Genomic DNA, 40,610 nt, shown 5'->3' on the forward strand with positions numbered 1-40,610 from the left:
CGGTGTGCGGGCCTATTACGACGACGTGGTCACTCGGTTCGGGGCGCAGTACAGTCTTTCGCATCCGGATCTGTGGGCCAAATTAAGTTCACACCTGAGCAACGCCGAGGAGCGGGACCGTTTCGTCGGCACGGTGAAGGACGCGTTCGTCGCCGCGGACGGCGGCTCGCCGGGCGGCATGGTGACGGTGGCGGACAGTCAGATCGCGAGCGGACTGAGGGCCGCCGGGATCGGCGCGTTGCCGACGGTGACGCTGACGGTCGATGATCCTGTGCTGCTCGGCCGCCCGCCGGACAGCGGTTTCGCGGTCGACCCGGTGTGTACCGCGAACGGCAACTTCGTCGAGCAGGAACTCGACCTGCCGCTGCCGGGGCGGGCCGGTGTGGCGGGGTGGCGGCGGACGTACAACTCCCGCGGTCATGACCGGGTCGGGGCACACGGGCCAGGGTGGTGCTCCTGGGCGGATACCGCGCTGGAGCTGAGCGCGGAGCTGGTCGGGTGGCGTGGGCCGGACGGGGCGGAGTTGCTGGTCGAGCGGCCGAGTGCCGGGCGGCCGACGGCGATGCCGCGTCTGGGCGCGATGCTGCACGCCGACGGGTCGGGATTCCGGTTCGAACGCGGCCCGGCGGAGACCTGGTGGTACGACGAGGCGGGCCGGCCGGTGCGGGTCCGGACCGGCCCCTCTGAGATCACCCTGGAGTGGGCTGGAAGCCGGCTGGTGCAGCTGCGGCATCCCCGGTCGGACCGGTCGGTGCTGCTGGAGTGGAACCACACCGGCACGCTGATCACCACGGCGCGAGCCAGCGATGGCCGGGCCGTGTCCTACTGCTATGACGACGACGCGCAGTTGGTGGCCGTCGACGGCGGCCCGCACGGTCCACGCCGCTACCGCTGCCTTGGCGGGATGTTGGTGGCGATCGTGGACGCGGACGGGGTGACGCTCGCGCGCAACAGCTACGACGAGGCCGGCCGAGTGCTGACCCAGCTGGCCCCGGAGGGACGGCTGGTTCGGTTCGGCTACGGCGAGGGCTACCGCACGCTGGTGACCGACGCAGCGGCCGGTGCGATCAACGAGTATCGGCATGACGCGGCCGGCCGGCTGATCTGTGTCATCGACGACGCGGACCGGGTCTTTCACCGGGTGTTCGACGACGCGGGCCAGCTACGCGGCATCCAGGAACGCTCCGGTGCCCGCTGGGCGATGGACTACGACGACGCGGGGAACCTGACCTCCCGGACCGGTCCGTGCGGGATCAGACAGCAGTGGACCTGGGACGACCACGGCCGGATGACCTCGCACACCGACCCAGGTGGCCAGGTGACCCGGTGGCTCTACGCCGGCGGGGCCCGGACCCCGGTGGAGATCGTCGACGCGACCGGTGCGGTCACCAGGATCACAGTGTCGGATGACGATCTGCCGATCTGTGTGGCGGATCCGGACGGTGTCACGACCCGCTTCGCCTGGGATGGCGACGGTCAGCTCACCAGGGTGGCCGTTGCCGGCGCTGGGCGCACGAGGCTGCGATATGACGCGGCGGGCCGGCTCGTCGAGATGATCGGCCCGGACGGTGATCCCCGGCGGTGGGAGACCGACGACGCTGGCCGGGTCGTGCTGGAGCAGGCCCCGGGCGGGGCGAGGAGCCGGTTCCACCACACCGCCGCGGGGCGCCCGGACGGCTACGTCGACCCGGCGGGGGGTCGGTGGAGCTCGACCTACGGCACGCACGGACGGGTCGCCCAGGTCACCGACCCGTTGGGCTCGACGGTCGGCTTCTCCTATGACCTGTTCGGGAACACCAGCGGGATCGTCGCGCCGGACGGGCAGACGTTCGGTTTCGACCATGACGGCCTGGGCCGCCTCGTGGCAGCCCGCGATCCGGCGGGGGCGACCTTCAGCCGGGCCTACGACCCGGACGGGCGGCCGACCCTCGAAACCGACGGCGACGGGAACGCCTGGCAGATCACCTACGACGAGGCCGGCCGGCCGACGGAACGCACCGCCCCGGACGGGCGGACCTGGCACCGTGCCTACGACCCGGCCGGCTCGGTCATCGCGGAGACCGACCCGGCAGGTGCCACCACCCACTATGACCACGACCCACGCGGCCGGGTCGTCGCGGTCACCGACCCGGCGGGCGGACGCCGCGCGCTGACCTGGACACCGGGCGGCCGGCTCGCGTCGGTCACCTCGCCGCTCGGCCGCACGGTGACCTACGGCTACGACAGGGCCGGCCGGCTGGCCCAGACCCTGTCGGTGTCCGGAGCGCGGACCGTCTACCGGCACGACCCGGCGGGCCGGCTGACCGCGCTGGTCACCCCCGCCGGCCGGGAAACCCGCTGGGAACACGACCCGCAGGGCGCCGTCAGCGCGGTGATCCGCCCAGACGGGCGGCGGATGACGATCGAACGTGACCCGCTCGGGCTGCCGGTGACGGTCACCGACGCGGACGGTGCGGTTCGCCGCTACACCTACGACGCCCGAGGAGCACTGACCAGCGCCACCGATCCGCTCGGCGCCGTCACGTCCTACGAGTACGACGTCCGGGGCCGCCTGCGGGCCTGGACGGACCCGCTGGGCGGGCGGTACGAGCTGCGCTACGACCAGGTCGGACGGCAGATCGGGATGACGGACCCGCTGGGGCGGCCCACGACCGTCACCCGCGACCGTAACGGTGCCGTTGACACCCTCCGGTACGCGGACGGCACCGGGCTGCGGTGGTGGCGCGACCCCGGCGGACGGCTGATCGGACGGGGCCTGCCCGGCAGCGAGCAGCCACAGGTGCGGTATAGCTACGACCCGGCTGGTCGGCTCACCAGAGCTGACCCGGCCAGCCCNGCTCCCGATCGGCCGGAGCTGGGCGGCGCGGTCGCCTTGGAATACGACAAGCTGGGCCGCCTCGTTGCCCGCACGACCGCGGCGGGACGACTCGCCTGGGGCTACGACGCCGACGGCCAGGTTGTCTCCGTGGGCCGCGCTGGCTCGGCGCCACTACGCTACGACTACGACGCCGATGGTCACCTGCGGTCGGTCGAGCATCCCGCGCTCGGCCGCCGCCTCCTCGACCGCGACGCCGACGGCCGCCCAGTCATCCCCGGCCGCACCGTGCATCGCGACTCCGCCGGGCGAATTGTCCAGATCGACCACGACGACACCCGGCTGCGGTTCAGCTACGACCCGGCCGGCCGCCGGATCACGGCCGACGGACCAGCCGGCACCGTCCGCTACCACTGGGACCCGGCAGGCCGGCTCGCCGACATCCACCACAGCCCGACCGGCGAGACCAGCGCGCCTGGCCGCACGACGAGGCTCGCCGTGGACGCGCTCGGTGCCCCGCTTCAGATCAACGGTGTGCCCGTGCTCTGGGACCCGGTCACCTGGCCCGGGCAGGTTCACCAGCTCGGCACGGCGACCTACGCCCGCGCCGGATCGGCCATCGGTGTCATCGACGGCGAGCTTCCAGAGGGCCGACCAGGTCAGGCCGGGCAGAGCCGCTGGATCGACTCCGACTGGCAGGGCTCGCCCGGCAGCTACGACCCCTGGGGCCTGCCCATCCCGAGCAGCTCCAACAGCCCGACAGGCAGTCCGGACGAGCCGGTCACCGGGCTCGGCTACCACGGCGAACTCGCCGTCGACGGCCTGCTCTGGCAACGCGCACGCGTCCTCGACCCGGCGACCCGGTCGTTCCTGTCACCCGACCCACTCGACCACCTACCCGGCATGCCCGCAGCGGCAAATCCCTACCACTACGCCTGGAACGACCCGGTCGGCCTGCTCGACCCCACCGGACTACGCCCGCTGAGCGACGACGAATACAACACCTACCGGACCCAGGCCGCCAAAGGCATGTTCGACAAGGCCTGGGACAACATCGGACACGACCCCTGGGGGAGCCTCGCCGCCGCCGTCATCGGCGCCGGCGTCGGCCTGATGTTCGTCCCCGGCGGCCAGGTGATCGGCACCGGGATTCTTATCGGCGCCGGANCCTCCGCCGGCATCGGCCTTGTCACCGGCCACGTCAGCCCCCGATCGATCGCCGTCTCCGGCATGCTCGGCGGCGCGACCGGCGGCATCGGCGATGCCCTCGGCGGCGCCACCGCCGCGGGAGCCGACATCGTCGGCGCCGACGCCACCGCCGTGGAGGATGCAGGGGCGGCGTTCAAGACCGTCTTCCGGTTCCACGACGCGAGCGATCCGACCTCGCTGGTGTCCCGGCTGGAATCCGCGGCGCCGGATGTGCAGGCAAAGGTAATGTCGCAGCTGGAGTCCCCGGCTGAGGTGGCCAGACTTGCCGAAGCTCATATGCAGGGTTTCGTTGAGAACAGCCCCTTCGTCAGCGTGACCGACAGCCCGGAGGCCGCGGCGGCTACAACCGATTGGTGGCTGCAAGGGATCGTGAAGAATGCGCCTCATCTCAGCGAGTTCAGCGTTCCGGCCAGCCGGCTCGTCGCACCGTCGAACGCTCTGTCCATCTCCGAAGGGGAGTACCTCTTTCAAGGGGACGATCTAATCAAATATCTTGTGGAAACTCGCGCAAATCCGTTCAGAGGAGGGTGGCGAATGCTGTCTCCCAAGGAGTACCCGGATGTCCTCGTTACCGTCGCCCACCCCTGGGGAAACCTGGAGGTGCCTTTGGAAGCCTGGATACAGACTGGCCCGGGGCCGCGACCCTATGTCGGCATCGTCGCGGCGAGGCGATCATCGACCGGGTGCGAGGTGCCGCTGGCTGAGATCCCGCACGAGTACCACAACAGCCCGGAGACCCGCAGCCTTCAACGGCAAGGCCTACTTCCGTGCCCGTGGGGGCCGCCGCCCAAGTCAGAGCCCTAGCCCAGATCTTTCACGTATCGGTTGGGTGTGGTCGCCCGCCCGCGCCGATGGCGTCTCGGATGCGTAGGAGCAGCATGGGACCGGCGCGATCATATGGTGATCATCAGGGTGTGGATAGTCACTGAGAGGTGCGAGGTGCGGGGCTGGTCGGTGGATATCGGGGCGAACGCGACCGTGCGGAAGCTGAGCCTTCGCCTGTTCGGACCGCCCGGCGACCGCGGGCTGGCGGTGGATAAGGAGCACTGNCTGGACGTGGAGCTGGCGGGAGTCGGCGCTGCCGGCTATGGAATCTACGAGGGTGTGCGATGAGCCGACTTGCGCGATGCCTGTTCCTGTCGAAGGGCACCATCAGCAAGGATGATGCCAGGGAGATCGCGCGAGCCGAGTGCGCCTTGCGCGGCCTTACCTGGGAGGAGCCCGTGAATGTGCGTCGCGACTTCGGGGACTGGGAAGTATGGACTAACGCCAATTACCGCGGCGGAAACATTCGGGTGATCGTTGGCGGAGGCAGCGGGGCCGTCGGGGGTGTCTTCGGGCCAATGCCACGATGATGATCAAAATCTCGTCGACACTCGCGCAAATTCGTTCGGCGACGGGTGACCTTTCGCCGAGACATTGTTCGGATCCGGGCCGTCGGCTGGCGGAGCGGGATCTGGCTCCGCGAAGGCCGGGGAGAAAGGAAGACCGTTGTGGCCACCAGCTCCGCGGATCCTGAGGACCTGGGCACCTACGTCACGGACGCCACCGCGGCCCGCACGACGCTGGCGGCGGCGGCGAGCGGTGTGCGGGCCTATTACGACGACGTGGTCGCCCGGTTCGGGGCGCAGTACAGTCTTTCGCATCCGGATCTGTGGGCGAAATTAGGTTCGCACCTGAGCGACGCCGAGGAGCGGGACCGTTTCGTCGCCACGGTGAAGGACGCGTTCGTCGCCGCGGACAGTGGCTCCGCGGGCACGGCCNCCGGCCCGGTCACGGTCGACGACGGCCGGATCGCTGCCGGTNTGAAGGCAGCCGGCATCGGCTCACTTCCGACGGCCACTCTCACCGTCGACGACCCGAAGCTGCTGGGCCACCCGCCGGACAGCGGCTTCGCGGCAGACCCGGTGTGCACCGCGAACGGCAACCTCGTCGAGCAGGAACTCGACCTTCCGCTGCCCGGCCGGGCGGCGCCGGCCGGCTGGCGGCGGACCTACAACTCCCGCGCTCATGAGCGGCTCGGCGCGCACGGGCGCGGGTGGTCCAGTTGGGCCGACACCGCCCTGGACCTCGGTGACGAGCGGGTCGAGGGCGCCAAGCGGGTCGAGGGCGCCGAGCGGGTCGAGGGCGCCGAGCGGGTCGAGGGCGCCGAGCAGATCGAGTGGCGCGCCCCGGACGGCGCGTGCTGTCTGCTGGCGCGCCCCGGCGTGGACCGGCCGACCGAGCTGCCGCTGCTGGGCGCGACCCTGCACGCCGACGGCGCGGGCTTCCGCTTCACCCGCGGGCCGGGGGAGACCTGGTGGTACGACGAGGCCGGTCGGCCGGTGCGGGTGCGCGTCGACCGGACGGAACTGCTGCTCGCCTGGTCGGGCGGCCGGCTGAGGCGGCTGTCGCATCCCCGTTCGGGCCGGTTCGTCGAGCTGGTATGGGACGACGAGCGTGTCCTGGTCACGGCGGTGCGGGCCAGCGACGGCCGGGAGGTGCGCTACTCCTACGACGAGTACGCCAACCTGGTCGCCGTCGACGGCGGCCCCCAGGGCTCCCGCCGCCTCCGGTACGCCGGGGCGACCGCCGGCCTGCTGACCGAGCTCGTCGACGCCGACGGCGTGACGCTGGCCCGCACCACCTACGACGAGGCCGGCCGGGTCCTGACCCAGCTCAGCCCCGAGGGCCGTCTCGTCCAGTTCGCCTACCGGGAGGGCCACCGCACTCTGGTCACCGACGCGGCGGGCGGTGCCATCAACGAGTACCGCCACGACTCGGCCGGCCGGCTGGTCGGCGTCGTGGACGACGCGGACCGTCCCCTCTACCGGGTGTTCGACGACGCCGGCCGGCTGCGCGGCATCGAGGAACGCTCCGGCGCGCGCTGGACGATGGACTACGACGACGAGGGCAACCTCGTCCACCGCGCCGGCCCGTGCGGCATCACCGAGCGCTGGTCATGGGACACCCTCGGCCGCCTGACCAGCTACACCGACCCACGCGGCCACCTCACCCGATGGGTCTACGCCGGCACCGCGCGCACCCCGGTGGAGATCGTCGACGCGGCCGGCGCGCTGATCCGGATCACCGTGAACGACGACGACCTGCCCACCTGCGTCGTCGATCCGGACGGCGTCACGACGAGGTTCCGCTGGGACGACGACGCCCAGCTCATCGACGTGCGGGTCGCCGGCGGCGGGCGGACCAGGCTGCGCTACGACGCGGCCGGCCGGCTGGTGGGGATCACCGGGCCGGTGGGGCAGACCCGGGTATGGGAGAACGACGCCGCCGGGCGGGTGACGCGCGAGCAGGGCCCGGACGGGGCAGGCAGCGAGTACCACTACACCGCCGCGGGCCGTCCCGACGGCTACGTCGACCCGGCCGGCGGGCGATGGGGTTCGACGTATGGCCCGCACGGGCGGGTCGAGCAGGTCACCGACCCGTTGGGCTCGACGCTCGGCTTCGAGTACGACCTGTTCGGCAACACCGCGCTGATCGTCGCCCCCGACGGCCAGAAGTTCCACTTCGACCACGACGGCCTCGGCCGGCTGGTGGCCCTGAGCGATCCCGCCGGCGCGACGTTCCGCCGTGGCTACGACCCGGACGGCCGCCCGACCGTCGAGTCCGACGCCGAGGGCCACGAGTGGCGGACCGAGTACGACGAGGCCGGCCGCCCGGTGCGCCGCACCAGCCCGGACGGGCGGGTCTGGCAGCGCGCGTACGACCCGGCCGGCGCCGTCATCGCCGAAACGGACCCGGCGGGCGCCGTCACCCGCTACGAGCACGACCCGCGCGGACGGGTGGTGGCCGTCACCGACCCGCTGGGCGGGCGGCGCACGCTCGAGTGGACTCCCGGCGGGCGCCTCGCCGCCGTCACCACGCCCCTTGGCCGGCGCGAGACCTACGGCTACGACCGGGTCGGCCGCTGGGTGCAGACCACCTCCCCGTCCGGGGCGCGCACCCTGTACCGCCGCGACGCCGCGGGCAGGCTGACCGCACTCGTCACCCCCGCCGGCCGCGAGACGACCTGGGAGTACGACGCGTACGGCCGCGTCGTCGCGGTCACCCGCCCGGGCGAGCGGCGCACGACGATCGAGCACAACCCGCTCGGTCTGCCCGTGGTCGTCACCGACGGCACCGGCGCCTCCCGCCGCTACACCTACGACGCCCGCGGCGCCCTGACCAGCGCCACCGACCCGCTCGGCGCCGTCACCCGCTACGAGTACAACGCCCGCGGCCAGCTCTCCGCCTGGACGGATCCGCTGGGCGGCCGCCACGAACTGCGCCACGACCAGGTCGGCCGACTGACCGCCACGACCGACCCCCTCGGCCGCACCACCACCGTCACCCGGGCCAGCGACGGCGCGGTCCAGGCCTGGCGTGGTGCGAACGGCGTCGGCCAACGGTGGTGGCGGGACGCGGCCGGCCGACTGGTGGGCGAAGGTCTCCTCGACGATGCCGAGCCCCGGACTCGTTTCGACCACGATGCCGCCGGTCGCCTGATCAGTGCCACGGCACAGGCTGATGCGACGGGACCCGACCGGGGCGTCTCCCTGACCTACGACGCGGCCGGTCGGCTGGTCTCCCGCACCACCGCGGCGGGCCGGCTCACCTGGGAGTACGACGCGGACGACCGCTGCGTCCGGCTGGGCCAGGCAGGCTCGCCGCCGGTGCGCCACGACTACGACGACGACGGCTACCTGCGCTCCGTCGAGCACCCGATACTCGGCGTGNGGCGGATCGACCGGGACGCCGACGGGCGGATCAGCGCACCGGGCAGAACGGTGGAACGCGACGCCGTAGGTCGGATCACCCGGGTCGTCGACGGCGGCCGCGAGCTGCGCTTCGGTTACGACGCCGCCGGCCAATTGGTCACCGCCGAGGGGCCGTGGGGGACCCAGACCCTGACCTGGGATCTGGGCGGACGCCTCGTCGCCGAGGACCGCGGCGACCCGGCCGGCGTCCTGCGTTCCACCTATGATGCCGCCGGCCAGCTCGTCGAACGCCGCCTCGGGGCGGCCGGGCCGACCCGCTACCGGTACGACACGGCCGGCCGCCGCGTGGCGAAGGACGGGCCGACCGGTAGCACCAGGTACGGCTGGGACGCCCTGGGCCGGCTCACCGAGGTCAGCCGCATCCCGTCCCGCGCCGTCGGCGGCGACGCGCCGGAGGAGCGGACGACTCGCCTGGTCACCGATGCACTCGGTGAGCTGCTGCAGATCGACGGCACCGCGGTCCGCTGGGACCCGGTGACCTGGCCGGGGCAGGTCCAGGGCCTCGGCGACACCACCTACGTCCGCGCCGAGTCGGCCCTCGGTGTGATCGGCCCCACGACGCCGGATGCCCGCGCGGACGGGCAGGGAGAGGACGCGGGGCGTGGGCGCTGGCATGACACCGACTGGCAGGGCTCGTTCGGCGGCCATGACCCGTGGGGAGGGCGGTTCCCCACCCGCGACGCCGGAGAGGCTGCTCGCGGCTCGTCCCCGGATGCCAGGGTCTCGGTTGGGCTCGGCTACCGTGGCGAACTCGCCTTCAACGGCCTGCTCTGGCAGCGCGCCCGGGTTCTCGACCCCCAGGCGCGTTCCTTCCTGTCCCCGGATCCGCTCGAGCACGTTCCCGGCATGCCGGGTGCGGCGAACCCCTACCACGAGGCGTGGAACAACCCGGTCGGAATGCTGGACCCGACCGGGTTGCGTCCACTGAGCGACGACGCGTACGAGGATTATCGGTCGCAGTCCGCCAGGAACATGTTCGGCAAGGCCTGGCACAACATCCAGAAGGACCCGTGGGGAAGCCTGGCCGCCGCCGCGGTCATCACCGCTGGAGTCGGGCTGATGTTCGTGCCGGGAGGGCAGGCGATCGGTGCCGGCATCCTCATCGGCGCCGGGAGCTCCGCCGGCCTGGGTCTCGTCACCGGCAACTTCGATCCCACGGCTGTCGCGCTTTCCGGTATCGCCGGGGGTGTCGGCGGCGGTGTCGGCGCCGCCACCGGAAAACTCGTCACGGGGGAGGGCTATCTGGTCGCGGCCGGATCGGGCGCAATCTCTGGGGCTGCCGGGGATGTCACCGAACAGCAGGTAGCCCACCCGGGGCATCTTGATCTCGGCGAGGTCGCATTCGGCCTGGCGACTGGTGGGCTCGGCGGAGCGGGTAGCCGCATGCTGTTCCGGCCGACTCTCAAGCCGGCCGACGTGCGGTTCAGCCAGGGGTCGGTCGGCAGGAGAGTCCCGCAGTACGTCGCCAGCATGCGGGCGAACGGTTGGGCTGGCGACCGGATCGACGTCGTGCGGATGCCCGACGGCGGACTGACGAGTGTCGACAACCGGCGGGTGCTCGCGGCAAAGATCACGAACACCCGGATCCAGGCGAACATCCACCGGTACAGCGACCCCATACCATCCGATTTCGCCGGCCGGTTCAGAGACACGAAGAAGATTTCGCCCGACACCTGGGGGGAGGCGGTGGAGAACCNATTGCGAGGGCAGAAGGCAATCTATCGTCAGACATATCCGATGGGATCGCCCATAACCAGCTGGAATGGAGGGTGGGATGAGTAACTTGATATCCACCGTCGATCTTNCTCGGGACTTCACCTATCCACCGGAATTTCTCNGAGTGGTGGAGCTCGGACTGACCAACCTCGAACCCTGGTGGATCATGGATGGGGAAATTCTGTTCCGCCGACACCTAGGCCTGCGCAGCCGCTACCCCGCCGACTGCTTTGTACCGTTCGCGGAGCGGCAGGACAACGATGACGTCGCCTGTTGGGATCTGGACTCCGGCGGTATCACCGTCGTACACGACTTCGCCAGCCCTGGATACCACCGGGAAAATGCCTTCGTCAATTTCTACGCCTGGTTCCGGCGGGCTGTCGAGGATTTTATTGAATGGGGAGAATAGCGTTCGACGCGTAGCGGCGGAGACGCGCGGAGGCCACAGCCAAGACTTGTGCCACGGGCAGCCTGCGGCAGGGCCTTGAATTCCCGATCGCCGATGGCTANGTGAAGGTCACTGGCTGGGTGCGGAGCGGTCGGGGGTCGGCGCTGCTGGTTACGGAATCTATGAGGATGAGCGATGAGCCGACTTGCGCGATGCCTGTTCCTGTCGAAGAGCCACATCAGCGGGGAGGATGCCAGGGAAATCGCGCGCGGAGTGCGCCAGGCGAGGACTCCCGTNGTGGGAGCCGGTGATGGTGCGCCGCGACTTCGGGGACTGGGAAGTTCAGAACTTGGCCACCGTCGCGGAGGGCGCTGATGTTGTCTCTCGAGGAGTACCCGGATGTCCTGGTTACCGTCGCCCACCCTTGGGGCAACGTGGAGGTTCCTGTGGATGCCTGGATACAGACTGGCCCGGGGCCGCGGCCCTACGTCGGCATCGCCGCGGCGAGGCGGTCATCGACTGGACGCGAGGTGCCGCTAACGGAGATCCCACTCGAGTATCACAACAGCTCGGAGAACCCGCAGCCTTCAACGGCACGGCCTACTTCCGTGTCCATGGTGGCCGCCGCCCGAGTCGGAGCCTAGAAATTTCACCGACCTGGGATGATGTCGTCCGGCTCGCCTCATTGACAGGAAAGTGGTGCAGATCGTCGTGGTGGATTTCGTCCCTTCAGCCGGCCTGGTCACCTTCAGGTACGGTGGCGGCCCGTTGGTCGGACGGTGGCGTGGTAACGAGGCTCCCCGGCCCGAGNCCGTCTATGCCGAGCTCATGACACTTCCGACCGGTCCTGCGGGGCGCAGTCCGCGGTCTCGGACCTCATGATCGTCAGGGTGCGCGCGGTCGCCGGGGGCGGCGGGGTGCGGGACTGGTCGGTGGAGGTCGGGGCGGACGCGACTGTGCGGGAGCTGGGTCTTCGCCTGTTTGGCCCGGCGGGCGAGTTCGGTCTTGTGGTGGAGGGGGAGTCGTTCGAGCCTGAGGTGCCGGTGGCGATCTGCGGCATCGTCGACGGCGTCGAGGTGGCCCCGGCCGAATCCGTGGACGGGTATTGGTCCGGGTCTGGCGGTGGGCTCACCGCGCCGGGACCGTCGGCTTGGCGGGGAGACGACACCTCGCAGGGAGACAACGCCGATGCCTGGTGGGAGCCCGTGGCTGCGCCGGAACCCAGCGGCTTCGAGGCGGTCGCGTCGGATACGGAGGCGGACTGGTGGGCCCCGGCCCACCACGCCGAACTGTCTGACGTACTGCCCTGGTCGTCGGCGGGGTCGCAGCCCGGCGGGTGGGAGCTGGTGGTCGTCGCTGGCCCGGGTGCTGGGTGGCGGCTGCCCGTGCCGGTGGGGCAGGCGGTCTCGCTGCTCGTCGACCCGTTCGACGGGCCGCTGCTCGAACGCGGCGGCGTTGAGGAGGCGGTGGCCGAGTTCACCGTGGCCGACGACGCGGTCACCTGCCGGTGGGCGGCGGCCGAGTTCACCGTGGACGGCGAGGCTCCCGCGGACGATCAGGTCCTGCGCCCCNCCGCGGTGCTCACCGTCGGGCGCAGCACCGCACGCCTGGCCCGCGCGGGCGGCGGGCTGGCCCGACCGGGCCAGGCACTGGGCGTGCCGGCCGAGCATCGCCCGACCGTGCCGTTCCACCGCACCGCCCGTCCGGTGCCACCGCCGGCGCCGGACGGGGTCACGCTGCCGCCGACGCCCCGGGAGCCGGGCCGGGCGAACCCGTTCAACTGGGCCTCCCTCGGCGCTCCGCTGGTCCTCGCCGGCCTTCTGTTCACGATGACCAGGCAGCTCACGTACGCGCTCCTCTCCGCGATGGGCGCGATCATCGTGGTGTTCTCGTTCGTGGAGAGCCGGCTGCGCCGCCGCCGGGAGGTGCGCCGCGGCGCCGCCGAGCGGGCGGCGGAACTCGCCGCGTTCGACACCAGGCTGGCCGAGGCCAGGCGCCAGGAGCTGCGGCGCCGCTGGGACGTCACGCCGACGGCGGCCGACTGGGTGCGCGCCGCCGACCAGCTGGGCGCCACCCTGTGGGAACGCGGTCCGACCGACCGCGACTTCCTGGACGTCTTCGTCGCCGTCGGGCACCTGCAGTGGCGTCCGGCGGTCGAGCGGGTGGACCAGGCCGGCGCCGAGGTCAGGGAACGGGTGGCCCGTTCGGGGGGTCTCTCACCCGTCCCGCTCACCCTCAGTCTGGACCGCGGCGAGCTCGTGACGCTGCGCGGCCCGCGGCCGGAGGTGCTGGGCCTGGTCCGTGCGGCGATCTGTCAGGCGTGCTGCGCGCAGGGGCCCGCCCATCTGCGGATCGGCCTGCTGGTCGAGGACACCGCCGACTGGGAGTGGCTCAAGTGGCTCCCGCACCTGCGGGACGAGGCCAGCGGGGAACTGCGGGTGCGGCGCATCGACGCCACCGCAGACCCGCAGCGCGCCGTCGACGAGGCCGCCGCCTGGCTGACAGCCGCGGACGCGTTCGCCGCCGCCGGCGCCGCCGGAGCAGGAGGACCGGGAGGACCAGGCCGGCCGGGCGGATCGGGCCGGCCGGGCGGATCGGGCGGCCTCGGTGGCTCCGGTGGCTTCGGCGGCCGGGGCGCCGGCGGGGGTCCCGCGTTCGGCCTGCCGGCCGCCGCGTCCCCCGAGCGGGTGCAGGCGGTCCGGACCCTGCTGATCGTCGACGGCCCGCGGCTGCGGCCCGGGTCCAGCCTCGCCTTCCGCCGCGCGCTCGCGGCCGACGCGTCGGCGATCGTCGTCGACGGCCCACCCCCCAATCTGACCACCACGCTGGTCGAGTTCGGCCCCGACGGCACGGTCACGCAGGCCGACGCCAGGACCGGCCAAGTCGTCCACGGCGCGAGCCCGGCGGCGCTCGACGCCGACGACGCCGACCGCTGCGCGCGGATGCTCGCGCGGCTCGACGATCCGCTCGTGGCCGAGCGGGACGTGCCGTTGCCCGCCGGGGTGCGGCTGTCCGACCTCGTCCCGTTCGACCTGGCGCAGCCGTCCGACCAGCTTGCCGACGCCATCCGCGGGCACTGGTCGGCCCGCCACGACCCCGGGAGCCTCACGATCGCGGTGGGCGTCGGCGAGGATGGGCCGTTCGAGCTCGACCTCGTCCGCCATGGCCCGCACGGGCTCCTGGGCGGCGCGACGGGATCCGGCAAGAGCGAGCTGCTGAAGACNATCGTGGCCGGGCTCGCCGCGCGGTACTCACCCGACGAGGTGATCATCGGACTGTTCGACTTCAAGGGCGGCACGTCCCTGCAGGAGCTCACCCGGCTGCCGCACTGCGTCGGCCTGGTCAGCGACACCGACCTGCACGAGGCCGAGCGGGCGCTGCGCTACCTGCGCACCGAGCTGCTGCGCCGCGAACGGCTGCTGTTCGCCCGCGGCGCGACGAAGATCGAGCAGATCGCCGGTGAGCTGCCCCGACTGATCGTCATCATCGACGAGTTCCAGATCCTCGCCGATGAGCTCCCCGACGAGCTGCAGACCGTCATCGACCTGACGAAGCGGGGCCGCTCCCTGGGCGTGCACCTGCTGTTCGCCACGCAGAGCCCCGCCTCGGTGCGCAACTACGACGAGATCAAGCGCAACACCCAGCTGCGGATGACCCTCAAGCTCCTCGACGTCGAGGACTCGGTGCGCCTCATCGACCTGCCGGACGCCGCCCGGTTCACCGTGCCCGGCCGCGGGCTGGCCCGGGTCGACAACCAGGTGCTCGCCTTCCAGGCCGGCTACCCGTCCGGCCCAGTCGAAGCGTCCGCGGACGACGCGATCCGCCTCGAACCGTTCACGCTGCTCCCCGCCGCCGCCCCCGACGACGACAGGTGGACCGTCACGCCCAGTGCGGTCGCCACCGCCGCCTCGGCCGTCCCACCCGGCGCGGCCGTCGTCGCCACCGCGGACGTCGTGGGCGCCGCAGGCGTCGTCACGTCCATGTCCGGCGGCGCGAACCTGGCGGGCATCGCAGCCCTGGACGAGCCCTGGTGGCAGGTGGACGACCTGCCGAACGGCACGGGTGTCGAGGACGACGAGAGTGTCGAGGCCGGGGAGCGGACCGAGCTGGGCGCGTTGATCGCCGGAGTCCGGCGTGCCTACCGGTCGGCGCTGGGCAGGCGCCAGCTGCGGCCCGTCGCGGACGTCTGGCCGCCGGCACTGCCCGTGTCGCTGGCACCGGGCGAGGTCGTGGCCCAGGCCCGGGCGGGGGAGGTGATCCCCGGGCGTCCCGCCGGGCTCGCGGCGTACTTCGGCCGCGCGGACCGTCCGGACGAGTCCGAGCACGCCCGCCAGCCCGCGGTCGCCTGGCATCTCGACGCCGGCAACCTGCTCGTCTTCGGCGCTCCGGGCGCCGGCGCCACCACCGCGCTGACCGTGCTCGCCACGAGTCTCACCGCCTCGCTGTCCCCGGCCGAGCTGCACCTGTACGCACTCGACTTCGCCGGAGGCGACCTGCAGGGGCTCGCCGCGCTGCCGCACTGCGCCGGCAACGTCATCCTCGGTGACGAGCGGGAGCGGCAGGTGAACCTGCTGGCCTACCTGCGGGCCCGGATCGCCCGGCTGGGGGCGCTGGACGCGGCGGCCCGAGCGGCCGAGGCCCAGTCGATCCTGCTGATCGACAACCTGGCCGGCTTCATGAACGCGTACGAGGCCGTCAGCTCCAAACAGGGGATCGCGGTGCTGGAGGACTTCGCCGCGGTGATCGGCGCGGGGCCCGCGTCGAAGGTGGCCGTCGCCGCGTCCGTCGTCGGCACCCGGGTGCGCAACGAGGTCGCCGCCCGCGCGCCGCAGCGGCTCATCCTGCGCCTACCGGACCGCAACGCCTACACCGACCTCACCGTCGAACGACGCTCGATCCCACGCGGTGTGCCCGGCCGGGGCCTGTGGACCACCGGCAACGACCTGCTGATGGAGGTCCAGGTCGCCACCCCCGACGCCGTCTCCCCGACCGGGGCCACGCGCGAGTCCACGCCCGCAGCGTTGCCCACCGATGTGCCCGCAGCCCTGCTCGGCGGCGCCGACGGGCCTGGCCGGTCGTCGCGGTGGGCCTGGGCGGACGGCGCCCGCGCCGCGTCCCTACCCAGACGCATCCGGGCCCTGCCGGCGACGATCGAGCCGGACGAGCTCACCGCGGACGGGGGCGCCCGCCTGGACGACGACGTGCTGGTGATCCCGGTGGGCCTCGCCACCCAGGACGGCGCGGTCGTGCAGGTGTGCCTTGACCTGGCGGAAGGCAGCCCGGCCCTGGTGTACGGGCCACCTCGCTGCGGCAAGAGCACGCTGCTGCGCCGACTCGCGGAGCTCACTCGGGCGAGCCTGGGTGACGCCGTGGCGATCTACGCGGCAGCCCCCGCCGACTCGCCGCTCGCGGGCTGCCCGGCCGCGGACCGGGTGCGTGAGCTCGACACGGCGGTGACCCTCGCCCAGCGGGCCGCGGGCGAGCAGCGCCCCGCCCTGCTGCTCATCGACGACGTGACCCGGCTCGGCGACAGCCTGAACGCCTTCCTGCAGGAGCGTCACCCCCGCGTCCGCCTGGTTGCGACGGCCCGCGTCGGCGAGCTGCGCACGGCCGACTACACCTCGACCGCGAGCCGGCTCAAGTCGGCGCCGACCCGCCTCGTGCTCGAACCGGAACCCGGCGAGTCCGACCCCATCAGCGGCCGGTACCTCACCTACCCGCCGAGCGGACCAGGCCGCGGCCGAGGCTTCCTGCTCTCCGCAAGCGGCACCCGATTCGTCCAGACCTGAACCAGCACCCCGATGCACATGGAATGGGGTGTTCCGGTGGTGGCAGGCCGACCATCCTGGAAGGGCCCAACGGTAAGCGGCGGGCGGAGGGAAGAACGAGATGGCGGCCGTCCTTCCCCAGGGTGACGCGCTGGCGATCCGGGAGATCCTGGCGCTGTTCGCGCATGTCTTCGACAACAACGATGTGGCGGGGCTGGGGCTCGCGTGCACGTCCGACGTCCGGGTCGACATCGGGCCGGGCCCGAGCCGGACCTACCACGGGCTCGGGGAGTTCGCCGACTACGTCCGCTCCAGGAGCGCGGCGGCGCCCGACCATCACACTGTCCACACCTCCCTGCTCCTCCAGGAGGACGGGAGCGTGCGGGCCTGAAGTCGCTACCTCGGGATTGACCTGGAGGGCCGGCTGACCAGCGGCGAGTTCTTCGACGCCTGGCGTCCACGGGTCGGTGACCTGGGCGTCCCCCGCGGTGACGCGCCGGTCAGGCCCTGACCGGCGAGGTCCGCCAGGACGGCGGCGGATGTCCGATAATCAACGCCGTTGACGTGATTCCACGATCGCGATCATGAGAATCGACTGGACGTGAAGCGATACCGCTGCGGCGAGCGATTGCCCGGCGGCCTACCCGGGCACGCAGAGGAAGGCGGCCGGCGCGGTCCGCGCACCCCAAGCGGTTGCGCACCCGCGTCCTGCCGCCGCCCGACCGCTACCGCCTTGTGCGGCCTCCGGAGGTGGAACGTGCCCGCAGCATGGTCGTTGCCGGCGTCCCTGCGTCGATTCCTGCCCGCCGACAGGGCAGCCGATCGCCCGGCACCCGCGTCCGCCGCCGGGTCCGGGGCGGCAGCGTCCCGCGTGGTCGTGGTGGGCAGCGGATTCGCCGGCCTGCGGCTGCTGCGGCGGCTGGAGGGTCTGCTGCCGGCGTCGGCGGCGGANCTCACCGTCGTCTCGCCGGTGGACCATCTGCTCTACACCTCCCTGATGCCGCAGGTCTGCGCGAGCTCGGTGGAGCCGCGGCACCTGGCGGTGGCCACCCGGGGGGCGCTGCGCCGCACCGTGCTGCGCCTGGGCCATGCGGTGGCGGTCGACACCCGGGCCCGCACGGTGACCGTGCTCGGCAGCGACGGCACGGTCGACGAGCTGGGCTGGGATCGGCTTGTGCTGGCCCCCGGGTCCGTCACGCGGACCTTCGACATCCCCGGCGTGCGCGAGCACGCGATCGGCCTGAAGAACCTCGCCGAGGCCGTCCACCTGCGCGACCATGTGCTGCGGCAGTTCGAGCGGGCGGATGCCACCACCACCGACGACGCTCGCCGGCGCGCCCTGTGCACCTTCGTGATCGTCGGCGGCGGGTACACGGGCACGGAGCTCGCCGCGCAGATGACCCGTTTCAGCCGGCGCGCGGTGGCGAACTACCCGCGGGTGCGGGCCGAGGAGGTCCGCTGGGTGCTCGTCGACCACGCGCCGAGCCTGCTGCACGAACTGGCGCCGACGCTCGGCCGCCGGGCCGCCGACGTGCTGACCGCCCGCGGCGTCGAGCTGCGGCTGCGGACGGCGGTGCACGAGGTCACCGAGCGCACCGTCCGGTTGGGCCAGGCGGAGGCCCCCGACCAGCACGAGACGATCGACACCCACACCGTGGTCTGGTGCGCGGGGGTGTCCCCGAGCCCGCTCGTGGCCAAGCTGGGCCTGCCCACCACGCACGGGCGCCTCGTCGTCGACGACTGCTTCCGCGTCCCCGAGGTGGATGGCCTGTTCGCGCTGGGCGACGCCGCCGCCGTGCCGGACGTGACCCGCTCGGGCGCCCTCGCCAGTCAGACCGCCCAGCACGCCGTGCGCCAGGCCGGGGCCGCCGCCCGCAACGTGGCGGCGTCCCTCGGGTACGGCACCGCCCGGCCGTACCGGCACCACGATCTCGGGTTCGTGGTCGATCTAGGCGGCCGGGACGCGGTGGCCAACCCGCTGGGGGTCACCCTGCACGGACTGCCCGCGGCCGTGGTCACCCGGGCGTACCACGCGTACGCGTTGAACAACGGGTCCAATCGGGTCAGGGTGGTCACGGACTGGGCGCTGGACCTGGTCATCCCGCACCAGATCGTGCAGCTCGGCTTCGCTGACGGGCGGCCACCCACGATCGACGCCACCGAGCAGACCGGCATCTACCCGGCCGCGGCGTCGGGACCGGCGAGCGTCGACGTTGCCCCGAGCGACTCCCCGGCGCATCCGGGCCGTGCGGTGGGCGGCGTCGCGGGACGATGAACCGGGCCGGTGTTCCGCGCCCCCTTCCCCCGGCAGCCGGCCCGATCGGATCAGGCCCGGCAGCCGGTCCGAGCGGATCAGGCCCGGCCCCCGGCCCGATCGGGTCAGGCGGTCCCGCCGCCGCCGGCTGCCACCCCGCCCACCGGGACAGCGGTCGGGCTCGTGACGAGCCGGCCGCAGGCGGCCGAGTTGGAGACCTCCTCGGGCAGCTCGGGCTTCACGTCGCTGCGGGCCGCCCCGTCGTAGCGGCCGCTGTGGTTCGCGTCGACACCGTGCTGCTCGATCACGCCCTCGCCGCCGCGCAGCTCCGCGGCGACCGTCGGGGAGACGGTGATGGTGCGCTCGTAGCCGGCGTCGCCGACGGGGAAGCGGTCCAGCGCGTAGGAGCTGTCCGGGCCGGTGTCGCCGGTCGTGGTGAGCGACACCGCGATGGCACCGATCGACTTCTTCGCGTCGCCCGAACGGACCTGGCCCCTCGCGCCGGTGCCCGTCGCGTCCGGGGCGGGGCAGGAATGGCTGCCGCCGATGTGGATGTGCTGGGGGTGCGGCAGTCCCGGAGCCAAGCCGTGGGTGACGATCCGGATGCTCAGCAGGTTCCCCCGCAGGGTCGCGGTGGCTGTGCCGCTCGCGCCGGATCGGTTCACCGGTCCGAGGTCGGCGATCAGGTAGGTCGGCCCGTCGGCGGGCGTGTCACCTCGTCCGTGCGGCGTCGAGGCCGCGTCGGCGGGCGGCACGAGCGGGTGGCCGGTGTCCNCACCGATGCTGTCCGCACCGATGCTGTCTGCGCCGACCGGGGCTGCCCCATCCGGGCCGGATACTGCCAGGACCGGGAGGACGGCGAGGGGAAGCAGGCCCACGCCGATTCCCGGGATGATCCCCCTGAGACCTCGTCGCATCCNCGGACTCCTTTCGGGCGGTGGACCGTGGCTGCATCGTGATCGATCAGGTGCGTAGGGTGGCGGCATCAGCCAAGGCCATGCGCGCCCATCCGTCAACGCGATGATGAGCCGGTGGAGGGAGCCCGCCGCGGCGCCGCCCGGATCGGGGATACGGGTGGACCCGGATCGGGGGATGCGGGTGAAGGCCGGCCGCGCAGCCGGCACATCACCCGATCGGGCCAGCCGCGGCGGCGATGTGGGCGCGTTGCGGTGGGAGGTCCGTTGTCGGCCGGTCGAGACGCTTTACCGGCAGGTCAGCGGGTATGCGGCCCACCCGGACGGGGGATAGCTTCATGACGATGGACGGCCTGGGGAGGCGCGGGATGGCGCTCGGTGGCCGCATCGACCGGGCCCAGCAACGCAACCGTGGGGTCGGCTTCGTCATCGCCGTCATCTACAAGTTCGCCGACGATCAGGGCGGCTACCTCGCCGCCCTGATCACCTTCTACGCCTTCCTGTCGCTGTTCCCGTTGTTGCTGCTGCTCACGACCGGGCTGGGCTTCGTCCTGCACGGCCATCCTGACCTGCAGGAACAAGTCGTGACCTCCACGCTGAGCCAGTTTCCGATCATTGGTGATCAGCTCCGCGACGACGTGCAGGCACTCAAGGGCAGCGGCGTCGCCGTCGCCGTCGGCGTCCTCGGCGCCATCTCCGGCAGCCTCGGCGTCGCCCGGGCGATCGGCAACGCCCTCGACACCGTCTGGGCGGTGCCGCGCCGGGCCCGACCGAACCCGTTCTTCGCCCGGCTGCGCAGCCTCAGCCTCATCGGCCTGCTCGGCCTCGGTGTGCTGATGACGACGGTGCTCTCCAGCGTCACGACCGGGGCCTCGGCGTTCGGCCGGTTGGCCGCCGGGTTCCAGGTGCTCGCGGTCGCGATCTCCACGGCGGGCAACGCCGGCCTGGTCCTCGTCGCCTTCAAGGTCCTGACCGCCCGGTNCGTCCGAGTGCGCGAGATCCTGCCCGGAGCGGTGTTCGCGGCGCTCGGCTGGCAGCTCGTGCAGACCCTGGGCAGCTACTACATCGCCCACCAGCTCAAGGGCTCCACCCAGGTCTACGGGCTGTTCGGGCTCGTTCTCGGGCTGATGACCTGGCTGTACTTCCTCGCCGTCGTCGTGGTTGTCGCCATGGAGATCAACGCGGTGCGGGCGGGCCGACTCTACCCGCGGGCGCTGTTGACCCCGTTCACCGACGACGTCGAGCTGACCGATTCCGACCGGCGGGCCTACACCTCCTACGCCAAGGCGGAGCAGTTCAAGAGCTTCCAGCAGGTGGACGTCACCTTTACCGACCTGCCCGACCAGCAGCGCCCGGCGAGCGACCCGCTGTCGGCGATCCCGGGCGTGGGTCGTGACCCGACCGCCGCCGCGGACCCCGNTCCATCCGTCGAGGGCGTCCCCGATCCGTCCGCCGAGGCCGTCCCCGATCTGTCGGCCGACAGGGTTCCCGGTCCGTCGGCGGATGTGGATCGCGGCCATCTGCCCTAGTGGATCTCGGCCAGGAGTCCGGGCGCCGCCGCGACACCGCCCGGATGGCCCGTCAAGCCGGGGAAGGTGTCGGCCGCGGTCCCGGATCGTCCGGGATCCGGACCGGCGCGAGCAGCACGGCGGTGGGGTCGCCGCCCGGCCCGCCGACCACCGCAGGCCACAGGCCGTCGTTGACGCAGTCCCGTGCGACAGCGGCAGCCCAGGCGGGGGGCGCGCTCAGGGAGACGAACCGGCCCCGGTCGATGCCGAGGATCACGTGTGCCCCGATCAGCGCATGGCGCAATGCCTGCCCGTGAGGGGCCCGGGCGGCCCACCCTACCGGGATCCGTCCGTGGGCCTCGTCGGCGTGGGGCGGCCAGCCTGAGATGTTGACCAGCTCCGCNCGCAGGCGCAGCAGCGGGTGTGGACCGGGATAAAGCCCAGCGCTCAGTCGCAGTTCCGCCCGGGCGAACCAGGTGTCCCAGGTAATCCTGGTCGGCGCCGTCCCACCGTGATCCACGGTCCGGACCTGACGGCCGGACGGCGCACTGAGCCGCACCGTGTGCGCCCCCGACCGGGCCACACCCGGCCCGCCCGCCGCCGCGCCGGCCGGCTCCCAGGGGGCCGGGCGGGGGGCACTGAGATGAGGTAGCCAGCCGCGAGGCCATGTTCCGGTCGACGGAGTCGAGGGATGAGTGATCGGGCCGGGGCCCGCCGCGAGCAGATCCGCGATCGTCACGTCCTCATCGACCTCGTGGGGCAGAAACTCGGCCTGGTCGTCGGGGTCGGCGTCGAAGGCCACCTCCGGCCCGACGCTGGCACCGCCCGATCGGAGGACCTGCTGCTCCCGCGTCGTGATCTGCAGCCAGCGGACCTGCGCGGTCAGCACGGCGTCGGGGCCCGCCTCCAACAGGCACTCCGCGTGGACGTAGGCTCGGTCAGCCGGATGGCGCGCGGCGTAGGCGGCCGGGGTCAGCACCCCGACGAGTCCGCCCGATCCGCCCCGACCGGGCCGCACGCGATGGCCCGGATCGTGCCGGTAGATCGTCGCGTCGGCGATCGCCGCCGCCCGGTCCAGCCGCGCCTGAACCGTCCTCATCGCTGGCCTCCTTCACGCTGGTCAGAGGACGCTGATCGCTTCCCCGGCGTGGACCAGCACCGCGTCGCCCGCCCGGGCTCGGACGAGGGCGAGACCGATCTCCTCGGTGCCGGCCGCTGTCCGGACAAGTGCGACCCCGCCCGGCAGGCACCGGACGATCTCGGCCTCGATCGTCTCCTCCGGTCCGGCGAGCTGCCCCGCCGCGCCACACACCGGCGCCTCGGGGCCCGGATGGGCCGCTGCCTGCGCGGCCTCCCACGTTGACAGCCGCTCGGCTCCCGTACATGCGGCTTCGTCCCCCGCATCGGTGACGCGCGGCGTGCGCCGTTCGGGGGACGCCACGGCGGTACTGGACGCCACGGCGGTACCAGACGCCACGGCGGGACCAGGGGTGTCCCGCCGCCGACGTGGCGGTCTGCTGGCGCGTCTGACCTGCTCGTTCATCGGTCATCACCTCGATACAGGTCTACCCGGCGCAACGGTACGACCCACGCTCTGAGGTCACCAGTCGGCTCGGACGGGTCCGCGGCCGCGCGATCGGGCAGCATGGGAGCGGTGGGAGTAAAGACGACCAACGACGGCGAGGCGTTCGACCGGCTGTGTGCCCTCGTCGCGGCAGGCGGCGTCGCCGTGGTGAGCGGGGCGGGGATCTCGACCGATTCCGGCATCCCCGACTATCGGGGCCCGAACGGGGCACTGCGCCGCCACACCCCGATGACCTACCAGCAGTTCACCAAGGAACCGGGGGCTCGTCACCGCTACTGGGCGCGCAGCCACGCCGGCTGGCGGCAGGTCGCCCGGGCCGAGCCCAACCCGGGCCACCGCGCGGTGGCCCGCCTGGAGCAGGCGGGACTGGTCACCGGCATCATCACCCAGAACGTCGACGAGTTGCACCAGCGCGCCGGCTCCCGCCATGTCATCGATCTGCATGGAAGCCTCTCCCGCGTGGTGTGCGGCGACTGCGGGCAGGTGAGCCCGCGCCTCGACCTCGACGAGCGGCTGACCGCGGCGAACCCGGGCTTCCGCATCTCCGGAGCCCCCACCAATCCGGACGGTGACGTCACCCTCTCGGCGGAGGCGGTCGCCCGCTTCGTCATGGTCGACTGCCGTGGCTGCGGCGGTGAGCGGCTGGAACCGGACGTGGTGTTCTTCGGCGCCACTGTGCCGCGACCCCGCGTGGCGCAGGCATTCGATCTGGTCGAGAGCGCGCGTGCGGTGCTGANCCTGGGATCGTCGCTGACGGTGATGTCCGGCTACCGGTTCGTCCTGCGGGCGGCCGAGCTCGACATCCCGGTCGCGATCGTCAACCAGGGGCCCACCCGTGGGGACAGCCGGGCGACGGTCCGTGTCGACGCCCCCCTCGGGACGCTGCTGCCGCGGCTGGCTGCCGCCGTCACCAGCGGCGAACGAACGCTCGCGCCGTCACGGACCGTGCCGTCCCTGGCCCTGTCGGGGGATTCGCCCGCTGAGCTGTGAGGATGGGGAGATGCGATCGGTCTCCCGCCCCCAGCCCGCGAACCTGGCGTTTCGTCGTGCCACCGACAGCGCCGCCGAGGCGGCGGCGATCGTCGCTCTCGTCGAATCCGCGTACCGGGGGGAGTCCAGCCGGGCGGGGTGGACCACCGAAGCGGACCTGGTCGGGGGCCAGCGCACGGATGTCGAGGAGGTGCGTGCCGCCCTGACCGCCCCACACGGGACAGTCCTGCTCGCGGAGGAGCCCTCGGGTCTCCTCGTGGGCTGCTGCCACGTGGAGCGTCGGATCGAGCCGCGGGCGCATGGCGGAGCTGGTGTGGTCCAGACGGGTGAGTTGGTGGCCCAGCCGGGCGAGGACGAGGGGACCACCGCAGCGGGGATCACCGCGGTGACGGGGGCCTACTTCGGCATGTTCGCCGTCAGCCCCACCCGGCAGGGGGCCGGAGTGGGCGGGGCGCTGCTGCGGCTCGCCGAGCGGCACGCCGTCACCGCGTGGTCGGCGTCGTGGATGGAGATGCAGGTCATCGCCCAGCGGAGCGAACTCATCGGCTGGTACCGCGGCAAGGGATACCTCCCGACCACCGCCACCCGACCGTTTCCGTACGCCGACGAGCGGTTCGGTCGGCCGCTGCGGCCCGACCTCTACTTCATCGTCCTGCGCAAGCCGCTGGCCTGACGTCGCCGATCCGGCGAGCGGGCACGACGTCCGATTCCCGCCAGCATCCGGAGGCGGTCGCGCCGAAAGTGGGGGCATGAGGACGGACGAGGGCCGCTACGAGGCGGTGGCCAGCCGGGATGCCCGATTCGACGGCGCCTTCTACTTCGCCGTGACCACCACGGGCATCTACTGCCGTCCAAGTTGCCCGGCGGTGACGCCGAAGCGGACGAACGTCCGGTTCTTCCCGACGGCCGCGGCGGCGCACGGTGCCGGCTTCCGGGCCTGCCGGCGGTGCCGGCCGGACGCGGTGCCCGGCTCCGCCGAGTGGGACATCCGCGCTGACGTGGTCGGCCGGGCGATGCGCCTGATCGGCGACGGTGTCGTCGATCGGGAAGGCGTGGCCGGCCTCGCCGCGCGGCTGGGCTACAGCGCGCGCCAGCTCCACCGGCACCTGACCGCAGAGGTGGGCGCCGGGCCGCTCGCCCTGGCCCGAGCGCGGCGTGCGCACACCGCGCGGCTGCTGCTGCAGACCACCGCGCTGCCCGCCACCGAGGTGGCCTTCGCCGCCGGCTTCGCGAGCGTTCGTCAGTTCAACGACACCATCCGAACGGTCTATGCCGCGACGCCTCTCGAGCTGCGTGGTCCACGGCCGCCGCGGACCGTCCCGCCCGGCCCGAGCCGCGGCGATGGGGCGGGTCCGGGCGGCCGACCCGACGAGGGTGGCCTCACCCTCCGGTTGGGCTACCGCCGGCCCTACGAGGCGGGTCACCTGTTCGACTACCTCGCCGACCGGGCCCTGCCCGGGGCGGAGGAGGTCGTGGGCGAGCGAGGACGGCGAACCTACCGGCGCACCCTGCGCCTGGCCTGCGGCCACGGCGTGGCGGAGGTGGCCGAACGCCCGGCCGGCGACGACGTCGGCTGGCTGGACTGCCGGTTGATCCTGAGCGACCTGCGGGACCTCGGCAGCGCCGTCAGCCGGCTCCGTCGGCTGTTCGACCTCGACGCCGATCCGCTCGCCGTCGCCGACCGGCTCGCCGGCGATCCCGCCCTGGCCGCGCAGGTGGGCCGCCTACCCGGACTACGCGCCCCCGGTGCCGCCGACCCGCATGAGCTCGCCGTGCGGGCCGTGCTGGGCCAGCAGGTGTCGGTGGCCGCCGGGCGGCGCCTGGGCGCGGTGTTGCTGGCTGCCTACGGCGATCCGCTGCCCACGCCGAGCGGCGGCCTGACCCTGCTGTTCCCCCGGGTCGACACCCTCGCCTCGGCCGGTCTGGCGGACCTGGGGATGCCGGCCGTGCGCCGGGACGCCGTGCGGACGCTTGCCGGCGCGCTTGCGGACGGCTCCGTGGTCCTCGACGCCGGGGTGGACCGCGACGAGGCGCGACGGGCGCTGCTGGCGCTGCGCGGCATCGGGCCCTGGACGGCGGGTTACCTGCGGATGCGAGCCCTCGGCGACCCCGATGTGCTCCCGCCGGGCGATGCGGCCCTGCGCGCCGCGGACCGCCGCGGCGACGTCGACCTGGGTCGCGCCGCCGCCTGGGCGCCCTGGCGCAGCTACGCGGCGCACCACGTGTGGGCTGCCGCAGCCACCCGCGGCGACCCACCCACGATGACCCGCGCGGGTCTGCACGCCGGCCGTGCCCGCCGAGCCGGCACGCGGCGGAAGCCGGCTGCGGGCCCGGTTCCTGGTCCGGGTTGACCACGCGCGTCGAAGCAGTCCCGAAGGATGGGATCGGATCGGAAGGGGAGCGGTGATGCTTTACACGACGTTGGCCAGCCCGGTGGGCGAGCTGCTGCTGGTGGGGGCCGCAACGGACCAGGCCCCCGGCGGGCTCGCCCTGGCCTCGCTGTCCATGCCAAGGCAGCGTGGCGCAGCGGTACCCGCGCCGCACTGGCGCCGCACCCCCGAACTCTTCGCCGCCGCCGCCGAGGAGATCGAGGAGTACTTCGCCGGTGAACGGCACGCGTTCACCCTCACCCTGCGGACCGGCGGCACCGGCTTCCAGGAGCGGGTGTGGCGGGCGTTGGAGGCGATTCCCTACGGCGCGACGATCAGCTACGGCCAGCTCGCCGCCCGCGTCGGAGTCGGGCGCGGCGAGGTGCGCGCGGTCGGCGCGGCGGTTGGTGCGAATCCGCTGCTGCTGGTACGACCCTGCCACCGGGTGATCGGCGCGGACGGCACGCTGCGCGGCTTCGCCGCCGGGCTGGACCGCAAGGAGTTCCTGCTGCGCCACGAGGGCGCGCTCGCACCGACGCTGGACCTCGCCGGCGAGGCCACCGCGGCGAGCGCACCGGCCGGCCCGGCCGTGGGGTTCGGATGACGGCACCGCAGCCGGTCGCCGGAGCCGAGGAGCGCGTACGGGCCATGGACTGGGCGGCGATCGGCGCGGAGCTGGATGCCACCGGCTGTGCCCTCGCCGGCGCGGTGCTCACCGGGACGCAGTGCCGCGACCTCGTGCGTCTGTTGGAGGAGCCCGCCCGCTTTCGGTCCACCGTGGACATGGGACGCCACCGGTTCGGGTCGGGGGAATACCGCTACTTCGATCAGCCCCTTCCCCCGCCGGTCCGGGCCCTGCGCGCGGCGTTCTACCCGTTCCTGCTGCCCGTCGCCCGGCGGTGGGCCGCCCGGCTGGGCCGGTCCGCACCGTGGCCGGACACCCTCGACGCCTGGCTGGCCGACTGCCACCGCAGCGGGCAGTGCCTGCCCACGCCGCTGCTGCTGCGCTACCGGGCGGGCGACTGGAACGCGCTGCACCGCNACCTGTACGGCGAGCTGGTCTTCCCCCTGCAGGTCGTCATCGGCCTCGACACCCCCGGCGCGGACTACACCGGTGGCGAGTTCCTGCTCGTCGAGCAGCGCATGCGGGCCCAGTCCCGGGGCACCGCCCTCACCCTCCGGCGCGGGCATGCCCTGATCTTCACCACCCGGGATCGGCCGGTCCCCTCCGCGCGCGGCTGGTCCGCCTCGCCCATGCGGCACGGAGTCAGCACCGTCCGATCGGGCCGGCGTCACGCCCTCGGCCTGATCTTCCATGATGCCGCCTGATCGGACTCCCGGGTGCAGTCCGCGACGAGCGCGGGGCCGCAGCCGACCACCCGGGGCACGCCGACCACCCGGGCCAGGATGTGTCAGGGCTCCCAGCCGGGCATAGTCGACGTCGGCGTGCACCCCCTCGTGCGTGCCGGCCAGACGACGATCGGAGCGGCCGATGACCACCATCCAGGACCCTCACCTGTCGGCGATCCGCGACGTCGAGCCGGCGACGCACCAGGGCTGCGGCGAATGTCTGCGCACCGGCGGCCGCTGGGTACACCTGCGGCTCTGCCTGACCTGCGGCAACGTCGGCTGCTGCGACTCCTCGCCGGCGCGGCACGCCAGCGCCCACGCCGCCCACCACGGCCACCCCATCGTCCGCTCGTTCGAACCGGGCGAGGACTGGCGCTGGTGTTACGTCGACGAGGCGTTCGTCTGACGAGTCCCCAGGGCGGCCCGCCCCGCCCCCCAACACCGCCGCCGCACCGTAGATCAAGGACCGACGTGGATGCAGGTGGACCACTTGGAGGGTCTGGTCCTCCACCGGACCCAGGGTGGCGATGACCTGCCGGAAGCCGNCCAGGTGAAACGCCGCCCCCAGCTGGATAGCCTCGTCCCAGAGCCGCAGGCCGCCCTGCGCCGTCGAGCCACACCCTCGGTCTGATCTTCCACGATGCCGCCTGATCGCACCACGCCGTCGGGCGCATTCCTGNGGTCCTTCGTCGTGACGATCATCGTGCGGCGGCCTATCTCACGATCTGGAGGACGGCCATCATGCCCATGTCCTCGTGGTTGAGGATGTGGCAGTGCAGGACCGTCTTTCCGGTGAAGTCGGTGAAATGGATCCGCACGACCACCTCTCCCCGCGCGGGGAGGTTCACGGTGTCCTGCAGGCTCAGTGCGTGATGNGGTACGCCGTCGATGCTCATCACCTGGAAGCGGTTGGTGTGCACGTGGAAGGAGTGCTGCTCGTCGGATTCGTTGCGGATAGTCCATTCTTCGACCGTGTTGAGCCTGGACCGGATGTCGACCCGGTTTTCGTCGAAGGTCCGACCGTTGATGTAGAACTGGGTTCCGGTGCTCTTCTCCNAGAAGACGATGGTGTGGCGCGCGGCGATGGGAGCGCGGCTCAGGTCCACCCGTGTTCTCGGGTCGAAGGTGGTGGGCAACACCGCCGGTCGCATCGCCGGACCGCTGGAGACGACGGTGGCGAGGGTCTGTCGGGGAAAACTGTTGCCTGCCGGTCCGGTGCTGTATTCGAGGGTTTCCAGTGCGGTGCGGCCGGCCGGGCCGCCCTGCACGAGCACGTCATAGCGGGCGCCGGCCGGAATGACGAGAGAGTCCGCGGACCAGACCCGGGTGACGGGGCTCGCATCCTGCGTGATCACGTGGAACCGCTGCCCCGGCAGCCGCAGTCGGTAGTAGATGTTGGCGCTGATGTTGGCCAGCCGCCACAGCTGGGTCTCGCCCGGCCTGATCTGGATGGTCGGGTTCTGCTGGCCGTTGACCGTGCGGTTCGTCGCCGCTCCGATGTGCAGGTCCTCGGTCCGGATCGCGTCGCCCTGGACCTGGAAGTCCTTCAGGGCGACGACGTGCTCGGTGATGTGACGCAGATTCGGCGGCAGGTACCGCTGCAGGCCGTCGACGATGATGGTTCCCGACATCCCTCCGGCGACCTGCGACGCGGCATGCGGATGCCCATGGGAATGGTACCAATAGGTCCCCGGCGTCAGGGTCCGAGGGAACTGGTATACGTAGTGGTACGTCTCGCCCGGATGGATGTGGATGAAGACGTTGTCGGAGTTTCCGGCCGGCGACACGTGCAGCCCGTGGATATGCAGGTTCGTGTAAGGACGGACGCGGTTCACCATCGTCAGATCCAGCCGGTCACCCGGCCGGAATCGCAGCGTCGGCGGCATGTACAGGCCGTTGTAGGNCAGCGCCCACAGCCGGTGGCCGGCTAGCTCGACCTGGCGGCGCTCCACGACGATANGGACCCGCAGGACGCCGTCCTCACTCACGTATTGCGGCGGCTCCCGAAGCGGCTGTCCCGACGGCGGCGTGGGCGCCGCCGTCGGCACGGACATGCCCGGCTGATTGGCGCCGACCATCACAATGGCACCAATCAATGCCGCAATCGTGAGTCGTGCGGCTCGGTGTCGAGAAAGCATCACGCCCCCCAGCGGCGCACGCGGACGCCACCGCCCCGGTCGGATGTCGTCGGGATCGGTCGGATTGTTTTTACCCGACTTCGGCCACCGATAATCCGGGATGGACGGGACGGTCGAATCACCCGTGCGCGCGGACGGGTTGAAAGACCGACGTATGCGCTGATGCGAGCTGTTCCTCCCACATCGGTCGGGCGAGCCCGCCGAGGCACGTCCACGTTCGTCGGACACCCCCGCGGAGGCCGCCGTCCGATCCGACGGCCTCCGCGCACGTGGCGTGGAGGTCAGCCCTTCACGCAGAGGACGGCGTGCAACTGAGCGACGATCTCGACGAGGTCGCTCTGGCGGGCCAGGACGGTGTCGATGTCCTTGTACGCCGCGGGGATCTCGTCGAGAACGCCGGCGTCCTTGCGGCATTCCACCCCGCGGGTCTGGGCGGCGAGGTCGTCGACGGTGAACGTCCGGCGGGCCCGGTTGCGGCTCATCGTGCGGCCGGCGCCGTGGCTGGCGGAATGGAACGAGGCGGGGTTTCCCCGCCCGCGGACCAGGTAGGACCGGGTTCCCATCGAACCCGGGATGATGCCGTATTCCCCGTCCCGGGCCGAGATGGCGCCCTTGCGGGTGACGAGCACGTCGGCGCCGAAGTGGTGCTCCTCGGCCACGTAGTTGTGGTGGCAGTTCACGAGGGCGAAGTCGCGGTCGCCGGCATGCGGGCCGTCGGCCGGCGGGGTGGGCACGCGCAGCCCGGGCAGCGGGCCGCGCAGCGCCTCGACGGCGGCGGCGAGCATCAGGTCCCGGTTGCGCCGGGCGTACGTCTGCGCCCAGTCCAGGTCGTGGCGGTAGGCGGCCATCTCGGGGGTGCCGGCGAGGAACACGGCGAGGTCGCGGTCGGCCAGGCCGGCGTTGTGCTCGAGCTNCTTGGCGACGCGGATGTGGCCCTCGGCGAGCTCCTTGCCGACATTGCGCGAACCGGAGTGCAGCATGATCCAGACCGCGTCGTCGGTGTCCAGGCACACCTCGAGGAAGTGGTTGCCCGAGCCGAGGGTGCCGAGCTGGTTCATGGCCTTCGCCAGCCGCCCGGCCACGCGGGGGTGCAGCGCACCGAACGCGCTCCACAGGTCGTCCTGGCGCCGGGCCCGCGCGGTCGGCTCCCGGTGGCTGGTCATCCCGACCGGGACGGCCGCCTCCAGCGCGGCCCGCAGCGGACCGAGATCGTCGGGCAGGTCGGCCGCGGTGAGGTTGGTCCGCGCCGCGGCCATCCCGCAGCCGATGTCGACCCCGACGGCGGCGGGGGAGACGGCGTCGCGCAGGGCGATGACGGAGCCGACCGTCGCGCCGTAGCCGAGGTGCACGTCGGGCATCACCGCGACGTGATGATGGATATAGGGCAGGGACGCGACATTGCGCAACTGGTCCAGCGCGGCGCTCTCGACCTCCTCGGGCCGAGTCCACAGCCAGATCGGATGCGCCGCTGCGCCGAGCGTTGCGACGGGGCTCATCGGATGGTTCCTCCGCTCGACGGGGGTGGGTACGTGCTGTTCACTTCTGGCCGACCGAACGCATTCATCGCGGCGGCCCGGAATCAGGGCCTCGCGTCGGAAGTTCCCCGTCCCGCCCGTCGCCGGAGGCGCTGGAACAAGCCGACGGATGGATTTCACCGGCCACGGCATCCCCGGCCTTGTGTATTCATGCAAGTTCCGCCGTGCCCTTGCCACCGTCTTCAGCGAAGGTGCTCGCCCGGTCCGGAAGTCCGCATCGAAACCGTTCCGCTCCGCCTGTTCAGGATGCCCGGTCCACGGCCGCCCGGCGAATGATTTTCCGGTCCCAGTTCGGCAGTCCGTCGGGTGGGGTCGGCGGGTCGACACATCGGCGGGTCAGCGCGGCGTGTCGCGGCCGCCGGCCGGTAGCAGGGGGGCGGCCCGCAGCAGGGCCAGCAGCGGCCGCAGGTCCTCGGGGACCGGCTCGGAGAAGGTCCGCACGGTGCGTCCGCCCTGCTGGTCGACCCGCGGGGCGCGGTCGACCTCGGGGGTGCGGTCGATCTCGGAGGTGTAGTCGATCTCGGGGGTGTAGTCGATCTCCAGGGTGTAGACAAAGCGGTCCGCGCCCCCGCCCCGTCCGTCGTCGGCCGGCTCGCCCCGCGGCGCGGCCCCGCCTGCGCCGCCTGTCCCGCCTGCGCCGCCTGCGCAGCGTGTCCCGCCTGCGCCTCCTGCCCCGCCGGCCCGCCGGGCTGGCGCGCTGCCCGGTGAGACCGCTCCGCGCACCAGTTCGCGCAGCCGGGCGGCCTCCGGCTCGGGCAGATCGGCGCTGTCGAGCCCCCGCCGGACCGGCCGTCCCAGCAGCCCGCCGGACCGTTCCAACACCACCCGGACACGTTCCGCCTTGCCAGCCATGGGGCCATTGTGCGCCGACGCGGGCCGGCGACCACCCCGCATCGGGTGTCCACCGGTCCGGTCCGGCGGGCCGATCGGGCCGACCAGCGGGCCCCTTTCCGGTCGGTCGGACGGCCCTTGGTGGATCGCCGGCGGGCGGAGCTCAGGGCTGCGGCCGAAATGTTCTCCTAACCTGCGGGCGCCGTAACGGCCACTCGGGTTTCGGTCGAGTTCACAACGGTGACCGTTTCCTCTCGATGGTTTCCGATCGTAGGACGTCCTTGGAATCGGCGGGCCGCCGGCCGGGTAGGAGTACGACGTGAATGAAGCATGGGGATCCGGCGTTCTCGTCGAACCCGGACCGCGTACTCTCTTACCGGTATACCGGTCTTTTTTTCGATGGTTTCCGATCGTAGGACGTCCTGCGATCTTCCGGTGGGGGAGAGGTACTCGGTATGAATGTCGTACGCGGGCCGGGGCTGATCGCGGAGCGGCCGGCGCGGCCGGCACGGCCACCGGAACCGGCTGCGGCCGTCGCCGCACCCCCGGCGGTGCCGCCGCCACCACAGGAGCCGGCCGACTCCGGTGTGCGGTTGCTCGCGCCGGACGGCACCCGGGTCACCGACCCGCGCTTCGCCGTCCTCGCCGACCACGACCTGTGCCGGGAGTTCTACTCGTCGATGGTGCTGGCGCGCCGCCTGGACGAGGAGGCCACGGCCCTGCAACGCCAGGGTGAGCTGGTGCTCTGGATTCCGCTGCGCGGACAGGAGGCGGCGCAGGTCGGATCCGCGGCGGCGGTCCGGCCGCGCGACTTCATCTTCCCCAGCTACCGCGAGCACGCCGTCGCCTGGCACCGTGGGGTGCCGGCCGCCGAGGTCATCCGCCTGCTGCGCGGGGTGAGCCACGACGGCTGGGACACCGCGGAGCACAACATGGCCAACTACACGATCGTCCTCGCGTCGCAGACCCTGCATGCCGTCGGCTACGGCATGGGCATGGTGCTCGACGGCACGGTCGGCAGCGGCGATCCGGACCGCGACGGCGCCGTGCTGGTCTACCTCGGCGACGGCGCGATGAGCCAGGGCGACGCCAACGAGGCGTTCGTGTGGGCGGCGAGCTTCGGCGCCCCGGTGGTGTTCCTCTGCCAGAACAACCAGTGGGCGATCTCCACCCCGACCCGGCGGCAGTCGACGATGCAGCTGGCCCGGCGCGCCGACGGGTTCGGCTTCCCCGGCGTGCGCGTCGACGGCAACGACGTNCTCGCCATGCACGCCGTCACCACCTGGGCGCTCGAGCACGCCCGCGGCGGCGGTGGCCCGGTGCTCATCGAGGCCAACACCTACCGGATGGCGCCGCACACCACGTCGGACGACGCGACCCGGTACCAGCCGGCCGAGGAGCTCGCCGTCTGGCGGGCGCGGGACCCCATCGAGCGACTGCGGCTGCTGCTGGCCGCCGACGTGGCCGCCGGCTGGTTCGACGAGGTCCGCGAGCACGCCGACGACGCCGCCGCCGACCTGCGCCGAGCATGCCTCGCCATGGACCCGCCGGCCCCGGTGACCATGTTCGACAACGTGTACGCGGACGAGACGGCCGACCAGCGGGCCCAACGGGAATGGTTCACCGCCTACCGGGACTCCTTCCTGTAGTCGACCTCGGCCCACGGGCGACCTATCCTTGGTTCGAATGGGCTTCCCAGCAGGGAAGGTCCGTGACGACCCCCGAAGGGCATGCGGTGCGACAGCCTGTGTCGACCTCGCCGGGTGAGCCGGGTGAGGTGGCTGGCCACGGGGCGCAGGCGGCGGAGGTGCCCGGCCAGCCGGCCGCGGCCGGCGCTTCGACCTCTCGTGCCGGCGCCGCCGCCGGCGTGCTCCCAGGCGCCGCGGCTGATCTGGCCGCGGCTGCCGACTCGACGTTCGCCTCCACGAACCCGGTCACCGGCGCGGTCGTCGGCCACTTCCCGGTGTGCTCCCCGCGGCGGGTCTCGGCCGCGGTGGCGGCGGCCCGCGACGCCGCCCCCTGGTGGGCCGGGCTCGGCGCCGCCGCGCGCCGCGATCACCTGCTGCGCTGGGCGGCTCACCTCGCCCGCCACGACCGGGAGCTCGTCGAGCTCCTGCATGCGGAGAACGGCAAGACCGCCGCCGACGCCCGCATCGAGCTGCTGCTCACCCTGGAGCACATCCGCTGGGCGGCGCGCCACGCCGGGCGGGTGCTGCGGACGCGTCGGGTCCTGCCCGGCCCGTTCCTGGCCAACTACACCGCCCGGGTGGAGTACCGCCCGCTCGGGGTCGTCGGGGTGATCGGTCCCTGGAACTACCCGCTGCTGACTCCGGTCGGCTCGATCGCCTACGCCCTCGCCGCCGGCAACCCGGTGGTGTTCAAGCCCAGCGAGTACACCCCGGCGCTGGGCAGTCGGCTGGCGCAGTCCTTCGCCGCAGCGAACCCGGACGCCCCCGCCGGTGTGCTGGGCGTGGTCACCGGGTTCGCCGACACCGGCGCCGCGCTCTGCGCCGCGGGCGTCGACAAGATTGCCTTCACCGGTTCCGCGGCCAGCGGCCGCATGGTCATGGCGACCTGCGCGCAGTCGCTGACCCCGGTCGTCATCGAGTGCGGCGGCAAGGATCCGTGCATCGTCGCCGACGACGCCGACGTGGTCGCCGCCGCCCGGGCGGCCGTCTGGGGGGCGATGGCGAACGCCGGGCAGACCTGCGCCGGCGTCGAACGGATCTACGTCACCGCGGCCGTCGCCGAGCAGTTCCTCGCCGAGGTCCGCCGGGCTCTGGCCGCGGTGCGGCCGGGGGACGGTCCCGGCGCCTCCTACGGCCCGATGACGATGCCCGGCCAGGCCGCCGTCGTGCGCCGCCACGTTTCCGACGCGCTGGCCCGCGGCGCGACGGCCCTGCTCGGCGGCGTCGACGCGGTGGGCGAGACGTTCATCGCCCCGATCGTCCTCGTGGACGTCCCCGAGGACAGCCCCGCCGTGCAGGAGGAGACCTTCGGTCCCGTTGTCACCGTCCGTACCGTCGCCGACGTCGACGAGGCCGTCGCCCTGGCCAACGGCACCCCGTACGCGCTGGGGGCGACCGTGTTCTCCCGCCACCGCGGCGACGAGATCGCCCGCCGGCTCGACGCCGGCATGGTGTCCGTCAACGCCGTACTCTCCTTCGCCGGGATTCCCGCCCTGCCCTTCGGCGGCAGCGGCGAGAGCGGGTTCGGCCGGGTGCACGGCGCCGAGGGGCTGCGCGAGTTCGCCCGCCCCCGCTCGGTGGCCACGCTGCGTCTGCCGCTGCCCGGCATGACGCTGACCACCTTCCAGCGCCCGCCCGGGCTGCTGGCCGCGGTGAGCTGGGTCGCCGGCCGCCGCCACGGCCGCGGCCCGTCCGCCCGCCGCGGTCGCTGACCCGAGGCTCGCGTCCCGAGGCCCGAGGCCCGAGGCCCGCGTCCCGAGACAGCCCGTTCCGAGGCCCGCGTCCCGAGGCCCGCGTCCCGAGAAGCCCGTTCCGAGACAACCCGTCCCGCGAGGCCGGACTGGCCGGCTGCCGGGCGATTGCGGTCGAACCGGGCGACATAGCGCCCATAGACCCTGCCGGGGCGGCGGCCGTCGAAGAGGGCATCTAGCGTGGTCGGGTCAACACGGAACTTGGGGGGTCTCATGACTCTACGTCGCGGACTTGCCGTTTCAGTGATGATCGGTGCACTCGTACTGGTAGGCGGACTCGCTGGCAGCGCCTCGGCCGCGCCGAGTGCGGCGGGAGCGCCCGCGCTCAGCGTCGCGAAGGCGTCGTCGGTCGTGCGCGCCGCCGGTTACACGCCGATCTCGCTGGGCGGCTTCGACCAAAACAGCGATCTCAGTGTGATCGTCGGGCTGCGCTCGACCTCCGCGGACGGGCACCCGCAGCGGGCGTTCTTCTTCCACCGCGGGGCGTACATCGGCAACGACGCGCAGCAGTCGAGCGCGACGATCCGCTGGATCTGGTCCACCGACCGCGTGGTGGCTCTGCAGTACGACCTGTACAAGCCGGGCGATCCGATGTGCTGCCCGACCGCCGGCGGGGCCACCGTCCGCTACCAGTGGAACGGCTCGTCGGTGACGCCGCTCGACCCGATCCCGAGCGCCGCCTTCGCTGCCCCGGCGGGCCGCCGCTGACCGTTCTCCGGTGCCCGCGGCGCGCCAGCCCCGTGGGTGCCTTGCCCTTCCAGAGGGATGAATCGGACACGGAACCCCCTGGAAGGGCAAGGCAAGGGGCGGCGAGGCCGGACGCGCTGGTGGTGCCGGCGCCTGCTTCAGGCGTGGCGCCCGGGTCCGGCGGAGGTGAGCTCGGCGACTGCCCGCGCCACCGGCGTCTCGCCGCTGACCAGCCCGGCGGTGATCCCGGCCGTGCCGGCGGTGGTGAGCAGGGCGGCGAGCACCGCGGCCACATCCGCGCGGGAGATCTCCCCGCGGTCCACCCCGGCGGCGAGCCGCACCCGGCCGGTCGGGTCGTCGTCGGTCAGCCGGCCCGGGCGGACGATGGTCCAGTCCAGATCGCGGCCGCGGATCGCCTCTTCGGCCGCGGCCTTGGCCCGCAGGTAGGCCGCGAACACCGCGTCTGTGCCCGGTGGCGGCGGTCCGTCGACGCCGACCGAGGAGACCAGCAGGTAGCGACGGACCCCGGCGAGTTGCGCCGCGTCGGCGAGCAGTACCGCCGCGGCCCGGTCGACGGTGTCCTTGCGGGCCGCGCCGCTACCCGGTCCCGCGCCGGCCGCGAAGACGACGGCGTCCGCGCCGCGCACGTGCTGCGCCAATGCCGCGGCGTCGATCGACTCCAGGTCGGCGACGACGGGCTCGGCGCCCGCCGCGCGGACGTCGTCGCGCTGGTCGGGGTTGCGGATCAGTCCGATCACCGTCGCGTCCTGCCCGCGTAGCCGGCGGCTTAGCAGCCGGGCGATCCGGCCGTGTGCCCCCGCGATCACGATCCGCACCCGTTGCTCCTCCCAGCCGTTCCGCGCCCGTCGGCTCAGTGTCCCTCTGCGGCCTCGACCAGCTCGGTGAGCACCCCGCCGAGCCCCTTGGGATGGACGAAGGCGATCCGGCTGCCGGCGGTGCCGTGCACCGGCGTGGAGTTGACCAGGTCGAAGCCGGTGGTGGTCAGCGCGGCCAGGGCGCTGTCGATGTCGGCGACGCCGTAGGCGATGTGGTGGATGCCGGGGCCCCGCTTGGCCAGGAACTTGCCCACCGGGCTGTCCTCGCGCAGCGGCTCGAGGAGCTGGACGTAGGAGTTGCCGGCCTCGCCGCTGTGTACCAGCAGCATCGCCTCGCGCACGCCCTGGCGGTCGTTGTCCTCCTGGTGCACGACCTTGAGGCCGAACGCCTCCTCGTAGCGCGGAATCGCCTCGGCCAGTGAAGCCACCGCGATTCCGACATGGTCGATCCTGGTCAGCACAACGCTCTCCCTGCTCCGCCGGCCCGGCGGCTGGATCCTGCCGATGATGGCGGCCGAGACGGGCGGCGTCCGGGCTCGGCTCCGCCGCCGAGCTCCGCCCCNCCGCAGACCTCGGCCTCGAGGAAGAGAGTGCCCGTTCGCGATCCCCGCGTCGACCGATGTGGGCAGGTGGCGCAGGTGACGGCGGTCGCGGTGGGTCCGCGGACGCCCGCCCGGCCGGGGTGTCACCTTCCGCACCGGGTCGGAGGATCGTCCGAGGGCGCACGGTGGGCCGAAGCGACCCGTATCGGCCCGCTGTCCGGAACGTCNTAGAGTCGTCTGTTATCAGCCTTGCTCCCGGCGTCGAGCCACTAACGTGAGGGTCACCTTGTCCACGACGCGTCGCGATCCATCCGCGCTCCGTGCGGCCCGCGGAACCACGTATCAGATAGGTGAGGTGGCCGAGCGGGTCGGGCTCTCGTTGCGCACGGTCCGGTACTACGAGGAGGCCGGGCTGCTCACGACCGCCGGCCGTACCCCCGGCGGATTCCGCCTTTACGGCGACGAGGCCGTCGACCGGCTGTTGGTCATCAAGAAGATGAAATCCCTCGGGTTCACCCTCGAGGAGATGCGCTCGCTGCTGTCCGTCCGCGACGAGTTGTCTGACCCGAAGATCTCCGATGCCCGTCGGGCCGAGCTGCGCGAGTTGCTGCGCACCTGGGTCGTGCTGGCCGAGGAGAAGCTCGCCACCCTGCGCCAGCAGGCCGGCGTTGCCGAGGACTTCGTCATCGGCCTGCACGGCGACGCCGACCGGTCAGCCTGACCCAGCGCTAGGCGTCCCCTCCGGCCGGCGGCTGCGCCTGGGCGTGTCGTGCCAGGTCACCGGCTACGGTAGGTCGGTGGGGCACATCAGCCCGCCGGGCCTGCCGGCTACGCGAGGTGACGGAGCAGGCTCTGTCGTCTGCTGCCCGGCCCCGGTTTCGCCGTGTTCGGAGAGTCCGCCGACGCTCGCCGTGGTCCCGCCCCGCTCCCGGCAGGGAGGGGCGCGCGTGGGGGCCTCGGGAAGCCGGATCCGCAGGGGACGCGCGGTCGGTCAGGGATTACCAGATCTTTACCGCTTGTGTGTAGCCGCGGATTGCCCACGCGTAGACGCTAGATATCTGAACACCAGCCGCCGAGCTCACCTGATAAGGGTTGAATTGTCCACAACCAGCAGCGCCAGGTCTTCCGCCGACGCCCGCGACGGGCGCTACGAGATCGGCGACGTNGCCACCCTGGTGACCTTGTCCCTGCGTACCGCCAGGTTCTACGAGGAGGCCGGCCTTCTTGTCGCCGTGGGCCGCTCGGAGGGTGGTTTTCCACTCTATGACGACGATGCCCTCGATCGATTCTTTCTGATCAAGAAGATGAAGCCGCTGGGTTTCACGGTGGAGGAGATGCGCTCGCTGCTTACCCTGCGTGAGCGGATCACGCAGCCGGGGCTGCCTCCTCAGTTGCGCGCCGAGTTGCACGACCGGCTGCAGACCTGGGTCAGCCTGGCCGAGGAGAAGCTCGCCTCGCTGCAGGAGCAGGTCCGCCTCGCCGAGGACTTCATGATCGGCCTGCGGGACGACACGGCCCGGTCGCTGCGGACCGACGGCGACGCGGGCGGGCCCGACCGCGGCGGTCCGGCCCCGGGACTCGCCGGCGGTCGGCTGGACCTGGACGACTCGTTCCTCGACTTCCTCGACGACCCGCTCGGCGGCGACGACCGCTGACGCGCGGGGCGCGCGGCGCGCTGGCCGCGGTGGGGACCGGCGCCGCGGCCTGGCCGCGTCCTGTCTGTGGCCTGTCTGCGGCCTGTCTGCCATGAGCAGATCTGCCGCAGGCAGACCGCCGGTCCGGCGGCGGCTTTCCCGGTGACCCTGGAAGGGCCGGCCCCTCGTCGTACGCGACGAGTCCCGACCCGGTCGGCGGGAGGACACGTTTCATGATCGAGATATCGACGGCGCACGCGGGGCCCGGCCTCGGCCGGCCGCGAAGCCCGATCGCCCAGGCCGCCGGCGCCGGCACCGCCGACGACCAGGTGTTCGGCCGGCTGCTGGAGAACCGCATCGTCTTCCTCGGCGCAGTGGTGGAGGACGCCGTCGCCAACGCGATCAGCGCGAAACTGCTGCTGCTCGCCGCGGAGGACCCGACCTCCGACATCCACCTCTACATCAACTCGCCGGGTGGTTCGGTGAGCGCCGGCATGGCGATCTACGACACGATGCAGTACGTCGGCAACGACGTGGCCACCGTCGCGCTCGGCTTCGCCGGGTCCATGGGCCAGTTCCTGCTCTGCGCCGGCGCCGCGGGCAAGCGGTACGCCCTCCCGCACGCGCGGATCATGATGCACCAGCCGCACGGCGGCATCGGCGGCACGGCCGCGGACATCTCCATCCAGGCCGAGCAGATGCTGTACACGAAGCGGACGCTGCAGCAGCGCATCGCCTTCCACAGCGGGCAGACCGTCGAGCAGATCGAGGCCGACTCCGACCGCGACCGGTGGTTCACCGCCGAGGAGGCCCGCGACTACGGGCTGGTCGACCACGTCGTCGAGCGGGTCGACCAGGTGCCCAGCGGTGTCGGCGGCGCCGGCATCGGCCTACGCCGCGCGGCCGGCCGCACCGGCTTCGGCCCGGCGGGGGGTGCCCGATGAGCGCCGCCCGCCACGTCCTGCCCAACATCGTGGAGCGGACGTCGCGCGGCGAGTACTCGATGGACCCGTACTCGAAGCTGCTCAAGGAGCGGATCGTCTTTCTCGGCGTGCAGATCGACGATGTGTCGGNGAACGACGTGATGGCGCAGTTGCTGTTCCTGGAGTCGGAGGATCCGGACCGGGACATCTCGATCTACATCAACTCGCCGGGTGGGTCGTTCACGTCGTTGACGGCGATCTACGACACGATGCAGTTCGTGCGGCCGGACATCTCGACGATCTGCATGGGGCAGGCGGCGTCGGCGGCGGCGGTGCTGCTGGCGGCGGGGACGCCGGGCAAGCGGTTCGCGCTGGCCAACAGCCGGATCCTGATCCATCAGCCGTCGGCGCAGGGGGAGGGC

26 protein-coding genes and 15 pseudogenes are annotated in these 40,610 nt (G+C 72.6%); 30 read left to right on the forward strand and 11 right to left on the reverse strand.

Going from position 1 to position 40,610, the window contains the following annotated elements; translation table 11 throughout:
* Positions 1-178: 178 nt before the first annotated feature.
* From FF86_RS65450 to FF86_RS41780, 13 genes and pseudogenes are all read left to right on the forward strand, one after another.
* The coding region (locus FF86_RS65450) for a DUF6531 domain-containing protein (RefSeq protein ID WP_396229792.1) at positions 179-2,835 on the forward strand (2,657 nt) is incomplete at its 3' end.
* 37 nt (positions 2,836-2,872) lie between these two features.
* The coding region (locus tag FF86_RS65455; RefSeq protein WP_396229793.1) for an RHS repeat domain-containing protein at positions 2,873-3,982 on the forward strand (1,110 nt) is incomplete at its 3' end.
* A 1,535-nt stretch (positions 3,983-5,517) separates the two neighbouring features.
* Positions 5,518-5,787: hypothetical protein (locus FF86_RS35465; protein WP_206778900.1), on the forward strand; the 270-nt coding region annotated here is incomplete at its 3' end.
* Between the two features lie 144 nt (positions 5,788-5,931).
* Positions 5,932-8,739, forward strand: a 2,808-nt coding sequence (locus FF86_RS65460) for a DUF6531 domain-containing protein (RefSeq protein ID WP_396229794.1), incomplete at its 3' end; no start/stop codon positions are given.
* 51 nt (positions 8,740-8,790) lie between these two features.
* Positions 8,791-10,477, forward strand: a 1,687-nt coding sequence (locus tag FF86_RS65465) for an RHS repeat domain-containing protein (RefSeq protein ID WP_396229795.1), incomplete at its 3' end; no start/stop codon positions are given.
* A gap of 1,286 nt (positions 10,478-11,763) precedes the next feature.
* A pseudogene (locus tag FF86_RS35510) lies at positions 11,764-12,456 on the forward strand (hypothetical protein); the annotation flags it as partial.
* Between the two features lie 1,371 nt (positions 12,457-13,827).
* Positions 13,828-14,108: FtsK/SpoIIIE domain-containing protein (locus FF86_RS65470; protein WP_396229796.1), on the forward strand; the 281-nt coding region annotated here is incomplete at its 3' end.
* 1 nt (position 14,109) lies between these two features.
* On the forward strand, positions 14,110-16,674 hold the full coding sequence (locus tag FF86_RS65475) for an FtsK/SpoIIIE domain-containing protein (RefSeq protein ID WP_396229784.1): 2,565 nt from the start codon (positions 14,110-14,112) through the stop codon (positions 16,672-16,674).
* 100 nt (positions 16,675-16,774) lie between these two features.
* The gene (locus FF86_RS06305) at positions 16,775-17,044 is read left to right on the forward strand and encodes a nuclear transport factor 2 family protein (protein WP_044884142.1); all 270 of its coding nucleotides are present in this window, start codon (positions 16,775-16,777) and stop codon (positions 17,042-17,044) included.
* Positions 17,045-17,410: 366 nt separating this feature from the next.
* Positions 17,411-17,604, forward strand: a pseudogene (locus tag FF86_RS41770) (NAD(P)/FAD-dependent oxidoreductase); the annotation flags it as partial.
* A 1-nt stretch (position 17,605) separates the two neighbouring features.
* Positions 17,606-18,928 (forward strand): annotated as a pseudogene (locus tag FF86_RS06310) (NAD(P)/FAD-dependent oxidoreductase); the annotation flags it as partial.
* 1,261 nt (positions 18,929-20,189) lie between these two features.
* Positions 20,190-20,802: YhjD/YihY/BrkB family envelope integrity protein (locus FF86_RS41775; protein ID WP_242418288.1), on the forward strand; the 613-nt coding region annotated here is incomplete at its 3' end.
* 1 nt (position 20,803) lies between these two features.
* Positions 20,804-21,240: pseudogene (locus FF86_RS41780) on the forward strand (YihY/virulence factor BrkB family protein); the annotation flags it as partial.
* Between the two features lie 162 nt (positions 21,241-21,402).
* Here the strand turns inward: FF86_RS41780 and FF86_RS41785 are convergent.
* Positions 21,403-21,732: pseudogene (locus tag FF86_RS41785) on the reverse strand (hypothetical protein); the annotation flags it as partial.
* A 717-nt stretch (positions 21,733-22,449) separates the two neighbouring features.
* Entirely contained in the window at positions 22,450-22,788 is a 339-nt protein-coding gene (locus FF86_RS06330; protein WP_236705828.1) for a HypC/HybG/HupF family hydrogenase formation chaperone, read from the reverse strand.
* A 186-nt stretch (positions 22,789-22,974) separates the two neighbouring features.
* Here FF86_RS06330 and FF86_RS06335 point away from each other — a divergent pair.
* The 8 genes and pseudogenes from FF86_RS06335 to FF86_RS06360 form a co-directional block, all read left to right on the forward strand.
* Positions 22,975-23,650: Sir2 family NAD-dependent protein deacetylase (locus FF86_RS06335; protein ID WP_242418272.1), on the forward strand; the 676-nt coding region annotated here is incomplete at its 3' end.
* 1 nt (position 23,651) lies between these two features.
* A pseudogene (locus FF86_RS41790) lies at positions 23,652-23,904 on the forward strand (NAD-dependent deacetylase); the annotation flags it as partial.
* Positions 23,905-23,914: 10 nt separating this feature from the next.
* A complete protein-coding gene (locus FF86_RS06340) occupies positions 23,915-24,577 on the forward strand; it encodes a GNAT family N-acetyltransferase (RefSeq protein WP_055407114.1) in 663 nt (220 codons plus the stop codon).
* A gap of 76 nt (positions 24,578-24,653) precedes the next feature.
* Positions 24,654-26,255, forward strand: a complete 1,602-nt coding sequence (locus tag FF86_RS06345) for an AlkA N-terminal domain-containing protein (protein WP_082121713.1) — start codon at positions 24,654-24,656, stop codon at positions 26,253-26,255.
* A 55-nt stretch (positions 26,256-26,310) separates the two neighbouring features.
* Positions 26,311-26,877: a methylated-DNA--[protein]-cysteine S-methyltransferase gene (locus FF86_RS06350; RefSeq protein ID WP_044884138.1), complete on the forward strand. Its 567-nt coding sequence runs from the start codon at positions 26,311-26,313 to the stop codon at positions 26,875-26,877.
* Positions 26,874-27,314: 2OG-Fe(II) oxygenase (locus tag FF86_RS41795; protein WP_242418273.1), on the forward strand; the 441-nt coding region annotated here is incomplete at its 3' end. The genes FF86_RS06350 and FF86_RS41795, both read left to right, overlap by 4 nt.
* 1 nt (position 27,315) lies before the next feature.
* Positions 27,316-27,602: pseudogene (locus FF86_RS41800) on the forward strand (2OG-Fe(II) oxygenase); the annotation flags it as partial.
* A gap of 163 nt (positions 27,603-27,765) precedes the next feature.
* Entirely contained in the window at positions 27,766-28,029 is a 264-nt protein-coding gene (locus FF86_RS06360; protein ID WP_044884041.1) for a UBP-type zinc finger domain-containing protein, read from the forward strand.
* Positions 28,030-28,336: 307 nt separating this feature from the next.
* On the opposite strand, the gene FF86_RS41805 is transcribed toward FF86_RS06360, so the two are convergent.
* The 7 genes and pseudogenes from FF86_RS41805 to FF86_RS06375 form a co-directional block, all read right to left on the reverse strand.
* A partial coding sequence (locus FF86_RS41805; protein ID WP_242418289.1) for a multicopper oxidase domain-containing protein occupies positions 28,337-28,498 on the reverse strand: 162 nt, incomplete at its 5' end.
* Position 28,499: 1 nt separating this feature from the next.
* A pseudogene (locus tag FF86_RS61935) lies at positions 28,500-28,679 on the reverse strand (multicopper oxidase domain-containing protein); the annotation flags it as partial.
* Between the two features lies 1 nt (position 28,680).
* Positions 28,681-29,526: pseudogene (locus tag FF86_RS41815) on the reverse strand (multicopper oxidase family protein); the annotation flags it as partial.
* Between the two features lies 1 nt (position 29,527).
* A pseudogene (locus FF86_RS61940) lies at positions 29,528-29,575 on the reverse strand (hypothetical protein); the annotation flags it as partial.
* Positions 29,576-30,042: 467 nt separating this feature from the next.
* On the reverse strand, positions 30,043-30,674 hold a 632-nt coding region (locus tag FF86_RS41820), incomplete at its 5' end, for an RtcB family protein (protein ID WP_242418274.1).
* Position 30,675: 1 nt separating this feature from the next.
* Positions 30,676-31,257: pseudogene (locus FF86_RS41825) on the reverse strand (RtcB family protein); the annotation flags it as partial.
* A gap of 375 nt (positions 31,258-31,632) precedes the next feature.
* Positions 31,633-32,148 carry a hypothetical protein gene (locus FF86_RS06375; protein WP_199865335.1) on the reverse strand — a complete coding sequence of 172 codons (516 nt, stop codon included), beginning with the start codon at positions 32,146-32,148 and terminating at the stop codon, positions 31,633-31,635.
* Between the two features lie 434 nt (positions 32,149-32,582).
* Between FF86_RS06375 and FF86_RS41830 the strand changes: the two genes are divergently transcribed.
* The 4 genes and pseudogenes from FF86_RS41830 to FF86_RS06390 form a co-directional block, all read left to right on the forward strand.
* The coding region (locus FF86_RS41830) for a thiamine pyrophosphate-dependent enzyme (RefSeq protein ID WP_396229785.1) at positions 32,583-33,385 on the forward strand (803 nt) is incomplete at its 3' end.
* Position 33,386: 1 nt separating this feature from the next.
* Positions 33,387-33,776, forward strand: a pseudogene (locus FF86_RS41835) (thiamine pyrophosphate-dependent enzyme); the annotation flags it as partial.
* Between the two features lie 158 nt (positions 33,777-33,934).
* On the forward strand, positions 33,935-35,527 hold the full coding sequence (locus FF86_RS06385) for an aldehyde dehydrogenase family protein (protein ID WP_052680992.1): 1,593 nt from the start codon (positions 33,935-33,937) through the stop codon (positions 35,525-35,527).
* A gap of 285 nt (positions 35,528-35,812) precedes the next feature.
* Positions 35,813-36,274 carry an LppP/LprE family lipoprotein gene (locus FF86_RS06390; protein ID WP_313949807.1) on the forward strand — a complete coding sequence of 154 codons (462 nt, stop codon included), beginning with the start codon at positions 35,813-35,815 and terminating at the stop codon, positions 36,272-36,274.
* A 137-nt stretch (positions 36,275-36,411) separates the two neighbouring features.
* On the opposite strand, the gene FF86_RS06395 is transcribed toward FF86_RS06390, so the two are convergent.
* Positions 36,412-37,089 carry an NAD(P)-binding oxidoreductase gene (locus FF86_RS06395; protein WP_044884038.1) on the reverse strand — a complete coding sequence of 226 codons (678 nt, stop codon included), beginning with the start codon at positions 37,087-37,089 and terminating at the stop codon, positions 36,412-36,414.
* A gap of 35 nt (positions 37,090-37,124) precedes the next feature.
* Positions 37,125-37,550: a methylmalonyl-CoA epimerase gene (gene mce, locus FF86_RS06400; protein WP_044884037.1), complete on the reverse strand. Its 426-nt coding sequence runs from the start codon at positions 37,548-37,550 to the stop codon at positions 37,125-37,127.
* A gap of 367 nt (positions 37,551-37,917) precedes the next feature.
* Between mce and FF86_RS06405 the strand changes: the two genes are divergently transcribed.
* From FF86_RS06405 to FF86_RS06420, 5 genes and pseudogenes are all read left to right on the forward strand, one after another.
* Positions 37,918-38,352: a MerR family transcriptional regulator gene (locus FF86_RS06405; protein ID WP_041940731.1), complete on the forward strand. Its 435-nt coding sequence runs from the start codon at positions 37,918-37,920 to the stop codon at positions 38,350-38,352.
* Between the two features lie 445 nt (positions 38,353-38,797).
* Positions 38,798-39,286 (forward strand): annotated as a pseudogene (locus FF86_RS06410) (MerR family transcriptional regulator); the annotation flags it as partial.
* A gap of 212 nt (positions 39,287-39,498) precedes the next feature.
* Positions 39,499-40,209: an ATP-dependent Clp protease proteolytic subunit gene (locus FF86_RS06415; RefSeq protein WP_052680980.1), complete on the forward strand. Its 711-nt coding sequence runs from the start codon at positions 39,499-39,501 to the stop codon at positions 40,207-40,209.
* Positions 40,206-40,338: pseudogene (gene clpP / locus FF86_RS41845) on the forward strand (ATP-dependent Clp protease proteolytic subunit); the annotation flags it as partial. The gene FF86_RS06415 and the pseudogene clpP, both read left to right, overlap by 4 nt.
* 1 nt (position 40,339) lies before the next feature.
* Positions 40,340-40,610: pseudogene (locus FF86_RS06420) on the forward strand (ATP-dependent Clp protease proteolytic subunit); the annotation flags it as partial.

Source organism: Frankia sp. CpI1-P, from assembly GCF_001421075.1.
Classification (GTDB): Bacteria; Actinomycetota; Actinomycetes; order Frankiales; family Frankiaceae; genus Frankia; species Frankia torreyi.

Excerpts from the sequence above, each read along its gene's own strand:
- FF86_RS06375 (WP_199865335.1), bottom strand. The coding sequence starts at position 32,148 with ATGGCTGGCAAGGCGGAACGTGTCCGGGTGGTGTTGGAACGGTCCGGC.
- FF86_RS06360 (WP_044884041.1), top strand. The coding sequence starts at position 27,766 with ATGACCACCATCCAGGACCCTCACCTGTCGGCGATCCGCGACGTCGAG.
- FF86_RS06340 (WP_055407114.1), top strand. The coding sequence starts at position 23,915 with ATGCGATCGGTCTCCCGCCCCCAGCCCGCGAACCTGGCGTTTCGTCGT.
- FF86_RS06305 (WP_044884142.1), top strand. The coding sequence starts at position 16,775 with ATGGCGGCCGTCCTTCCCCAGGGTGACGCGCTGGCGATCCGGGAGATC.
- FF86_RS06415 (WP_052680980.1), top strand. The coding sequence starts at position 39,499 with ATGATCGAGATATCGACGGCGCACGCGGGGCCCGGCCTCGGCCGGCCG.
- FF86_RS06390 (WP_313949807.1), top strand. The coding sequence starts at position 35,813 with ATGATCGGTGCACTCGTACTGGTAGGCGGACTCGCTGGCAGCGCCTCG.
- FF86_RS06350 (WP_044884138.1), top strand. The coding sequence starts at position 26,311 with ATGCTTTACACGACGTTGGCCAGCCCGGTGGGCGAGCTGCTGCTGGTG.
- FF86_RS06345 (WP_082121713.1), top strand. The coding sequence starts at position 24,654 with ATGAGGACGGACGAGGGCCGCTACGAGGCGGTGGCCAGCCGGGATGCC.